This window comes from Akkermansia sp. AE01SA01, assembly GCF_036417395.1.
Lineage (GTDB): Bacteria > Verrucomicrobiota > Verrucomicrobiia > Verrucomicrobiales > Akkermansiaceae > Akkermansia.
Genome location: NZ_CP143890.1, coordinates 1152108 through 1209778 on the forward strand (window position 1 = coordinate 1152108; position 57671 = coordinate 1209778).

At 55.5% G+C, this 57671-nt stretch carries 41 protein-coding genes and 1 tRNA gene (2 of these 42 cut by a window edge); 18 read left to right on the plus strand and 24 right to left on the minus strand.

The window, feature by feature from the left end; translation table 11 throughout:
• Both lpdA and V3C19_RS04680 read left to right on the plus strand, forming a co-directional pair.
• Positions 1-702: the 3' portion of a dihydrolipoyl dehydrogenase gene (gene lpdA, locus V3C19_RS04675; protein WP_295934405.1), read on the plus strand. 687 nt of this gene lie to the left of the window's left edge; 702 of the gene's 1389 nt are visible here — the last part of the coding sequence; its start codon lies beyond the left edge, outside the window; the stop codon is at positions 700-702.
• A 5-nt stretch (positions 703-707) separates the two neighbouring features.
• On the plus strand, positions 708-863 hold the full coding sequence (locus tag V3C19_RS04680; protein ID WP_153812546.1) for a hypothetical protein: 156 nt from the start codon (positions 708-710) through the stop codon (positions 861-863).
• A 137-nt stretch (positions 864-1000) separates the two neighbouring features.
• On the opposite strand, the gene V3C19_RS04685 is transcribed toward V3C19_RS04680, so the two are convergent.
• Positions 1001-1858, minus strand: a complete 858-nt coding sequence (locus V3C19_RS04685; RefSeq protein WP_295934403.1) for a glycosyltransferase — start codon at positions 1856-1858, stop codon at positions 1001-1003.
• 784 nt (positions 1859-2642) lie between these two features.
• Between V3C19_RS04685 and V3C19_RS04690 the strand changes: the two genes are divergently transcribed.
• From V3C19_RS04690 to V3C19_RS04710, 5 genes are all read left to right on the plus strand, one after another.
• The gene (locus V3C19_RS04690; protein WP_302388944.1) at positions 2643-8501 is read left to right on the plus strand and encodes an RHS repeat-associated core domain-containing protein; all 5859 of its coding nucleotides are present in this window, start codon (positions 2643-2645) and stop codon (positions 8499-8501) included.
• A gap of 46 nt (positions 8502-8547) precedes the next feature.
• Entirely contained in the window at positions 8548-10770 is a 2223-nt protein-coding gene (locus V3C19_RS04695) for a tetratricopeptide repeat protein (RefSeq protein ID WP_130083484.1), read from the plus strand.
• 120 nt (positions 10771-10890) lie between these two features.
• A complete protein-coding gene (locus V3C19_RS04700) occupies positions 10891-11370 on the plus strand; it encodes a hypothetical protein (protein WP_295934399.1) in 480 nt (159 codons plus the stop codon).
• 50 nt (positions 11371-11420) lie between these two features.
• A complete protein-coding gene (locus tag V3C19_RS04705; RefSeq protein ID WP_295934398.1) occupies positions 11421-12056 on the plus strand; it encodes a hypothetical protein in 636 nt (211 codons plus the stop codon).
• A gap of 116 nt (positions 12057-12172) precedes the next feature.
• The gene (locus tag V3C19_RS04710) at positions 12173-12670 is read left to right on the plus strand and encodes a hypothetical protein (RefSeq protein ID WP_295934397.1); all 498 of its coding nucleotides are present in this window, start codon (positions 12173-12175) and stop codon (positions 12668-12670) included.
• A 250-nt stretch (positions 12671-12920) separates the two neighbouring features.
• Here V3C19_RS04710 and V3C19_RS04715 read toward each other — a convergent pair whose 3' ends face one another.
• The 5 genes from V3C19_RS04715 to V3C19_RS04735 form a co-directional block, all read right to left on the minus strand.
• Positions 12921-13580: a hypothetical protein gene (locus tag V3C19_RS04715; protein WP_330937163.1), complete on the minus strand. Its 660-nt coding sequence runs from the start codon at positions 13578-13580 to the stop codon at positions 12921-12923.
• A 1300-nt stretch (positions 13581-14880) separates the two neighbouring features.
• Positions 14881-15420: a hypothetical protein gene (locus V3C19_RS04720; RefSeq protein ID WP_295934394.1), complete on the minus strand. Its 540-nt coding sequence runs from the start codon at positions 15418-15420 to the stop codon at positions 14881-14883.
• A gap of 237 nt (positions 15421-15657) precedes the next feature.
• Positions 15658-15732, minus strand: a tRNA-Gly gene (locus tag V3C19_RS04725).
• Positions 15733-16300: 568 nt separating this feature from the next.
• A complete protein-coding gene (gene proS / locus V3C19_RS04730; protein ID WP_295934392.1) occupies positions 16301-17821 on the minus strand; it encodes a proline--tRNA ligase in 1521 nt (506 codons plus the stop codon).
• 41 nt (positions 17822-17862) lie between these two features.
• On the minus strand, positions 17863-18555 hold the full coding sequence (locus tag V3C19_RS04735) for a site-2 protease family protein (RefSeq protein ID WP_130083492.1): 693 nt from the start codon (positions 18553-18555) through the stop codon (positions 17863-17865).
• A gap of 118 nt (positions 18556-18673) precedes the next feature.
• Between V3C19_RS04735 and V3C19_RS04740 the strand changes: the two genes are divergently transcribed.
• The 6 genes from V3C19_RS04740 to V3C19_RS04765 all read left to right on the plus strand — a co-directional run bounded on the left by V3C19_RS04740 (position 18674) and on the right by V3C19_RS04765 (position 24756).
• Positions 18674-19378: a hypothetical protein gene (locus tag V3C19_RS04740; protein ID WP_130083493.1), complete on the plus strand. Its 705-nt coding sequence runs from the start codon at positions 18674-18676 to the stop codon at positions 19376-19378.
• A 75-nt stretch (positions 19379-19453) separates the two neighbouring features.
• Positions 19454-20362 carry a sugar phosphate nucleotidyltransferase gene (locus V3C19_RS04745; protein ID WP_162851510.1) on the plus strand — a complete coding sequence of 303 codons (909 nt, stop codon included), beginning with the start codon at positions 19454-19456 and terminating at the stop codon, positions 20360-20362.
• Between the two features lie 9 nt (positions 20363-20371).
• Complete coding sequence (locus V3C19_RS04750) at positions 20372-21466, plus strand: aminoglycoside phosphotransferase family protein (protein WP_130083494.1); 1095 nt, start codon at positions 20372-20374, stop codon at positions 21464-21466.
• A 29-nt stretch (positions 21467-21495) separates the two neighbouring features.
• A complete protein-coding gene (locus V3C19_RS04755; protein ID WP_295934390.1) occupies positions 21496-22422 on the plus strand; it encodes an NAD-dependent epimerase/dehydratase family protein in 927 nt (308 codons plus the stop codon).
• A 366-nt stretch (positions 22423-22788) separates the two neighbouring features.
• The gene (locus V3C19_RS04760) at positions 22789-23175 is read left to right on the plus strand and encodes a hypothetical protein (RefSeq protein ID WP_295934388.1); all 387 of its coding nucleotides are present in this window, start codon (positions 22789-22791) and stop codon (positions 23173-23175) included.
• 192 nt (positions 23176-23367) lie between these two features.
• Positions 23368-24756, plus strand: a complete 1389-nt coding sequence (locus V3C19_RS04765; protein WP_343203846.1) for a replication-associated recombination protein A — start codon at positions 23368-23370, stop codon at positions 24754-24756.
• A 163-nt stretch (positions 24757-24919) separates the two neighbouring features.
• On the opposite strand, the gene V3C19_RS04770 is transcribed toward V3C19_RS04765, so the two are convergent.
• From V3C19_RS04770 to V3C19_RS04790, 5 genes are all read right to left on the minus strand, one after another.
• Positions 24920-26341: a GDSL-type esterase/lipase family protein gene (locus tag V3C19_RS04770; protein WP_295876981.1), complete on the minus strand. Its 1422-nt coding sequence runs from the start codon at positions 26339-26341 to the stop codon at positions 24920-24922.
• A 262-nt stretch (positions 26342-26603) separates the two neighbouring features.
• Positions 26604-27818, minus strand: a complete 1215-nt coding sequence (locus V3C19_RS04775; RefSeq protein WP_295934384.1) for a hypothetical protein — start codon at positions 27816-27818, stop codon at positions 26604-26606.
• Between the two features lie 27 nt (positions 27819-27845).
• Complete coding sequence (locus V3C19_RS04780) at positions 27846-30074, minus strand: discoidin domain-containing protein (protein ID WP_295934382.1); 2229 nt, start codon at positions 30072-30074, stop codon at positions 27846-27848.
• Between the two features lie 125 nt (positions 30075-30199).
• Complete coding sequence (locus tag V3C19_RS04785) at positions 30200-30790, minus strand: manganese efflux pump MntP family protein (protein ID WP_130083500.1); 591 nt, start codon at positions 30788-30790, stop codon at positions 30200-30202.
• A 334-nt stretch (positions 30791-31124) separates the two neighbouring features.
• On the minus strand, positions 31125-31850 hold the full coding sequence (locus V3C19_RS04790) for a GDSL-type esterase/lipase family protein (protein WP_130083501.1): 726 nt from the start codon (positions 31848-31850) through the stop codon (positions 31125-31127).
• Positions 31851-31986: 136 nt separating this feature from the next.
• On the opposite strand from V3C19_RS04790, the gene rpoN reads away from it, so the two are divergent.
• Positions 31987-33381 carry an RNA polymerase factor sigma-54 gene (gene rpoN / locus V3C19_RS04795; RefSeq protein ID WP_295934379.1) on the plus strand — a complete coding sequence of 465 codons (1395 nt, stop codon included), beginning with the start codon at positions 31987-31989 and terminating at the stop codon, positions 33379-33381.
• A gap of 160 nt (positions 33382-33541) precedes the next feature.
• Complete coding sequence (locus V3C19_RS04800) at positions 33542-34693, plus strand: MFS transporter (RefSeq protein WP_130083503.1); 1152 nt, start codon at positions 33542-33544, stop codon at positions 34691-34693.
• A gap of 93 nt (positions 34694-34786) precedes the next feature.
• Here the strand turns inward: V3C19_RS04800 and V3C19_RS04805 are convergent, their stop codons facing one another.
• Both V3C19_RS04805 and eboE read right to left on the minus strand, forming a co-directional pair.
• Positions 34787-35746 (minus strand): hypothetical protein, encoded by a 960-nt coding sequence (locus V3C19_RS04805; protein WP_130083504.1) that lies wholly within the window; start codon positions 35744-35746, stop codon positions 34787-34789.
• Complete coding sequence (eboE, locus tag V3C19_RS04810) at positions 35743-36885, minus strand: metabolite traffic protein EboE (protein ID WP_130083505.1); 1143 nt, start codon at positions 36883-36885, stop codon at positions 35743-35745. The genes V3C19_RS04805 and eboE overlap by 4 nt, the downstream gene beginning before the upstream one ends.
• Before the next feature lie 220 nt (positions 36886-37105).
• Here eboE and V3C19_RS04815 point away from each other — a divergent pair, with 220 nt between their 5' ends.
• Positions 37106-39490 carry a glycoside hydrolase family 95 protein gene (locus V3C19_RS04815; protein WP_295934376.1) on the plus strand — a complete coding sequence of 795 codons (2385 nt, stop codon included), beginning with the start codon at positions 37106-37108 and terminating at the stop codon, positions 39488-39490.
• A gap of 359 nt (positions 39491-39849) precedes the next feature.
• Here V3C19_RS04815 and V3C19_RS04820 read toward each other — a convergent pair whose 3' ends face one another.
• From V3C19_RS04820 to V3C19_RS04830, 3 genes are all read right to left on the minus strand, one after another.
• Positions 39850-41295, minus strand: coding sequence for a Gfo/Idh/MocA family oxidoreductase (locus V3C19_RS04820; RefSeq protein WP_130083507.1), 1446 nt, complete (start codon positions 41293-41295; stop codon positions 39850-39852).
• A 517-nt stretch (positions 41296-41812) separates the two neighbouring features.
• Positions 41813-42418, minus strand: a complete 606-nt coding sequence (locus V3C19_RS04825; protein ID WP_067569902.1) for a hypothetical protein — start codon at positions 42416-42418, stop codon at positions 41813-41815.
• A 137-nt stretch (positions 42419-42555) separates the two neighbouring features.
• The gene (locus V3C19_RS04830) at positions 42556-43821 is read right to left on the minus strand and encodes a DEAD/DEAH box helicase (RefSeq protein WP_295934374.1); all 1266 of its coding nucleotides are present in this window, start codon (positions 43819-43821) and stop codon (positions 42556-42558) included.
• A 593-nt stretch (positions 43822-44414) separates the two neighbouring features.
• On the opposite strand from V3C19_RS04830, the gene V3C19_RS04835 reads away from it, so the two are divergent.
• Positions 44415-45665, plus strand: a complete 1251-nt coding sequence (locus V3C19_RS04835) for a hypothetical protein (RefSeq protein ID WP_295934372.1) — start codon at positions 44415-44417, stop codon at positions 45663-45665.
• Between the two features lie 242 nt (positions 45666-45907).
• Here V3C19_RS04835 and pgsA read toward each other — a convergent pair whose 3' ends face one another.
• The 4 genes from pgsA to pheA all read right to left on the minus strand — a co-directional run bounded on the left by pgsA (position 45908) and on the right by pheA (position 52135).
• Entirely contained in the window at positions 45908-46516 is a 609-nt protein-coding gene (pgsA, locus tag V3C19_RS04840) for a CDP-diacylglycerol--glycerol-3-phosphate 3-phosphatidyltransferase (protein WP_295877005.1), read from the minus strand.
• Positions 46517-46932: 416 nt separating this feature from the next.
• Entirely contained in the window at positions 46933-49245 is a 2313-nt protein-coding gene (gene ligA, locus V3C19_RS04845) for an NAD-dependent DNA ligase LigA (RefSeq protein ID WP_295934370.1), read from the minus strand.
• Positions 49246-49269: 24 nt separating this feature from the next.
• On the minus strand, positions 49270-50922 hold the full coding sequence (locus tag V3C19_RS04850; protein WP_295934367.1) for an alpha-L-fucosidase: 1653 nt from the start codon (positions 50920-50922) through the stop codon (positions 49270-49272).
• Between the two features lie 55 nt (positions 50923-50977).
• Positions 50978-52135: a prephenate dehydratase gene (gene pheA, locus V3C19_RS04855; protein ID WP_067952082.1), complete on the minus strand. Its 1158-nt coding sequence runs from the start codon at positions 52133-52135 to the stop codon at positions 50978-50980.
• A gap of 452 nt (positions 52136-52587) precedes the next feature.
• Between pheA and V3C19_RS04860 the strand changes: the two genes are divergently transcribed.
• The gene (locus tag V3C19_RS04860) at positions 52588-53121 is read left to right on the plus strand and encodes a TlpA disulfide reductase family protein (RefSeq protein WP_295877012.1); all 534 of its coding nucleotides are present in this window, start codon (positions 52588-52590) and stop codon (positions 53119-53121) included.
• Positions 53122-53164: 43 nt separating this feature from the next.
• Here the strand turns inward: V3C19_RS04860 and V3C19_RS04865 are convergent, their stop codons facing one another.
• The 4 genes in view from V3C19_RS04865 to V3C19_RS04880 are tightly spaced (at most 27 nt apart) and all read right to left on the minus strand, a layout consistent with a single transcriptional unit that may run on beyond the window.
• On the minus strand, positions 53165-54139 hold the full coding sequence (locus V3C19_RS04865; RefSeq protein ID WP_238623796.1) for an RluA family pseudouridine synthase: 975 nt from the start codon (positions 54137-54139) through the stop codon (positions 53165-53167).
• A 13-nt stretch (positions 54140-54152) separates the two neighbouring features.
• Positions 54153-54926, minus strand: a complete 774-nt coding sequence (locus V3C19_RS04870; RefSeq protein ID WP_295877018.1) for a Nif3-like dinuclear metal center hexameric protein — start codon at positions 54924-54926, stop codon at positions 54153-54155.
• 16 nt (positions 54927-54942) lie between these two features.
• The gene (locus V3C19_RS04875) at positions 54943-57009 is read right to left on the minus strand and encodes a DUF4340 domain-containing protein (protein ID WP_295934364.1); all 2067 of its coding nucleotides are present in this window, start codon (positions 57007-57009) and stop codon (positions 54943-54945) included.
• Positions 57010-57036: 27 nt separating this feature from the next.
• A protein-coding gene (locus V3C19_RS04880) for a Gldg family protein (protein ID WP_295877021.1) crosses the window boundary here: on the minus strand, positions 57037-57671 show its 3' portion. Its footprint extends 943 nt past the window's final position; 635 of the gene's 1578 nt are visible here — the last part of the coding sequence; its start codon lies beyond the right edge, outside the window — the gene reads right to left on this strand; the stop codon is at positions 57037-57039.

Below are 57671 nucleotides of genomic sequence, written 5' to 3' on the forward strand. Positions count from 1 at the left end.
ACCATGACGGGCACTTCCGTGGAGTCCGTCACGGAAACCTGCGACGGCAAGGTAAAGGCCCTTGTAAAAAACAGCAAGGGACAGGAAGAGGAAATTACGGCGGACATTTGCCTGGTGGCGATCGGCGTGAAGCCGGTCGTTCCCGCCGCTCCCGGCCTGGAACTGACGGAAAAGGGATTCATCAAGGTCAATGACCGCTATGCCACGTCCGTCCCCGGCGTTTATGCGGCGGGCGACGTGATCGGCGGCGTTTTGCTGGCCCATACGGCTACGTATGAAGCCGTGCAGGCGGTGGAAGGCATGTTTAATCCGGATTATCAGCCCAAACAGGTCGGCTTCTTCCCGAGCTGCACGTATTGTTATCCGCAGGTTGCGTCCGTCGGCAGCACGGAACGCGCCCTCAAGGAAGCGGGCGTGGAGTACAAAGTCGGGAAATTCCCCTTCCAGGCCATCGGCAAAGCCGTGGCCGCCGGAGAACCGGACGGCTTCGTGAAGACCCTGTACGGCGCCAAAAACGGTGAATTGCTGGGAGCCCACATTGTGGGGCCGGAAGCTACGGAATTGATCGCCACGCTCGGCGTCAGCCTTCAGGCGGAATTGACGGATGAAGATATTTACGCCACCATTTTCGCCCATCCGACCCTGTCCGAAGCCATTCATGAGTCCATGCTGGCCTCGGAGGGAATCGCCATTCACATGTAAGGATCATGCGGAAGAGCTCCGTGATGGGGCTCTTCCTGCCATCCGGACCCGGATGGATGGGATTGACGCAAGGTATTGACGAACGGTTTGCGCGCGTCTATCCCGGTTTTGACCGCAGGAGGGACAGGAAGGGGTCCATGGAAAACTTGGGCTTCCGTTGAACGGCATCAGTCCATTTGGAGCTGTGATCGCAGGTACGGGACCTTCCGTGGATGAACCTCCGGCGGCAGATTCCAAATTGTTTTATTATTCCTGCATGATTTGCGGGGACATGCCATGAGGTCCCTATGGCGCGGAATCATTCCGGTGAGGGAATTTCCATGTTCCTGTATGTCTCCATCAGTCGTTCGTATTCCTTGTTGGCCCAATCGCAGGACGAGTGCGGGAGCTTGGTGTCTCCGTAGGCGTGAACGAGAGCGATGTCATCCTTTTCCAGATTCATGAAGGGGAACCATTTTGTGCTCATGTTGTACACGCTTGGCATGGTTTTACAGCAGGGCCTTTTGATATCCCTGGTCGCGTTGTTGAAAATCAGCCTGTTGAGGATATCCTGGTCGTGCTGGGGCGGCATGGTGGGGAAGGGGTAGGCGTCCAGGCTTTTTTCCCAGATATGGTGTTCCACGAATGAACTTATGTGGATGAGAGCTACCCCGGTGTTGTAGAAGCACGGGTGGTCGATTCCAAGGGAACGGTTGTGCTCCAGCACCCATTCCGGGTATTTCCAGATTCCCGTGTCAATGACCATGGCCATGCATTCGTGATCGGCAAGCGGAGTCTCGTACAGCGCTCGCAGGGGCTTCCGGGCATACAGGTCCGTATCCAGCAGGAGCAGCCTGTCATCCGTCAGAAGATGGCTGATCGACTCTGTCCACGTCAGATCGAATTTGTGATAAAAGTATTTTCTGGAATCGTTCCCGTCCAGGTCCTTCATTTTTTTCAGGAGGACGGATTGTTCATAGGGAACGTTGAACGGAACTCCGTACACGGAAACACGGGGGATTGGCAGGAAAAAGCCTCGCCAGGTTTTTTCCTCCAGCTCCGTTTTCAGGAACACGTTGTAGCGGGTGGAGGAATCGTCACAGGAGACGATGCTCCAGAGAGTAACGGCGGCCTGGAAAATATGGCGGCGGTTGCTGGCGACGAAGTAAAGGTTCATATGGTTTTTCATCGGTTGGCTTTCATAAGAAATGGCCGGAATTGTTTTAGGCTGGATTCCCGGCATTGCCTTCATTTTCTTTTCCGGAGGAATGAATATGTTGTCCCGGACTCCCGCCATGAAAATGGCATCCTTGAAAAATGGACAACCTGTTCAGGAAGTCCCCAAGAAGACGCATGATTCAAGAAAATGATGATTACCTATAAGATGCCGGGAAGGTCCCTGCAAGAGAAAACAAGGTGTTTTTAGAGAACGGATTAAGCGTGTGGATTCTTGTGGAGAAGAAATGCCTCCGGTGATTTGTAATTGCTCCTTGATGGAATTTAAGATTTCAGGATGGGGATAATGCAAGTTGCCAGTGATTGCGAATCTTCTATTTGAGAGGAAGGACGGATTGCCCTACTTGATTTCCTGATCCTGATTTTTGAGTGAAAGTCCCAGCGACAGGTTTGATCATGGAAAAATGAAGTTCAGAAGTTGCTCTGCAGGAAAGTACTGGGTAATGAACAAGCTTTTACGGACGGCAGCTTCTCTCCGACCGACATATAACGTGTTTGGATGGATGCCTATAGAAAGAGAAATAGCTACCTTTGAAAAGAAGCGGATTTTTTTATTTTTAAGTTATTTATGACGATTCCTAGATGAATCAATATTTTAATAAGAAAGAGCCACAGGCTTTTTCTGTTTATTTCTCCCGGAAAGGTCCCTGGCAGCCGCCAGCCTTCCGGGCATTTTTCAGGGCGGCTGCACCATCATATCAACATCAACAAATTAAATTAAAATCATGAAAACAAATAATTCCATGAACATTCAGAACGGAGTTTCCTCCGTTCCCGTCTACCAGAGGTGGTATTCCAGCCCCAAAATGGTTCAAGCAGCCCGTGGAAGAGCCATGGTTCTGAATGAGGAACCTGAATCGGAACCTGAACCCTGGCATGTTGTCTGGAATAAAAGCTTTTCAGACAGTTACTACAAAGGGAAGCCCTCTACCAGTGGAGACCACATGGAGACAGCCGAAAAATCCTTTACCGTACCGTCGGCTCCCACTCCACAACCGACAGAAGAAGACCCCACCCCCACTCCCCCCGAACCATTGGAAGCGACGTGCAACATGACCCTTACCGTAGATGACTGGGGCAAAATGTCCGTGGGACAATCCAGCACGGTTGCCCAGGAAATCGACATGACTTCGGGAGGAGAAGGCCCGCAGGGAGGGCATGCCAAATGGACCAAGGAAAGCGGTGAGTTCACCTTGAAATCCGGTGAATACACCCTGCATGTGGAACAGAATAATATCGACTATGATCCTCCGGAAAACAATATTTCCGTATGTGATTACAAATTTGAAGCCCACATCGACAAGGAAGGCCCCGCTACCGCAGGCGGCAAGAAAAAGCCAACCTGCGATTGTTGCAATTTTGATGGTCAAGGGGGGGGCTGCCCTCCGCCCCCGGCAGGAAGATCAAGAAGCGCGGCCCCCGTTTTTGGGAACACTTCCTCCGGAGGTGAAAACGCACAGGCAATCAGCGACGCTTCCCTGATGTACTGGGGGGCGGACTTCGGCCATTTCCGCGGGCTGGGCGGCATTCCCACCGGCTCCATTGAGTTGCTGGCGACCGATTCCACCGATGGGCTGAACCATCCCCATGCCCTCTGCTACGACTCCATGCTGGCAAGCTTCCTGGATATTCCGGAAGTTGGCATTGTGGCTGGAGGCACGTTTGATATTGTCACGGGAGCCGGGCGTGTTTGCGTTCAATGTGAAGTGGACAGGGAAACGCTGACGATCGTCGGCGAGTTTACGTCCTCCGGGAACCGTGCCTTCTTCACAACGGTGGACGGTGTTTTGTGCGTCCAGTGGATAAAGACGGACAAGAGCGTTGCCGTGTATAACGCCAGAACCGGAGCCCTTGTTTCCTACACGACCAGGTGGGGCAATATTTACACAGCCGAGCAGATTGGCGCCTATCTGCGCGTCAACAGGGACAGTGCAGGAGACCTCCTCCAGGTATGGAACCTCTGGGACGGCCTGCTCAACATTGAAGCCGTCACGGCTGACGGCTATACGATTGCCCTTTACACTCCCTCCCAGATTACCGGGCAGGATGAACAGGGGCTTTACACTGTTACGGGAGAACCGTTCAAAAAGTTCGTGATGGTCGGAGATGCCGCCACGGGCCGTTTCTCCGTCACCGAACAGACGCCGGGAAGGCTGGATTTCAAAACGGAATGGTGGCTTAACGGCAAAGCCTGGAACATGGCGCAGGGAACGGATGCTGAAGCCATCGTGACCCGCCGCACGCGGACGGAACTGGAGAAAGATACCTGGCAGCTCGTTACGGCGGTTTCCAAGGGAGAAGACGGAGCTGCCGCCTCCCATGTCTGCGAAGTGTACCAGACGACGGCTTATGGCGACCTGCTTCTTACCAAAGTGGATGGCTATGGCAGCGATCTTGCACAGACGACCACCTATGAATACGACTACTACGGCAGGAAGAAGAAGGAAACGCGCCCGGATGGAGGCGTATGGGAATGGTCCTACGACATGCTGGGACGCCTGACGCTGGAAAGGCAGCCCTGGTGCGGCGGCAAATCCCAGGACACGACATACCGGTATGTGACCGGGGATGGAGACAGCGAGGTAAGCAGCGATGTTGCCGAAGAACGCCGCCTCATGCGCGACGGTTCCAATAACCCCATTGAATTGTGGAAGAAAACCTACACGTACAGTCAAGCCGATCATGTCAGGCGCGTGGAAATCCGCACGACCGCTCTTGAGACGGAGACCGTCCAGCTCGAAGTGCAGGAAACGTGGCTGGGGAGCGCTCCCAACAGCTACGCGCAGGGCCGCATCAAGATGACCCAGGCCGTCAATGGCGTGCAGACCCATTATGAATATGCCGCCACGACGCAGCATGGAGCCGCTTATACGGAAACGCAGGAAACCCGCGTCAACGGAGAAGTGGTTCCGGGATTGAGCGTCAGAAAAGTCTCCTTCATTACCCCCCAGGGCAATACGGTGAGGGAAGAAAGCCATGTACTGCTTTCCGACAATACCTGGACGCTTACGGACAGCGCGGACTATGAATTTGACACAATGAACCGCTGGACGAAGCGCACCCGTGGCAACGGGCGCGTCTCCGAACAGGAATCCATCTGCGACGGACGCATCCTTTGGGAAAAGGATGAAGACGGCGTGCGGACAGACTACGGTTACGACAGTGCAAGGCTGCTGGTTGAGACGATCCGTTCCGCCACAGCGACAACTCCGGAAACCATCGTCAGTTACACGAAGGATGCCCTGGACCGGGCCACTGCGACCCGGACCGACACTGGAGCCATGAGCGTCGCCACGGAAACGGCCTACGACCTGCTGGGACGCATCACCAGCGAGACAGACTCTCTGGGACGGATAACCACTCACAGCTACAGCGCGAATGGCCTGACGGAAACCGTCACGACTCCCATGGGAGGAACGCTCATCACCCAGCGCCATGCGGATGGAACGATCCTGCGCCAGCACGGGACGGGCCAGCAGGACCTCAAGTTTGAAACCGATATGGCAAGCGACGGCCTCCGCGTGACAACGACCGTTCTCAACGGGACGGCGCGCGTTGTCCGGGGACGCGTCATTACGGACGGCTTCGGCCAGCAAATCCGTGTGGCAACGGTGCATACGAGGAATGGCAGCAATTACCGCCATCTGACTTACAACGCCAAAGGCCAGCTTGTCCGCGACCAGCTTGAAACACTGGCTCCCATCCTGTATGAATATGATTCCTTTGGCAACAAGACGAAGGAAACCGTGGCTCTTTCCGACGAACCGACCACGCTCAATTCACGGGTTATGGAATATACCTACACCCGTGAACAACGGGAAGAGGGCGTCTACGGACTTGTCACGACGACGGAATACGCAGCGGAAGGCACGCCCATTGTCCGGAAGGAAGCTACGCTGGTTTCTTCATTGAACCCCGTGCTGAAAAGCAAGGTGGTTACGACGGACGCCAGGGGGCATGACAGCGCCGATTGGACGGAATACGGGGAACCTGCCGCCAGGGTGCGGAAAGTGATCCAGCCCGGAGTATCGGATGCAGCCGTGATTCATACCGTGGACGGTTTTACCACCACTGTGACCGATTATGCAGGGATCTCCGCCAGCCAGAGCCGCGCCTATACGGCTCAAGGCATGACGATGGCCTATACGGACAGCCGCGGCAATACCACGACGGAAGTGTACGATACAGCCCTGCGCCTCCTTTCCGTGACGGATGCCGCGGAAAACAGCACGTCCTATGCCTACGGGCAGCCGCTGGACCATCCTACCTGCATCACCGACGCCATGGGCAAGACGGCCTGTTATGCCTATGACGCCAGGGGACGCAAGGAGGCCGAATGGGGAACGGCGATTCAGCCAGCCGTGTTCTCTTACAACGATGCGGACCAGATCACCGGCCTGACGACGTTCCGCGGTTCCTCGGAAGCTATCACGACTGATCCGCGAGAACGAACGGATGGAGACATGACGGCATGGAATTATAACGCCGCTACGGGATTGCCTACCCGAAAGACCTATGCAGACAACACCCATAAGGACATCAGTTACGATACGCTCAACCGCATTTCCACCTTTACGAACGGAAGAGGAAATGTCATGACGCGCAGCTATGACGCCCTGACCGGGCTGCTGACAGGCGAGACCTATGGCGAGGGTACTCCCTCCATCACGGCGACTTATAACCATCTGGGCCAGCTCACCGGCATTACCGATGCCAGCGGGACGCGCAGCTTCACCTACAACCAGTACGGGGAAGTGGAAGGGGAAAGCACGCTGGGACTTGTAGAAAGTTCCCTGGCGGCAGTGAAGGACGCCTACGGGCGAGCTTCAGGCTACAGCCTGCAATACGGCGGCGGCACTGTTTTACAAACGGGCTGGGGGTATGATTCCGCAGGAAGGCCTTCCACGGTTTCCCTCAACGCGGTGGCGACTCCGTTTACCTATGGCTACAATGCCGCCAACGGATTGCTGGAGACGCTGAACTATCCCAATACGCTGAAGAGATGGTACACGCTGGAAGAGAAGCGGGACCTGGTGGTCAAGATGGACTACCTGCGCCCAGGAAGCCAGAACTACCCGGCCAAGGTGGATTACACGTATGACTCTCTGGGACGCCCGGCGACGAAGAAGGATTATTTCAATACTCCTACTCCGGATCTTGTTCATACCTACACGTACAATGACCGCAGTGAAGTAATTGCCGACGCCCTAAGCCGGGGCGGAACATACACTTTTGCCTACGACAACGGAGGCAATCGGACAAATTCGCTGAAAGCGTCCGGACAGCGCAGTTACACGAGTAATATGCTTAACCAGTATTCCTCCATTTGCGATGATGACGGCACGACGGTTTTCATGCTCTATGACGAGGATGGCAACCAGACAGCCATTCTCACGTCTTCTGGAGAATGGATGGTCTCATACAACGCCCTGAACCAGGCAACTACCTTCACCCAGGGGAGCAAACGCATTGAATGTGTGTACGACTACCTAAACCGGCGTGTGGAAAAGACTGTCTACGACGGGGACACGCTGGTGTTCAGGAAGCGGTTCATTTACCTGGGCTATTTGCAGGTAGCGGAACTGGACGCCACCAATGAGACGGAGACGGCCGCCCCCATCCTGCGCAAGACCTATCTGTGGGACCCGGTGGAGTCCGTAGCGACTCGCATCCTTGCCATGAGTGTCTTTGACGAAGCCGGTGTTTACCAGGAAGACCTGTACTACACGCACGACCTGCTCAAGAACACGACGGCCTTGTTCGGCATCCAGGGAGGAAGGCGCGCCCTGTATGAATACGGACCCTATGGAGACATTATCAAGATGGAAGGAAACGCGGCGGAGATCAATCCGTTCCGCTTCTCCAGCGAATATCTGGATGACGACCTTGGGCTGGTTTACTACAATTACCGCTACTACAACGTAGTTGATGGACGCTGGATCAACCGCGATCCGATGGCGGAAAATGCCGGGTTCAATCTCTACTACTTTGTCGGTAATGGTTTGTCAATAGACTATCTTGGGTTGGTAAACTTTGATGGTCTCTTGCCCGGATTGAAGGATTTTCTGGAGAAACAGGCCCGGGCAGAAGCCCAGCAGAGATGTATTACATTTTGTAAAGAGTATGCTCCCAAAGGAACTCCGGATCAGGTCTGTACCGAAATCGGCAAACAGCTAGCAAAAAAACTGGAAGAAATTGCCAAAATGGCTGCCCACAAGATAGAAGGAACGGAGCCTCCTACCACAACAACAGGAAAACCCGGGAAGGGAGAGGGTGGTAGTGATAATTCTGGAGATGGAGGTCCCCAAGTTGGGGCCACTGCCATAGTTACCACTCCTGCTTTCGCTGGAAATTGGGGGACATCAGTAACTGGCACTGCGAATGTAGGGTCAAGTGGAGGGGTTAAGACGGGCGGAAACGCTAAACCTGTCGAAAATCCTGTTCCAGGAGTTAGCGTTGGCGTAAGTGTCAGTTTCCCTATTGGCAACGGTGGTGGTTCAGTGAAAATGGGTGGAAATGTTAATTTCCCGGCGAGCGGTGGTGTGGGAGTTGGAGGGAATGTAACAGTAACCTTTACATTCTAAAAAAGCATTTGATATTTTGGTATTATCGTTTATATATATTTATGTAATGCCGAAATATTATAATACTATTCCATTCCTTAAACTCCCTTCGCTACCGGTGCGAAGGGAGTTTAAGTTTTATGTATTTAACATCTGTGCATGTGTTTTTCTGACTTCAGTGACATATGCTTCTCCGGAAAAAGTACTATCCCATATTGAGCCGGTGATTGATTTACCAGTCGCACCTGAACAAATAAAATCAATCGAAACGTCAGCTCAACAGGGGGATGTTCAAGCACAATGTCAACTTGCCATATGTTATGGTAAAGGAACGGGCGTCCGGCAGGATTATCAGAAGGCTTTTCAGTGGGCATGGAAAGCTGCCCAGCAAAATAGTGCAGAGGGGCAATATCTGGTAGCGGCATGTTATTACCAGGGGAAGGGGGTAAAGCTGGATTTGAAAGAAGCGTTTAAATGGTTTTCAAAGTCCGCTCAACAGGGATATACGGACGCTCAAAACAACCTGGGAACCATGTATAAGGAAGGTATGGGCATTGAGCAGGATTTCAAGGAAGCCATGAAATGGTTTTTCCTGGCTGCTGAGAAAGAAAATGTTGTCGCTCAGCACAATATTGGGATCATGTATGTACATGGACTAGGAGTTAAGAAAGATTTGAAAGAAGCCTTCAAGTGGTTTTCAAAGGCTGCCCGGCAACAACATGCTGCGGCACAATATAATCTTGGAGTCATGTATGCAGAGGGTCAAGAGGTTCCACAGGATTGGAAAGAAGCTTTCCAATGGTATTCCGCTGCTGCCCGGCAACAGTATGCCCCGGCACAATGCAATCTTGGCGTTATGTATGCACAAGGTCAGGGGATTCAACAGGATTGGAAAGAGGCTTTCATTTGGTTGGAGCGTGCTGCCATGCAGGGAAATGCCTTTGCGCAAGTTTATCTTGGAGTCATGTATGCACAAGGTCAAGGGGTTCCACAGGATTGGAAAGAAGCCTTCAAATGGTTTTCCCTGGCAGCAAAACAAAATGATCGGGAGGGTCAGTACAACCTTGGAATCATGTATCAGAATGGAACGGGCGTTCCCCAAAACGATCAGGAAGCATTTAAGCTATATTGTGCCTCAGCCCGGCAACAATACGCCCCAGCCCAAAATGATCTTGGAGTGTTATATTACCGGGGAACTGGTGTTGAAAAAGATTTAAAGGAGGCTTTCAAATGGTTTTTCCTGGCTGCAAAACAAGATTACCCCAATGCCCAGTATAACCTTGGAAGGATGTATCTGGATGGGATGGGGGTTCCCCAGAATGATCAGGAAGCTTTCAAGTGGTTCTCTCTGGCAGCAAAACAAAATGATCCGGATGCCCAATGCAGCCTTGGAATCATGTATATAAATGGAAAAGGAGTTCCACAGGATTTGAAAGAAGCTTTCAAATGGTTTTTCCTGGCTGCGCAGCAAGGGAATGCTGAAGCCCAATACAATCTTGGAGCTATGTATGTAAATGGGCAGGGAGTCGAGAAAGATTTTAAGGAGGCATTCAAGTGGTATTCAAAGGCCGTAGAACACCAATATGCCCCGGCTCAATATGCTCTTGGAATTATGTACTCGCAAGGTATTGGTGTTAAAGAAGATTTGAAAAAAGTTTTTGAATTGTATTCCTCTGCTGTTCAACAGCAATATGCTCCGGCTCAATGTGAGCTTGGTGTCATGTATGCGCAGGGCCACGGAGTTCCACAGGATTGGAAAGAGGCTTTTAAGTTGTATTCCGCTGCTGCCCAGCAGGGATATACTCCAGCTCAAAATAATCTGGGAGTTTTGTATGAACGAGGTCAAGGAGTTGACCAGAATTGGAAGGAAGCTTTTAAATGGTATTCCGCTGCTGCCCAGCAGGGATGTACTCCAGCTCAAAATAATCTGGGAACTTTGTATTATCGGGGAATTGGTGTTGAAAAAGATTTGAAAGAAGCTTTCAAATGGTTTTTCCTGGCTGCAAAATTAGGTTGTGCAAATGCCCAATATAACCTTGGAAGGATGTATCGGGATGGGATAGGGGTTCCCCGGGATGACCAGGAAGCTTTCCAATGGTTTTCCTTGGCTGCAAAACAAAATAATCCGGAGGCCCAATACAATGTGGGAACCATGTATGCAAAAGGAAAAGGTGTCCAACAGAATATGCAGGAAGCTCTTATTTGGATGAAGCGTGCCGCTGAACAAGGAGATCAGGAAGCTCAAGCTTTTCTGGATGATTTTTCCAAAAGCGCACAAAGCCCTCATTAAGAATCTATATCTTATTACACGAGACTCCCGGATATTCCGGGAGTCTCTTTGTTTTTCCATTTTCCTGGTGGATTTTTCGGGAAAGAAGCAGTAGGTTGGGAATTGTTTCCCTGTCTCTCCATGAATACGCCTCTTCATTGCCTGCTGCTCCAGACGCCGGGAGAACTCCTGGAAGGTGAAAAAGACTTCCTCCGGCTGGGGTATGCCGTGGAAGCCTTTCCTTCCATGCAGGACGCCTCCGGCCTGGATGATGCGGAACCGGAAGAACTTCCGCTGCATGCCTATGCCCCCGGCTGGCGCCATGGAGACCTGCCGGAGGTCCGCTTCCGCCGTGCCTCTCTGGTCCGGATGCTGGCCGATTCCCGCTGGCAGAAGGAGGATTTCCTCATCTTTGGAGCAAGTGACGCCGTGCCGCTGGTGAAAGCTACTACTCTGCGCGACGCCTTGGAAAAGGAACGAAGAGTTCATCCGGAAACGCATGTCCTGCGCCTCTTCCATCACAAGGCCCATTCACCCAACGATCCCCGGAAAGTGGAACCTCTCTGTGCTTTTTCGTGTTCCAGTCCCACAGGAAATGTAGCAAGACCCCTGCAAGGTTAAATTCTAATAATTTAAGAAATTAATTATCCTTAACAATATTATATAGAACCATGAGGAAGATCATCATCGCATTTATTGTAATCATTGTACAAACATCTTGCTCACCTTCTTCTAAAAAAGAATATAATTTCGCAAAAAATTATGATAATTTATCATCATATTTAAATTGGAAGGATCAGGAAAATATAGAGATGGCTTTTTTGAGGCCGTTTGAATATAGAAAAAACACCTTCCTCATCATTATTCCCCAAGAGAATATTGTTCTATTCGAAAGAAAATCAGATAGTAATCTTGAGAAAAGCGTTTTTGACGTATATGATATGCAATTACCAAGCAATCAAGAGGATAATGCTGAACTAGCATTTCGTCAGGGGAGGTACAGCAATTCGGATCAATTTAATTATCTTATGAATTGTTTTTCCAATGTACTCATTTTTAGAGAAACAATAGAAATAAGGGAAAATAATTTTGATATTCTTGAAAATATTATTCATGGATTATGCGTGGAAGATTTGAATATTATTGATGATTGGACCAAAATTCATATTGTGAAAAAATTAAGAAGCATCAGTATTAATGTTCAGGGAGCAATAACAATACAAACGACTACATTTCATTACGAATACATTGATAATAAAACACCAGCAAAAAAAATAGATGAATCCTACTATTTCAGATTAAATTAGGGACCGATCTATATGGTATTTATTTTTATAACAATAGAAAGAGATTTGAATTAGAATTTCACGTCTCTTTTATGTTATGAGTTTCAGTATGAGAGGATTTTCTCTGCCCGGAAATTATGGAAAGGCAGAAAAGAAGGAATCCTTACCACGCAGAAGCTTTGCAAGGATTCGAAAAGGGAGATGACGGAGTGGATGATGGATTTGTGATAAATTATCATCAGATAGTTACATTAATCTGTAACTCTTCTCCAACACCCGGATCTCAAAAAAAACGGCCACCCGGAGCCCTTCCTTTGAATGTGAACCGTATCAATATGGCCGAATTGAACTACAGAGAATTTTTCCTCGAAGTGAATGGAAATCACGGTTTCCTTCCCGATGTGGACGGCGTCCATGCCGAAGTCCGCTCCCTCCAACAGAATGTCGATTTAATCATGCGGCCGGAGCTTGTGGAATTTGGCGTTTTCCCACATGCTGTACACTTGGTCTTTGGAACGCCGCATCGGACAGACGCATGCATACTTCTTGGTGTTGGAGTGCCGATATTGATTAAAGACAGGGAATCGGTGATCAGGAAGCAGATGCCGGACTGCAGGCCAATGAAGCTGACCTGAAGGACCTGGAAGTCATAGTCGTTATTTTACGATTTACGATTTTTCCAGGTACATCATGCTGAACGCCTGCCGCGTTGTGATGGTCATGCACAGGGTGCTGTCGTTGAGGGTATGGCGATCCTGCATGAAGGTTTTGGCAAAGAGTAGCTTGTCGAGAGCTATTGGGGCGCAGGCCAGCCAAAGGCTGGAATAAATATCAATGAGGAACTGTTTAAGATATGGAAACGAGACTGCATCCCTTTTTATGTTCCTATGATTTCGGTTGCAATTTAAGAAGGTTTTTTAAATTGATGGACACATTCAGGGATATTGATTTGTCTGAGATGGATTTTTTCAGATTTTTATTTTCAAAATATTGAGAGGATTTTATTCTGGCCCATTCCTGATGAAATTGCTGCATTGCATTTTGATAAACGGGATTCCAGGTCTGAAGCATATATTCGGAGTCTTTTTCAGACTGGGGACTCCTGTTGAGCAGGGAAAGGGAAATTTGAAAACGAAGGGAATTAAATAATGAGACAAGGCTCTCCTCATTCGCTTCCGCCGTGTTCCGATCCGTGATCCTGGCGGCAGCTGCATTTAAACGGGGAAGAATTTCCAGAATGCCATCCATGATTTTGCGGGGGCTGGGATGCGCACAGAGCGCTTCCATGAGTTGCGCCTCCTTGTTACCTTTCTGTGCACCTTCCCGGAAGAGTAGCTTCGCTGCATTCATGTCTTTTTCACGGTACATCGCAAAAAAGGCCTGGAGCAAATAGGGATATCCCTTATTCTTCTCAAAAGCATTGATGCAGTCCGGATCGGAAAGATAGGATTGATGCTTGTTCAGATAGCCCATCAAGGATGGAGCATTTTGTTTCCAGCATAAATTCAAATTCAATTTCCAACAGGTTTCTTTTTTGCAGATCACGCAACAGGTTTAATGTATCCTTGAGCTGCTGGTTAACTGCTACCAGGACGGCATACAATTCTTTTGCTTCATCTTCCGTTGCCTCGTACTTTGCGGGGTTGCTCCGAATGCTGTCCGCTAGAATAACATTGTTCAGTACAGCACGTTCCCAAAGAAAGGAAATTGTCTCTTCCTTGTTTTGTCCGGTTTCCGGCGTTGTAATGGAATCAAGAACGTCTTTTAATTATTTACAATCTTGCAAGATATTATGGACCAGCAAAACACCGTATTTGAATGAAGAAAGGTCCGTTCCAAGATCGTTTTGCCGAGGAGCGGGTGATTTTTTCTGCCCAGATTCCGCAGCCTCCCGGGTGAAGGAACCTTGGGCCCCGCTCATCCATAGGATACATGTCAATACCAACAATTTTGAGAGATACATATAATGAATGTTATAAAATAAAACAAGATGTTTAGAAGGAGTAGTTTATTTGGGTGGGGCTGATGTAGCTGGCTCAAATTTTCTCCCTTGCATGCTGGTACTCCCGGAGGATAAATCACATGGTACATTGTATATTAACACGGCCTATTTTCACGTTCAGTAATTTCAATCCTGCTTTAACCGAGAAATCCTGCTGGCCTGCAAGGCCCAACTTGCTGCGGAATTTATCTTGCGGGAGAGAAGCAACACGTCCTTTTTTAGCCGGCTCATTTGTCTACATTGTTGTGAAGGGGGAATTGATCAGAAATGGAAAGATTTATGATGAATGTGGATGGTAATTGTTGTGAGAGGCTGGCGGTAACGCTGTTTTATGGGGCGAAAGCTCTGTCCGCGAATGCGTCTGTACCCAAATCGGTGAAAGGAGGTCTGGTTACAGCCAAAAAGAAGCAGAAACCAAGAGAACGGCCCGTACGATGGCATGGTTGTTGCTGGTGGGGTCCTCCAAGGATGGAAATGTAGCCCGAACAGGTTATATAATCCGGTGGTTTTTCAAATGTAGGGAAGCGCTGGATGAGGATTATACGATGGCAAGGTCTGTAAGACGTATCTGGATGGAGGGCGATTCATTGAACAAATCGGCCGTGAGAGCATTTATCGGGTAATTATCTGATAAAATAGTGTGCCACTATTTTCCGGCATTGCGTCTTTCTTCCTCTTGGTCAAGGAAAGGGTGCAGGAGATTCCTTCGGGGTAAAACACCGTAACCCAATAACACGATTTTCCATGTTTCCCTTCTTGAAGCATGGGAAATCGTCCTGCGGGGGCTTCCTCCCGATTTAGCAAACGTAAGGGTTGCTCCAGTCTCAGGCAGTCTTTTTCCGTTTATTGTTTTTCTGAAGATTTTTTCAGCATGAATGAGATGTTTCCTCCTATACTTTCTTCCTCTAAAACATAAGCATTGCCCCCATCAGATGTCTTAAAATAAAGGAATAAATAGGGTTCAATCGCTCTAGGAACACCATTTTCTATCTTTACGGATTTGATAACCAATCTGTCCTTTCCTATTTTTTCACAAATATAACTTTCTGAATCTTGCCCCTTTGTCCGTTGGTCTTTGGAAAATACGATCGTGGCATTGTAGGAGGAATCGGAAGTATATGATACACGTTCTTTATATTTTTCGTAGTAGTCTCCAATTCCTCCATTTCTGACGATTGCACCATCGTCAAGAGCTTGAGTATAAAAGCTGATATGGACGTATTTTATCTTTTTGCTCGTCATGGTCAGCGTGTAGCCGTCGAGGGAATCAGGAATCGTGATGGTCTGGTCGCTAGGAGGAGAAATGCTTTTTTCTTCCGCCGACATGGAAGGATGAGCGGAGAGCAGAAAAGAACATGCGCTTATTGGCAATAATATATTCATGGTGAAGTAACGCTAATAACCAGAATCATCTTTACTATATCAATGATAGAGTAGTAATCAACACGTTTTATAAGTGATCATTGCTGATTCAGTGAATTATGGGCATAGCGTGATCTATTGGCATTACGGAATGCGTCACCAATCACAGCAGAACCCGGAGATTCAGCTCTGCATCAAAATCAGCAGATGAACACACAAAAAAAACTGCCCGGAAGGAACAAGTTGGAAAAGAAAAAATGGAGCGGATGATGGGATTCGAACCCACGACATCAACCTTGGCAAGGTTGCGCTCTACCCCTGAGCTACATCCGCTTTGGATGACCGGTTGCCTTGCGGCGTCCGTGTGGCAAAAAATATATATGGGGATTCGAATTTGGCAAGATTTTTTTAGAGAAAAGTCCGTCTTTTTCCCAGGAAGCTGTCTGAAAATTACCGTTTGCCGTGTGGCGGATGGAAGTTCCCATATTTATCAGAGGCATCTTGAAGGAAGAGGGAGGGGAGTTTGCTTGTCCAGACTATTCCTATTTCACGGGGAACCCTGTCAGCAAAGTGTCTGTCGCGTTCAGATCGTCCCCGGTTTTCAGGTGGACATGAACGAATAGGTGATTCCGCCTGGCTGTTATCACGCAATGCACTCATTCCAAGAATGGTGGAGATTGGCATTCAGGAAGGTAAACCAGAGGTCTATGGTTTTATCCTTTATAAGGGATTAAAAAATAGAGAGGTCTGGTGCCCGATATCCGATAGAAGTGTTTTTCTGAACAAAGTGTCGGAGGGCGTGGGAGAATCTCCGCAGCATGAAAAACGGGACTGTTCCGGGAAGGCTTGTTTACCTGGCCGCGGAACAGTCCCGGGAAAGCGGATGGTTTTTATGAGAGGGTCAGTAGCTTCTGGCCCAGAGGACGCGGCGTTCCGTCAGGCGGCCGGTGAGGATGCACGGGGCGGGGTCTCCGTGGCCCAGTTCTCCCAGAGGAATGCAGCGGATGGAAATGCGCAGGCGTTTGGCGAGTTCCTCCTCCTCTTCCGGAGAGCCGTCCCACGGCACTTGCAGCCAGTCTGCGTCTCCTTCCCCGGAGAAGTTTTCTTCCAATTCCCGGAGTGTTGAGGCGGGGCGGATGTGAGCGTCCCGGAAGGCAACAGCCTTGTTGAGCAGGGTGTCCTGAATGCTCTGGAGGATGTCCGTGATGGTGTCCGCCAATTCCGTTTCAGGGAGGAAGGTTTTTTCGTTGGGGGCCTGGTCGCGCCGCTGGAAGCAGACGGAGCCTTTTTCCAGGTCGCGGGGACCTATTTCCAGGCGCACGGGCACGCCTTTCTTGACCCATTCCCATTTTTTGGCGCCGCCGCCCAGGTCGCGCCTGTCCACCAGCACGCGGAGGGGCTGGCCGTGGAAGGTTTTGGCGCGGAGGGTGCGGGCCAGTTCCTCGCAGTGGTCCAGAATTGCCTGGCGCGTGTCTTCCTTGGGGGTAACGGGAATGATGACTACCTGCTGGGGGGCCACGCGGGGCGGGCATATCAGGCCGTCGTCGTCGGAGTGCATCATGATCAGGGCGCCGATCATGCGGGTGGAGACGCCCCAGGAACTTGTCCACGCGAATTGCTGGGTGTTGTCCCGTCCGGCAAAGCAGATGTTCTGCGATTTGGAGAAGTTCTGGCCCAGGAAGTGGGAGGTGCCCGCCTGGATGGCCTTGCGGTCCTGCACCATGGCTTCCACGGTGTAGGTCCGTTCCGCTCCGGGGAAGCGTTCCGCTTCCGTTTTTTCTCCGGGAATGGTGGGGATGGCAAGCACGTCGCGCTGGAATTCCTCGTACACCTTGTGCATGGTGAGGGTTTCTTCAATGGCTTCCTCCCGCGTTTCATGCGCGGTGTGGCCTTCCTGCCACAGGAATTCCGCGGTACGCAGGAAGATGCGGGGCCTCATTTCCCAGCGCATGACGTTGCACCACTGGTTGATCTTGAGGGGAAGGTCGCGGTAGCTGGACGTCCAGCGCGCGAAGGCTGCGCCGATAACGGTTTCCGACGTGGGGCGGATGACGAAGGGTTCCGTGAGCTCCCCGGTAGGGATCATGCGTGTTTTTCCGGTGGTTTCATCCTTCTGGGCTTCCAGCCTGTGGTGGGTGACTACGGCGCATTCCGTGGCAAAGCCTTCCGCATGATCGGCTTCCTTTTCCAGATAGGAGATGGGGATGAGCAGGGGGAAGTAGGCGTTGGTGTGACCCGTGTCCTTGAAGCGCTGGTCCAGATCTTTCTGGATGAGTTCCCAGATAGCGTAGCCCCACGGCTTGATGACCATGCAGCCGCGTACTTCGGAGTTTTCCGCCATGTCGGCTCCCTTGATGACTTGCTGGTACCACTCGGGGAAGTCCTGGGTCCGGGTGGGGGTGATTGCAGTTTGTTGAGACATATGGATGGTATGTTGGATGTGGGGATGAACCCGCGGATGTATTAAAAGGGGGCGTTTTTATACTCCCGGTAGTTGCTGAAGGCAAAGAGTGCCATGAATATGGGGATAAAGTAGCCGTGGAAGAGCTGGAAGCTGACCAGGCCGATAACGATGGAGGTGATGAACCCGGTCATGAATACTTTTTTGGGAGAGCGGACGAATTGGGCGACCAGCTGGCCGCCGTCCAGGGGATAGATGGGCAGCAGATTGAGGACAGTCCACCATTCGCCGATCATGATGAGGCAGGAGAGGATGTACAGTTTGGGGGAGACGGCCGTTGCCAAGTAGGGATAGAGCACCAGATCCCAGAAGTCCTTTCCGTTGGCGGTCAGGACGGGACCAACGATATTCCACGCAATCAGGATGCTGATGACGCCCAGAATCAGCGTCATCATGGGACCCGCCAGAATCATCAGGACACGTCCGGCGCGGGTGAGCTGCATGCCGTGGCTGCTGGTCACGCCGCCGAAGAGTTCCAGGATAATGGTTTGCTGGCCTCCTCCCAGTTTGCGGCCCACCAGTGCATGCCCCAGTTCATGGGAAAGGATGGCGATGAATCCGGCAATGACGAACAGGGCCGGGTAAATGAGGGATTCCACACTGCTTACGCCGAGTATGCCGCCGAAGATGGCCAGCACTATCCAGAATGTGGGGCGGATATAGATAGGTATCCCGAACAGCGTGAAGTGGATCATGCGCGAGAGGGTAAGGGCATAATCCCTTTTTGCCAAGCCCGGAGAATGTGCATGCACCGTTTTGGCGTTGGAAAGGCTCTCCCGAATGTGTTAAATGAATGGAATGAGGCTTTTTGCCATGATCCTGTGCTGTGCCGCGCTGGCGGCGCTGGGCTACGAGGGGCCGCCGCCACTGACGGAGATGGACGGGCGTTCCCCCATACGCATGGGCGGCGAGTTGCTGGGCGGCTACCGTTCCCATTACGTTTACCGGGGGGAGAAGATGGGGAACAATTCTGTGGAAGGGCAGATTTCCGGCGGTTTTTCCCTGTCTGATTCCTGGGCCATGAGTGGGGAGCTTTTTTCCGTCCGCAACTGGCAGAGTCGGAATTTCAACCAGACTTCCCTGCACGGGGAGGTCCAGTATTACCTGGCGGACGAGTGTACGGCCGGCTTCTTCCTCAACGGGCAGTGGTATGATTCCTGTCCCCTGAAGAGCGGTGCTGAGCCGGGGCTGGTGCTGAGGTGGAATCCCAAGAGGGACTGGTCGTTCCGCGGTTCCCTGCTTTACGATGCCGGGCAGGATGGATTTTATTCGGAGTGGGCGGCTACCTGGCAGCCACTGCTGTGTGAGTCCGTGGCCATGGTGAATACGGTGTCCCTGGGCTTTTCTCAGGATTATATGGGCAGAACCGGCCTGAAGGAGGTGATGGTGCGCACAGGATTCCTGTGGGGCGCGTCCACCGGGCTGCGGGTGGAGCCTTTCATCGGATTGTATTGCGGCTACGGGCGCGACGATTTTAAAAAAGTGGTGCTGGGGCTTTGGTGCTCTTACTCTTTCTGACCGGGCATTTTCTCCCTTCTCCCGGCATTTTCCAGTTGCCAAACCGGGAGGCTTGGTCATAATGGCCCGCGTATTATGAAGCCTACACTTCTTGTTTTAGCAGCTGGCATGGGCAGCCGTTACGGCGGCCTCAAGCAACTTGACCCGATGGGCCCCAATGGTGAAGTCGTTCTTGATTATTCGGTTTATGACGCCATCCGCGCCGGATTCGGCAAGGTGGTATTCATCATCCGCCGCGATTTTGAAGATGTGTTCAAGGAAAAGGTCGGCAGCCGATTTGCCGACAAGATTGAAGTGGATTATGCGTTCCAGTCCCTGGACGACCTGCCGGAAGGCTTTTCCGTGCCGGAAGGCCGTGAAAAGCCCTGGGGCACCGCCCACGCCCTGCGCGCCGCCCGCAATGTGGTGAAGGAGCCTTTCGCCGTCGTGAACGCTGACGATTTTTACGGCGCGGACGCTTTTGTCCAGGCTGCCAAGTTCCTGACTTCCACCACGGATGAACCGAACAAGGCCCATTACGGCATGATCGGGTATCCGCTGAAGAATACCCTGTCCGACAACGGGGACGTGAACCGCGGCATCTGCTCCATCAAGGAGGGATTGCTGGACGGTGTGGAAGAGTTCGTGAAGATTCAGGCCGATGAAGACGGAGTGGTGCGCGGGAATAACCTGAAGGGCGAACGCCTGCCCGTGAATCCGGAAGAACTGGTGTCCATGAATTTCTGGCTCTTCTCCCCCTCCTTTGTCGAATTGACGGAAGACCGTTTCATTGACTTCCTGAAAGAATACGGACAGGAGCCCAAGAGCGAATGCTTCATTCCCACCGTGGTGGACGCCCTGATTCATGCGGACCGGGCGGACTGCAAGGTTCTGCCTACTACCTCCACCTGGTTCGGCGTCACCTATCCGGATGACAAGCCCATGGTTGTGGAAGGCATCAACAAATTGATCAAGCAGGGCGTGTACCCTGAAAAGCTCAACTAAGTTCCCGCAATGCACGATCTCAAGGCTGTTTCTTCCCTGTTTGACCTCCGGGGCGATTTCGTCCAGGGCTATTCCTACGGCAGCGGCCACATCAACGATACCTACTGCGTCTGGGTGGACCAGGCCGGCCTGCGCATCCGCTATATTCTCCAGCGCGTGAACCATAACGTGTTCAGACAGCCCATTCCGCTGATGGAGAACGTAAAGCGCGTGACAGACCACGCCCTGAAGCGTTTGAAGGAGGAAAACTGTCCGGAAGCCTACCGCCGGACCCTCACGCTGGTGCCCGCCGTGGACGGCAAGCCCTACGCCCTGGATGCGGACGGCAATTGCTGGCGCGTGTATCCGTTCATCGAACGCGCCCGGACCTACGACCAGATTGAAACTACCAAGCAGTGCGTGGAAGCGGCCCGCGCCTTCGGCGACTTCCAGAAGCTGACGGCCGACCTTCCCGGCGAACCCCTGTTTGAGACCATTCCGGATTTCCATAACACGACTTCCAGGCTGGCCGCCCTGAAGGATGCCATCCAGGCTGATCCGCTCGGCCGTGTGAAGGAGGTGCAGAAGGAAATCGACTGGTACCTTTCCCGTGAGGCGGACTGCCACCTGGTGGTGGATTACCTGAAGTCCGGAGAACTGCCCCTGCGCTGCACGCACAATGATACCAAGCTGAACAACGTGATGCTGGATGACGTGACCGGGGAAGGCATCTGCGTGATCGACCTGGATACCACGATGCCCGGTTCCGCCATTTACGACTTCGGGGACATGATCCGCACCGCTACGTCTCCCGCAGCGGAAGATGAAAAGGATATTTCCAAGGTCACCATGCGCATGTTCATGTTTGAAGCTCTCGTTCAGGGTTATGTAAGCTCCGCCAAGAGCTTCCTGACCCCTCTGGAAAAGAGCCTTCTTCCGTTCTCCGGCAAGCTGCTGACGATGGAGTGCGGCATCCGCTTCCTGACGGACTACCTTTCCGGGGACGTGTATTTCAAGATCCACCGCCCGGAACACAACCTGGACCGCTGCCGCACGCAGATGGCCCTGGTGGAGTCCATTGAAGCGCAGATGGACGAGATGAAGGCGGTCGTGGACCGTTATTAAGCAAACCATTCAACCTATATCGGATAATCATGAAGATTCTCGTAACCGGCGGCGCCGGATTCATCGGTTCCCACATCGTGGAACATTATCAGGACAAGGCGGAGGACATCCGCGTGCTGGACAATCTCCGCACCGGGTACCTCAAGAACCTGGACGGCCTCAAGCACACTTTTATCGAAGGCTCCATTTGCGACCGCGAACTGGTGCGCCAGGCCGTGCAGGGCGTGGATTACATTTTCCACATGGCCGCGCTCGTTTCCGTGCCCGAGTCCATGAGTAAGATCAGCGAATGCATTGATATCAATGTCAACGGCCTGCTGAATGTGCTGGAAGAGGCGTCCGCCGCCGGAGTCAAGAAGATCGTGCTGGCGTCTTCCGCCGCCATCTACGGGGACAATCCTACGGTTCCCAAGCTGGAGACCATGTACCCGGAACCCAAGAGCCCCTATGCCATCACCAAGCTGGACGGGGAATATTACCTCAACATGTTCCGTTCGGAAGGGAAGATCAACACCGCCGCCGTTCGCTTCTTCAACGTGTTCGGCCCCAGGCAGGACCCCAAGGGGGCCTATGCCGCCGCGGTACCCATCTTCATTGAGAAGGCCGTGAAAGGGGAGGATATCACCGTTTACGGAGACGGAACCCAGACGCGCGACTTCATTTACGTGAAGGACATTGTGGGGGCCCTCACCTTCGTGGCGGAGCATCCGGGAGTGACCGGCGTGTTTAATGCCGGGTACGGCGGACAGATCACCATTGAAGAGCTGGCGGACAATATCATCAAGGCAGCCGGTTCCTCCTCCAAGGTGCTCCACGCTCCTGAACGCGCCGGGGATGTGAAGCATTCCCGCGCCTGTGCCGACAAGCTCCGCAATGCCGGCTGGCAGCCCGGATATACGCTGCCGGAGGGTCTTGCCACCACCCTTGACTACTTCAAGGGCATTCTGGGCAAGTAAGCTTCCGGGGTTTTGATTTCTGATTTTCCGGGGACCATTCCGCTGCATCCGGCGGGGTGGTCCCCGTTGTTTTTCCGTTTAGGCTAGGTCCTGTATGACAAATTTTCCGTGTGCCGCAATTTATGTCCTTCAGTCGTATTTGTTACTGTGGTGGGTATGATTAGAGAGGTTTTCCAAAAAGGAATATTCACGTATTTAAAATGAGCGGTCAGCAAATGTGACGATGTGTTTTTACTGCGGATGGAAGTGTAAGTATGCCTGATATTTAATATTTGTTAGATAAAAGGATAGTTGAAATAAACGGCCCGTTTTTGCCGTTGAATAGCGTTGACAGGAAAGGGGCAAACGAATAGAGAACCTGACAATATGTTTGGTTCAGGTCATTTCACATTTGATTCTGCCCTGGTGGCGGAGAACCCTTATCTGGAGCTGGTCTTTGCCCGTCGGAAGGAAGAAGCCAGTTGGGGCTGGATTCCTTTTGCGGCATTCATCGCCTTTTTGTTCATTGACTGGCTGTTCGGCCTCTGCCTTCCTGAGGGCGACCCGGAAGGTGCGTGGACCTGCATGTTTATTTTGCTGGGATGGGGCTTTCTGGCCCTCGTACATTTGATCATTCTTCCCATCTGGATGCTGATAGCTTCCCTGCGGTATTGGGAAGTGAGGCAACGGGCCGTTGCCGTAGCTGCTTTCCTGTTCAGTTTGCTTGCTCCGGCGTGCATGGTTTGCATGCTGGCGGCTTGGTCCGTTCTCTGAAGAAAGGGGAAAGCGGGGAGGATAGGGAACGCGGGGATTTCCGTTTGAAGATGGCCGGGGGCGTTATGCCATGGGTGCGGGAATGGGGTCACCGTGTTTTTTGCGATTGCCTGCGCGGCTTTTCGTGCCTTTTGCCGGACAAGTCAGACTTTCCCATTTCACGGCGTAGGGTTTGTTGCTAGCATGTCGGTGATGGATTTGTTCAGTTTACAGGAGGCCGAATCCCGGGAGGGCTTTGAGCCCGGTGCGGATACGTCCGTCATGCCGCTGGCTGCGCGCATGCGGCCGCGTTCCCTGGATGAAGTGGCCGGACAGAGGCATTTGCTGGCTCCCGGCAAGCTGCTGAGGCGCGCTATTGAAACGGACAGGTTCACTTCCCTGATTTTTTACGGTCCTCCCGGCTGCGGCAAGACCACGCTGGCTTCCGTCATCGCCCGCACGACAAACGCCCATTTCATGATGCTCAACGGGGTGGAGTCCAACGTGGCCGAGATCCGGGAGCGCATCGCCCAGGCGCAGATGCGCATGAGCATGCATGGCCGCAAGACCGTGCTGTTCGTGGATGAACTGCACCGCTTTAACAAGGCCCAGCAGGACGTGCTGCTTCCCCATCTGGAGAAAGGAACCGTCAGATTTATCGGCGCTACGACTGAGAATCCCTATTTTGCGATCAATTCCCCTCTGCTTTCCCGTTCCCAGGTGTTTCCGCTGGAGCCTGTTCCGGAAGAGGAACTGGTTTCCCTGTTGAAACGCGCTCTGGCGGATGCGGAGCGCGGCTTGGGTGCGTCCTGCGTGGACATGGAGGAGGAAGCCCTGAACCATCTGGCCGCCAAGGCGGACGGAGACGCCAGAAAGGCTCTCACGGCCCTGGAAGTGGCCGTGCTTTCCACGCCTGCGGGGGATGACGGAATCGTCCACGTGGATCTGTCTGTGGCGGAGGAGTCCATCCAGCGCAAGGCGATCAAGTATGACCGCCTGGGCGATTCCCATTACGATACGATTTCCGCCTTTATCAAGTCCATGCGGGGTTCCGACCCGGACGCCGCCCTGTACTGGCTGGGGATGATGCTGGAGGCGGGGGAGGATATCCGTTTTATTGGGCGGCGGCTGGTGATCGCCGCTTCGGAGGACGTCGGTCTGGCAGATTCCAATGCTCTGCGCGTGGCTCTAGATGCGGCCCGCGCCGCGGAAATGGTCGGAATGCCGGAAGCCCGCATTCCCCTGGCTCACGCTGCCGTGTATTTGGCGACCGCTCCCAAGAGCAATTCCGCCTATATGGGGATCAATGCCGCCATGAACGACGTGCGGAATGGCAAGACACTTGCCGTGCCCGAGCATCTCCGGACGCCCACGCGCAAGAAACTGGCCGCGGCCGGAGGGGCGGACGCCGCCCGTCTGGAATACCTGTATTCCCACGATTATCCGGAACATTACGTTCCGCAGGCCTACTTGCCGGAAGGGCGCGTGTACTACACGCCCACCCGGAACGGCATGGAATTGCGCATCAGCGAACGAATGGAATACCGCCGCAAAATGGCGGAAGAAGCCGTAAAGGGGCCGGAGAAACCGGTAATGGAGTAAGTTTTGCGCCGAGGCATCCGCTTTCTGTGAGAATGGGAGTTTTTTCTCCGTTTTCCTATGCAGGCTCCGGAGTATTTTCAAGGAATGAAACGCTTTTGTTCCCGCCCTTATGTTTTTCCTTTTCAGGAAGGTTTTCCGGATTTTTTCGGGAAGGGGGGGGCTTTCATTCCGGCATGTTCCTGCCGGTGATTCCCTTGTAGATATGCTGCGCCATGATGGCATGTCCTGCCCCGTTGGGATGCACCTTGTCCGGAACTTTGCTTCCCTCTTTTTTCATCGGGGTGTAGAGGTCGATCACCGGGCATTTGGTCTTTCCGGCCACCTTTCTGATGGCCGGGATGACTTCCTCCCTAATGATGGAGTCACGGATGCCGTAGTTTCCGGGATAGGCGGGGACGGGAAGCAGACAGTAGATTTCAGCCTTCGGATTGCCGGCCCGCAATTCCTTGATCATTGCTTCATAGTCCTTGGAAAACACGGCTGCATTTTTCCAGTTGGCAGGTTTTGAATCATTAGTGCCGAGCGCGATCAGGATAATGTCCCCTTCAATCTGCCGGGCAATCGTGTAGTTGTCTTTGACGACGTACGGGCTGTCTCCTTCGCTTTGCAGCGTGGTTCCTCTGATGCCGAGGTTGAAGACTTCGTATTTTCCACCAAGGGCGTTCTGGAGGCGGGTGGACCATCGTTCCTCCCGGTTCGTGCCTGCCCCAAAGGTAATGCTGTCTCCGATGCACACAACCCGCACCGGAGGAACCGCGCCTACCGCCCGGAAGGCAAAGTTGACGATAGCCGCCGGATTTTGGAGGCTGTGGGGATGATGGCTGACACCCGGCTTGTGGATCACATGGATAGGTCCTCCCAGTTTCCTGTATTTCTTTTCCACCACGGCGGTGTTTTCGGAAACGGGGACGGTGTCATCGTCATCTCCGACCACTGCCAGAATGGGAATTTCCGCCTTTGCCAGCGGGAGCAGCGTATCGACGGGATTCTTTTTGTAAGCCATGGCCTGTTCGGGAGTCAGGCGGTAGGCCTCGCACAATCTTTTCCAGTCTTCGGGAGAACCTTTTCCGATACCCTTGCCGCCGGGCCAGCTTTTGAAATCGCATACGGGGGCATCCACATACAGGCCCGCTACCTTTTCCGGATTCATCGAAGCCCAGTTGAAGGCAAACAGGGCACCGCGGCTCAGGCCTTCCAGAACAGGTTTGGGATCAAGCCTGTATTCCCTGGTCATGTAGTTGTGGTAGGCATCCATCAGTTTCATGGCATCAGGGGAGCCGTACATATTTTCCATGTTGATGTAGCCTATATGAAATCCCTTCTTCGCCAGCGCGATGTCGGCCGCAGGGAACGCGTTGAAAAATTCCGTTCTCCAAATCCAGGGATTGCCGGGAAGCGGTTTGTCCGGCACGATCACCAAGGCGGGGCGTCCGGCTACGGTGAAGTCCAGACGCTTCATATTCTGCCAAGAGGATTCCCTGGCAGGTGCGGCAACCGCGGTGGCATTCGGATGTATCATGGCCGGAACGGCATTTCCCCACGCGGCCATGAACATCAGCAAGCTGGTGAATAATGAAGATTTCATACCTATTCGCTTTTTACGGGTCTGCCATGAATTTTCTTTCATGGTGTCCCTGGCCGGCAACCCGGTTTTTTCTGGACTGACGGAAGTATGGAGTGGAGTAGATTTGTTCCGAATGCGGAATGGAGTATGCCTTCTTCGGCGGGTTTATTTTCGCCGCATTTTTTCCGGAGCCGGAAAAAGAAGGAAGGCGGTATTCCCGATGAAGAATGCCGCCTTTCCGATGGTCTGCCGGACTGTGTAGCCAGACAGAGGATTCCGTGGTTTATTCCTTGGTAACGATGATGTCGCAGTCCACGTCAAACCAGCCGTGGCCCTGGCAGTCGAAGACCAGGTCCGGTTTTTCCGAGCCGGAGAGGCGCAGGGTGAATTCCCTGCCGTTTTTGTCCTGCTGGTCCCTGGGCAGTTCGCTGACAACGCGCGTACCCCTCATGAAACGGGGATTGCGGATGCTGCATCCGCCGCTGTTCATCTTGAAGGTTATTTTGTAATTGCCCGGGCCGTTGAGCATGTCGGCAATGTTGACGCGGGTAGGCGTCATTTCCGGGCGGAGGTAGTAGCCCGTGATGCGCGGTTCCTTGAGAGTGACGGGTTCCGTCAGGTAGCGGTAGTAGCTCTGCGCTCCCACGCCCATCAGTGTCTTGGGGGAGATGCGGGCGATGTCCGTCAGGGTTTTCAGGGCGAGATCCTTTTTCCCCTCATTGCGGTAGAGCCAGAATCTGGCGGCCATGACCTGCTGTTTCTGCAGGGGAGTCATGCCCGGTATTTTAAGCTGCTTGTCCACATAGGCGTGGGCGGCCTTGTAGTCCTTCTGGCCGCCGTCCTTGGCGGAGTCGTTCACCATCCTCTGGACTTTTTCAATGTAGGGCAAGTGGTTGAAGGTGTATTTGAAGTGCATGCCCCGGGTATCTTCCGGATCCGCCTTTCTGATTTTTTCCAGAATGTCTTTTCTTTCCCGTGCCGCATAGGGCGGGAGCTGCTGAAGGCCTTCCCCGTACAGGGCGGCCGCGTTAGCTCCGGAGGCGGCAGCGGCTTTTTCCCACAGCGCATTGGCTTTGTTCTGTTGACTGACGGCTTCCACCGCCTGTTTCACGACGGCGGGCAGTGTGTCTCTGGAAACGCCTTCCGAAAGGAATACCGTGTGGCCGTCCGGGGAGACTACCTGGATGGCGGGAATGTTCCAGACGGCACCGGGCGGCTTGGGCAGTTTCTTTTCTTCTTCCGTCATTTCCTCCCGCTCGTCCTGGACGCACCAGAGAACGGGTTCCGCGGAGCTTTTGGAAAGGTGTTCCGCGGCGCGCGTGACTTCCCGTGACTTGGGAGACCAGTCCGTGCCGGCCCAGACGACGATCATGTATTTGTTGACGGTTTTTGCCTCATCCTTGACGGCATGGTAGGCGGGCAGGGCGGCCTGAAGAGGCGCCGCAAAGATGACGGCCGCCGCCAGAAGGCGGGGGAGTGTAGTGATGCTGTAAAACATGGAGTGAGTGGCGGAGAGTGGTTGATGTTACTTTTCGTAAACGAGGATGTGGCGCAGGTGCATGAATTCGGGCTGGGCGTTTTTGGCTTCCACCTTGATCCATTTTGCCCTGGTGCCTTCCGGAGCGGTGACTACCCATTCCTTGGACATGTTGTCCGTGGAAGCCAGGGGGAACCAGGTGGCGCCGTCCGTGGAGGTGGAGACTTCCATCTTTTTCATGCGGTCTTCATTGCCGTTGCGCTTGGTGATGATGAGTCCCGCCAGATTCACGCCGTTTTTCAGTTCCACAATAACGTTCGGATTGGCTTCCTTGTCCGTGTGGTGGGAGCCGCCGCACGGGCGCAGCAGGTTGATGTGGTCCCACGGGCTGTCCCACTGGCAGGTGGTGGAACACCTGACCATGCCGTCGGCGGGGACGAGCTTCCAGTCCTGGGGCACAGGTGTATTAACGGTGTTGGAGGAAGTATTGGCGTCCGAGAAGGAAGCCGCGGCTTTGCTCAGAGTCTGGAAGGCCGGAATGGAGCGTGCCACTTCCGTGGCGTAAATGGCCTTTCCATACGCTTCCTTCAACTTTTTGGGATCGGGAGCGGAGCCGGAGGCTCCATTGCCGCCCGCCTGCTGGGCCACCTTGGCGAACGCGCTGGAGAAGGTGTCCGCCTGCCCGTTTTCCACAAAGGTTTTGACGGCCCATTCCAGCGCCTGGCCGAAGTTGGTGCCGTCTCCCGTTTTCAGGTGGGTGGAGAGAACCGTTTCCAGATAGGCCGCCTTTTCCTGCGGCGTGGTCAGGAAGGCGGACTGGGAGTCCAGCACAGGCTGGAATTTTACCGCCCATGAGGTGGGAGTGGCGGCGATTGTTTCATGCAGGTCCCGGAACCATGCAATGCGGTCCGCAGGGGGAATGTCCATCAGGAATTTGTTCTGTACGTCCTTGAGGATGCCAAAGGCGGCGAATCCGTTGCCCTTGTAGTGGGAGAGGGCGTCCTTGGCGTACACGTACCAGTCGATGGGCTGCATGCCCTGTTTTTCCAGAAGAAGCCGCTGAAGCTCCGTGCGGAAGAAAGGATGGAGGGGCGTTTGTTTGAGCGCTTCCTGCCAGGATTGGATGGCCTTGTCCTTGTTGCCTAGGATTTCGTCAAGCCGGGCCTGGGACGCCCACTGGTACGCCAGGTCTATTTTTTCATTGTCCGCAAAAACGGCTTCCATCAGCAGGTAGGAGGTAGGCGCCTCGCTGCCGAAGATGTGGTTGTGCATGCCGCCGTCCGGACCGCCGAAACCGCCTTTCCATTGTCCGCGCTTCACGCGCACCGCATAGGCGCAGTGGCCGGGCTGGCCCACGGGATAGGCCGGAATGCCGTGCGCCTGCGCCGCCATGGTCCCGAAGTGGGAGAGGCCGCCGCAGACGCCGCCGATGGTCCGGGTGTTTTCCGCCTCGCCGCTGGAGTCACGCCACGGGACGTAGAAGAGGGGGCCCTGGATGGTGTCTCCAAAGAAGTTGTTGCCCGTATAGGGAGCGGCCCAGCAGGCGTCCGTGTAGCGCCGCCAGGGCAGGTTGATGTGCTCGTTGAGCCATTCATAGGATTTGTCGTCCCAATGGATGCCGGTGACGAAGCGGATTTCCCACGGGCGTAGCTTGATGAAGCCGGGGTGCAGCTTGTTTTCCTGATGCAGTTTTTTAAAGATCTGGTAGCGGCGCACGGGGTTGCAGTTGGCGGAGTTGGCCTTCAGTTTTCCGGCGAAGGGACCCGTGGAGAAGACGGAGGCGATTCCCGTAGCTAGGGACTGGTAGGTGCGGAAGTCCGGGCTTTTGCCGTCGGCTTTCCAGATATCGGAAAGAATTTGGATGCCGGTCGGGGAGTTTTCCGGAATGAGGCCCGCGCCCAGGTAGAGTTCCATCCACCCCGGGTCTTGCAGAAATGCCTTGACGAAGGCCGCATCCTGGGGGCTTTTGGAGAAGACGGCTTTCATGTTGTCCGGTCCCGTAACGCGCAGCAGCTCGTGAATGTCCAGCAGGTGCCGGTATTTGTTATCCTGAAGCAGTTTCTGTGTGGCTTTGGTTTGTTCGCCGGCGGCTTGCAGGGCTTCCCTGATTTCCGTTTGCAGGCCGGCAAAGTCGCCGGAGGAAATTTTTTGAGCCATGGAGGAAGGCAGGGGACTGGCAACGACCGGAGCTGCCGCTTCCGGTTCCGTAAAGTCCTGAGCCGCGCAGATGGGCGCGGCAAGCAGGGAGGTACAGAGAATGAGATGTGAAATATTCATGTGGAAAAGCTTTTACAAGAATAGCAGAAAAGGGTGCGCGGTACCAGTTCCTTTTCCGGCTTATTACGGTTGGATAAGAGCGTTTTTTTCAGTGATGGAATGAAAAACCTCCGCCATTCCGGGGGTCAGCACATATGGTCGCAGAGCATTTTCACTCCCAGGCCGATGAGGATGATTCCCGCACCAGCTTCCAGATGGAAAGAGGGGAACCGGTGCAGTTTGCGGGCCAGGAAAAAGCCGGCAGCCGTGCAGAGGAAGGTGGTGGTTCCAATGACTGCCGCGGGTAGGAATACCGCGTGGAACGGCGGGGAGGCCCCGCATTGGACGGAGGAAAGGTAAATGCTGATGCCCGCTACGAGGGCGTCTATGCTGGTGGCTATGCCGACGCCCAGCAGGGTGAAGGCCGTCAGGGAAGAGACGTCGGGCAGTTCCTTGTTCGTCCTGTGGTTCCTGCCCTCCCGGATGACGTTGATCCCCAGTATGGTGAAGACGGCAAATCCCAGCCAGTGGTCCCATTCCGCTATGTAGCCGTGTACGGTTCCCGTGAGGAAGAAGCCCAGCACGGGCATCAGGAATTGGCCGCCCCCGGTGGCCAGGGATATTTCCATGCCGTTGCGGAACCGGTTTTTCTTGATGATCAGGCCGAAGGAGAAGGCTACTACAAAGGCGTCCACGGATAGCGCAAATGCCAGAAAGAGTAAATCAGCCGGATTCATGAAGGGAGGGGGAATTTAGGGGCAGATGGAGAAAAAATCAATGTTTTTCCGATTTTCCGGCCTGGAGATGCGGCCTGCCTTGCGGGCGCCTCCGCCAGGTTTTCCCCCATGGATGGAGAGTTTTTTCAAAGGATTCTCCAGGGCCGTTTCCGTGGAGGTTTCCATCCCTCCGGACCCGGCAGCTCCCGGCATTCGGGCACCCGGCCTTCATGGTTTTCCTGTCATCCGCAAAAGGGGTGATTCCATCTGCCGCTGATGCTTTAGGCAGGATGGGAAAAGGAAGGAGGCAAGGCCGCGCTGGCAGCAGCAGGCGGCACTGCCTTGGAAGCTTCCCTTACGGCCTGCAGTATTTCTTGATGTAGGGGAGTACGGCGTCTGCCCAGATGGCGTAGCCTTTTTCCGTGAAGTGCAGGTTGTCCCTGCTGATGCCGGGCAGAAGCCTGCCGGAGGAGTCCAGAAAACGCTTGTTGATGTTGACGTAAGTGGTGCGGGGCAGTTTGCATTGCGCCACAATGGCGTTGATTTTATCATTGTGCTGGCGCAGCTTGTCTTGCGGACCGCTGCCGCGGGGGAAAATTCCCAGAAGCAGTACGTGCGTGTCCGGGAAGCGCACCAGCAGGTGCTGCGCCGCCCCCAGGATGCCGATGGCCGTTTTTTCCGGGTCTTCCCCTCCCTTGAAATGTCCGGTGTTGTTGGTGCCGATCATGACGATGCACAGTTTGGGATCCGTCTGTGCCGGCATGCCGGAATGAGTGATGCGGTAGATCAGGTTGGTAGTCTGGTCCCCGGAAATGCCGAAGTTGCAGGGATGGTAGGGTTTGAACATCTTATCCCATGCCTGTTTTCCGTCCCGGTCCCAGTAGTCCGTAATGGAATCCCCCAGGAACAGGACGCCGCAGGGATTGTTCCTGAGCTGCTCCACCTGTTGATCGTAGCGGTCTTTCCAGCTTTTCGTCCCTTCCCGGGAAATGGGGGACAGAGGGGACGGGGCGTCCGCCAGGGCGGACAGGGCGAGACAGGGCGCCAGGCAGGCCAGGACAAGTGCATGTAAATTCCTCATATGCTAATGATACGGAAATCCGGGAAAAATGTTGCGCCAAACAGGTGGTTTTTTTTGATTTCCATGGATGAGGCACATTGTGTGCGGGTCCCTTCCCCCTTGCCAGAATTCGGCGGCTGGTGTAGTTTGTCCCGGTATGAGCGAGGTGTCCCTGCAGCACGGAATGACGCGCCAGATGGTGGCGGGACAGTCCATGCAGACGGGTATGCAGATTCTCCAGGCTTCCTCTCTGGAGCTGAAGCAGTTGATCCGTCAGGCCCTGGAGACGAACCCTCTGCTGGAGGATGTCCCGGACGCTTCTCCGGAGGCCCTTGACGATGAGCCGTCCGGAGACCTTGACGACATGAAGGATGACGGCTGGAACGAGTTTACGGTTGAAGGACACCCTTCTGCGGAGGCCGCGGCCCGGCGGGATTTCATGTATGAATCCGTCGTGGCTCCGGAGTCTCTCAAGTCCCATTTGATGGACCAGGCGGTTCATTCCGCACTGACCGGGCGGTCCAGGGAAGCCCTGCTGCTGCTGATTGATTCCCTGGATGACCGGGGATTTCTGACGGAGTCCCCGGAAGAACTGGAAGAGAGGGAATGTTTCAGCATGAAGGATATGGGAGAGGCTCTCGCGGTGCTGAGAGGAATGGACCCGCCCGGAGTGGGGGCCCGGGATTTGAGGGATTCCCTTCTGATTCAGCTGGAACAGCGCGGGCTGAAGCGGTCGCTGGCGTTCCGTCTGGTCAAACGGTGCTGGCGGGAGCTGGCGGCGCACAAGTATGGAGAGGCCGCTCTCCTGTTGGGTGCGGAACCGGAGGAAGTGGCGGCGGCCCTGGAAATTGTCAGGAGCCTGACCCCCGATCCCGGCTGTGCCTATGCGCCGGGCGGCAATCCGCATATTCTGCCGGATGTGGTCGTGGAAGAGTCGGCTTCCGGTGAACTGGAAGTGACGCTGACTTCGGAATACCTTCCGAAATTGTCCATGAATGAACAGTACATGGAGATGATGGCGGAAGGTTCCGGAAGCCGGGATTTGCGCCAGTACCTCCGCAAGGCGTTCCGGGAGGGCCAGGAACTGATACGCGCGCTGGACATGAGGCAGGAGACCATTCTCAAGCTGGCCCGAGCCATTGTCCGGAAACAGGAAGCCTTTTTCAGGGCCGGGCCATCCCATTTGAAGGCCATGGGCATGGAGGAGATTGCGGACGAGCTGGGCGTGCATGTTTCCACCGTTTCCCGCGCCTGCCGTGACAAATACCTGTTGTGCAAGTGGGGGATGAGGGAGTTGAGGTCCTTTTTCAGCTCCGGAGTCTCCGCGGGCGGTGAGGCCGCATCCGGCGCCGGGGAGAATTCGGTCGCTTCCGGAGCTGTCCAGGAGTTGATGCGGGCGTTGATCGCGGCGGAGAATCCGGCCAAGCCCCTCAGCGATGCCAGGCTGGCTGCCGCCCTCCAGGAGAAGGGGGTGAATATCGCCCGCAGAACGGTAGCGAAGTACCGCGAACAGATGAAGATTCTGCCCGCCTCCCTGCGCAAGGGGATATGACGTTTTTAAAGAGCGTTTTCAGATGATTCAACACGTTGATTGCAGGTTGTTTTTGTGAGGATTGAAAAAGGCATGCCGGATACTGCCGTTTCTGGCGGAGGCAACGGTTGACTGACGCGGCTTTAGTGATATAGTCGCCTCCCTTTATTGCTTTATCGTTATGCGTACATTTACATGGCCTATTGCATTGTTGCTACTCGGTTTGCTGTTTCAGACCGTGGCGTTCGCCGTACTGAATACGGTGGTTCCGCTGTGGATGGAGCAGGCGGATGCGGCCGTGTGGGAGACGGGCATGGTGGGGTCTTTCTTTTTTCTGGGGAACCTGGCCGGCACGCTCATGGCCGGATGGCTGATACGCAGGACGGGGTTCAACGGCAGCTACCGCTGCGCGTGCGTGTTGTGCGCCGTGTCCACGCTCCTGCTGGTGGCCGTTTCCGGAGTTGCTGCCTGGAGCGGTCTCAGATTTTTGACGGGAGCAAGCTGCGCCCTGGTTTGGGTGGTGGTGGAGAGCGCCCTGCTGAGGGCGGGAACGCTGAAGACCCGCGGCGTTCTTCTGGCTTCCTACATGGTGGTTTATTATCTGGGCACCGTGCTGGGCCAGTTGCTGATCGGCTGGTTCCCCAGCGACATGGTTGTGGTGGTCTCCGAAGTGTGCGGATTGTCCGTCGCCGGCATGATTCCGCTGTTGTTCGTCCGCTTGAAGTCGGATGCCGGCAGCGGGGAGCTTTCCCCCCGCGTGGAAATCCGGCCCCTGCTGAGACGCCGCAGCGTGGTGCTGGGCGTGGCGGGCTGCATGATTTCCGGCGTGGTTCTGGGAACGATTTACTGCCTGATGCCCCTGTTCCTGAAACACCAGGGCATGAGCCATTCCTCCGTGGGGTATTGGATGGCCCTGCTGATTGCCGCGGCCATTCTGGGGCAATGGCCCATGGGGCGGCTGTCTGACAGGTACGGGCGCGCCTTCGTGATGAAGTGCCAGTCCCTGCTGGTGATAGCCGCCTGCGCCGGCCTAATGGCCAGGGGCGGACTGATGGCCCCCTCCCTGGTCGCCCTCGGCCTGGCGGGTTTTTCCCTGTATCCCATCGCCATGGCCTGGGGATGCGAAGAAGCCTCCCGCGACGAGCTGGTGACGATGAACCAGCTCCTGCTGCTGAGCTATTCCGTGGGGACGCTGGCCGGTCCTTCCCTTACGTCGTTCCTGATGCAGCGTTATTCGGACAACTGGATGCCGCTGGTCATTGCCCTGGTGGCCCTGCTGTACATGCCCGTGCTGATCGTAGGGGGACACCGGGCGGGCAGGGCGTCCCGGTAGGAGTAGTACCCCGCCGGAGCAGGGCGGAAACATGTTTTCCCGCAGGGGGATAATTCATGAAAGAGGGTGGCTTTCAGAAGCGTTCCTTCCCGGTCAGGGCTGTTTCGGCTTTTGGGCGGCGTCCGGCTGCTTGTCCGTTTTGGATACGTCGTTGTCCGCCACCTGGTGGATCATGTCCGTCAGCGCCTGCACATAGTTCTTTGTCCGGGAGTCCGTGACGCTGTATTCGCATTTGCAGGAGAGGGTGGGGATGTCCAGGGCCGCATAATGGCGGTCATTGCTGTTGATGGCCGCTGTTTTCCGGTGAAGGGTGGAGGGCGGCTGTTCCCAGCTTTTTGCAAAGGGGGCTGCGCATTGCGCGGCAAATTCCTGTCCGCGTGGAGTGGTCAGGAACAGGACCGGTGTCTGGGGTTCGACTTCTTTCGTTTGCTCCCCTTCTCCGGGAACGGCGGTTTTCTGGGGTTCCAGGTTGATCATTCCCAGGATGTTGGAGGCTCCGATGAGGCCGCTCAGCATTTTGGCATGCACGCCGGCTCCGGAGGGACCGGATTGCCCCGCGGACTGCGCCCCGTTGGCGTAGGCTACAAAGTAGATGTTGTGGTTGGTCGCAATGTCCCTGAGGTCCCTGGCCGTTTCCATCAGCACGGCCGCTCCGCTGCCGTTGTTGAAGCGCTCGTCGGAGTCGTAATTGGCCCCTACCACAATGCTCTGGTTGTCGGAGAAGAGGCCGGGCTTGTACACCACAATGTTGTAGATGGCGGCTTCCTTTTTGGAATTGCCGCCCGTGATGGGCTGGAGCGTCACGGCATACCCCATGTCCGAGAAGTTGTTTTCAATGTATTTGGCGGCCGCCTCCATGGATTTGGGCTGGCGGGAGTTTCTGGGGCCTATGGTTTTTTGCAGGACTTGCGTATGGCGTTCCATGCGTTCCGCCAGGGAACGGGGGGTGTCCGGGCCGCCGGGGGAGGACGGAAACAGGGTGCAGGACGACAGGACGGCGGCCAGCAACAGGCCTCCGGAAAGTTTTACGGCGTATGTGTATGGGGATGTCATGAATGCTGAAGCGCGGCAATGTAGTTCATTTCCCGTGCGATTTGGGAGGCCAGGGGAATTTTCATGTGATCCGGAAGGACGCTCCATGTGTAGGTTTCCACTTCCAGATGGGGGCGGAGGGAGGGATGGGAGTGCAGGTAGTCCAGTGTTTTGGCGATGAAAGACCCCGTGTCTTTCAGAGGCGGTTCCGGAGACGCGTACAGGGGAATGTGGTAATGAATGCGCCAGACGGAGTTCCGTGTTTCCTCCGCATAATCCCGCGCGTAGGCCAGGGCATTCGGCATGTCCGGGAAAAGCATGGTGTGGTTTCCGTGCCGGATGCTGGTCTGGTGGAAATAGACTCCGTCGTCAAATTCCTGGAGAAGGTCCAGGCTTTCCAGTTCGTTCATGTGAAATTCCAGGGCGTTGGAGAGCTGGACCTTGCACAGGGCGATGTTGTTTTCCTCCCAGGCGGAGAGGGTGAAATCCGGTTCTTCCCGAAGAATGGCGAAGTGGCAGGTATCGTAGGTCAGCCCTATGTGGCGTTCGATGAGTTCCGGGCGGCGGGAACGGTTGCGCAGGTTGTCAAAGAAGCGAATGGCCCCGAATGTGTCGTGAAAATGGCCGAAGGGTTCCGGCTCCAGGCCGAGCTGCATGAGGCGTCCCGTCTGTCTGCTCAGCGCGTCCAGGAATCCGCTCATGGCTTCCAGCCGCGCGAAAATCCGCTCTTCATCCGCGTGGAACCAGCTGTGGGATGCGGGAAGCGTGCTGACGGTCAGCGTGTCGGCCCGTTCATCGCCGATGAGGGCCAGGATGCGGAAGAGGTTGCAGGTATATTCAAAGCGTTCCGGAGTGGTCCAGTCCGGCTGGAAGACGCGCTCCTTCACCCGTTCTCCATGAAAGTTGCCGTAGGGGAACCCGTTGAGGGTCTCCACCCGTGCGTGGTTGTCATTCAGCCAGATTTTCAGGGAATCAACAGCCTCAGGTGATTCCAGCAGTTCCCTCGCCGCCCGCGCCGACAGGCGCAGGCCGATACCCAAAGGCTGGTTGCGGAGGGGAGAGGAGAGTTCACTGGCGATGCGCGGCACATGGAGTCGGAGCGCTTCCATGGTTTCCGCCCAGGATTCGGCGGGGTGGATATTGGTGCAGTAGGAAAGCATGGCGGGGCGGATGGGTGTTGTAGGGGAACGGCCTTCCGCTTCGGGGCGAGATGTCGGAAGATGGCTGTGCCTGGGATGCGTTCCTCAGACATACTTACGAACGGCGGGACGGGAGAAATTTCACGGAATTGCGTCTTTGGCCGTCATGGGAAATGCATTTCGCGCAGTGGGACGAATAGGCTTGCTGAAATACTGTCCCCTATGGTAAAGGACAACTTCCATGTTCAACTTTCGCCCGCTTTTTTTTCTGGCTTCCGGAGTTTTCCTGCACGCGTCTGTTCTGCATGCCGAGGACGGCGGTGGAGGGTGGAAATCCTCCCGATTCTGGTTCAGCCGTCCGGCCGAATGGAAAGAGACGCGGCCCCAGAAAGGGACGGGGGATACGTCGTGGGCGAAGGATGCCACCCCCATCGGCAATGGAAGAATAGGCGCGCTTATTTATGGCGGCCTGGGGAAGGACCATCTGGAACTGACGGAGATCAGCATGTGGTCGGGCGGCTTTTGCAGTTCGGAAGCCAAGGACAAGGGGCCGGATTCCCTGAAATTCGGGTCTTATCAGCCGTTTGGAACGCTGGAAATCACTTATCCGGCTGCGGATGGAATGAAGGATTACAGGAGGGAGCTTGACGTGGGCAGGGCGCTGGCCTCCGTGTCCTATTCCACGGGGGATGTCCGTTACAGGAGGGAATATTTTGCCAGCATTCCCCATCAGGTGATTTCCATGACGGTGGAAGGGGACAAACCCCGTTCCGTGGATGCTGTCTTCCGGCTGACAACTCTCCATCCGCAGGACCGGATTACGTCCACCGCCGGAGGAGGACGGGGCATGATTCTGATCCAGGGCAAGTTGAAGAACGGGCTGGCGTATGAAGGCCGCATCGCCATTCTTCCCAAGGGGGGAACCGTTAAGGCTTCCGACGGTGCTGTCGTTGTGGAAAAGGCGGATTCCTGCCGTGTGCTGGTCTCCCTGGCCACGGATTATGTCCTGGATGCCGCCCGGAATTGGAAGGGCGAATCTCCGCGGAAAAGGAACGACGCCGTTCTGGCGCGGGCGCTCAAGGTGCCTTCCGGGAAAATGAAGCGGGATCACCTGCTGGCCTATGGAAAGTTTTACAACCGGGTTTCCCTAGATTTAGGAGAAACGGAGGACGCCACGGCCGGACTTCCCATCGACGAACGCCTGAAGAAGTATAAAAAGGCTGTGAACGAGGGAACGGAATCTCCGGACCCTGATTTGGAGGAATTGATTTTCAACTTTGGCCGCTACGTCATCATTTCCTCCTCCCAGCCGGGCAATTTGCCCGCCAACCTGCAGGGGCTCTGGAATTACAGCCTGATTCCGCCGTGGGATTCCGATTACCACAACAATATCAATATCCAGATGTGTTATTGGGGCGTGGAGCCCGCCAACCTGCCGGAATGCTATGAGCCACTGGTGCGTTATATCAGGGAGATGGCGCCCGCGGCGCGCAGGATTACCCGGGAGACGGCGGAATTCAAGGCGGCGTCCGGAACTCCCGCTCCGGGGTGGACGAGCAGAACCGCCCAGAATATTTTCGGCGGCCAGGGGTTCAAGTGGAACAAGCCCGCTTCCGCCTGGTATGCCCTGCATCTGTGGGAACATTACCTTTTTACGCTGGACCGGGATTACCTGAAGACGACGGCCTATCCGATGATGAAGGAGATCTGCCAGTTCTGGGAAAGCCAGTTGAAGGTGATGAATGAGGGAGGAAGCAATTTCAGGACGGAGGACAAAAAAGTGACTCCGGAGGTGGTTTCCCGTGATTTGAAGGATATCAGGGCAGGCATGCTGGCGGCTCCCATGGGGTGGTCTCCGGAACACGGGCCGAAGGAAGACGGCTGTGCCCATGACCAGCAGATCGTGTGGGAGTTGTTCCATGACACCGTGCAGGCTGCCGAGGTGCTGGATGTGGACCGGGCGTGGAGAAAGGAACTGGCCGCCAAGAGGGACCTGCTGGTAGGGCCCAGGGTGGGGGAGGAAGGTATGCTGCTTGAATGGATGATCGACCGAAAGCCGGGCAGCGGTTCCTGGGACCCGCACCACCGGCACACCTCCCACCTGTTTGCCGTCTATCCCGGCAGCCAGATCAGTCCGGCAAAGACGCCGGAATGGGCGGAAGCCGCGCGCAAGTCCCTGCTGGCGCGCGGAACGACGGGTGATTCCCGCCGTTCCTGGACCTGGGCATGGCGCACCAATCTGTGGGCGCGCTTTCTGGACGGACGGAAGGCGTACGAGATGATTCAGGGCATGATCCGCTACAGCATGATGGACAGCCTGTTCACCACGCATCCGCCCATGCAGGTGGATGGTACCATGGGCATCGTGGCGGGTTTTGCCGAGATGCTGCTCCAATCCCATACGGAGCGGCTGCATTTGCTGCCGGCACTTCCCGGAGCGTGGAAGGACGGCAGCGTCCGGGGGCTGAAAGCCCGCGGCAATATTTCCGTGGACATGGCCTGGAAAGGCGGCAGGGTGACACAGTTCAGCCTGTCCTCTCCCGCCGCCCAGTCCGTCAAGGTGTTCTTCAATGGGGAGGAAAAGACTTATGCGTTGACGCCGGGAGTTGCCGTTAAAGAGAAGTAGGGGCGGTGGTTCGACGGCTTTCGGACGGGAGGGAGCGGCTTTTTCAAGTGCCGGGTTCAAATATTGCAGGATGCTTTGAACCGGGGCTGGAGAAGATACCGTGAACGGCGCCGGATTCCGGACGGAGTTATGCTGCCGGAGAACAGGGGACCGTCTGGATGAAAAAAGGTGGTCGCGAGGGTGTGTCTGTCAAAACTGGAACGGTTGTCCGGGAGAAGACAGGCAGCAGGGAGGAAGAACAACGGACGAACCTGTTTGAGAAGGGAAGGCATTAAACCGATTTGCGGCCGGGACCTGCAAAAAAGGCTGTTCCGCCGTAAACGGAACAGCCTTGTTGTAAAAAGACAGGTAATGCTTAATTATTGCACGATGCCGAGCGGGGCGGTCGTCTTCCAGTCGCCGCGGGTGAAGTCCGGGAATACCTGGGGCATGCCGCCCTGGGCCACGGAGTATTCGGAAAGCTCGGAAACGGAGGACCAGAAGGCTCCTTCATAGACGTTCTGGTCCATGGGTTCGCCGTTGCGGAGACATTCAATGATGCGGAAAAGCATCACGAAGTCCATGCCGCCGTGGCCACCCATTTTCAGGGCCAGCGGGCCGACGCGCTTCCAGAGCGGGTGCTCGTATTTTTCAAAGATGGGCGCCAGCTTTTCATTGCCTTCAATCCATTCGTGATAGTTGCCGTTGCCCAGTTTTTCACCGGCCACGCGGGTCGGGAAGCCGGCCAGCGTGCCCAGGGTGCCCTGGATGAGGTTGAGGCGGGAGTAGGGGCGGGGGCTGGTTTCGTCCCATTCCACCAGAACGGTGCGGCCCATGGTGGTTTTAATGATGGAGGTGTTCATGTCTCCGCAGGCGAAGTCCAGCTTGTTCCACTTGTGGTCCGCCGGGAAGTTTTTCCTGGCATATGCGGCGCGGCCGAGGGCCGGGCTGGAGAAGGAAACGAGCCTGCCGAAGCAGTCGTCCTTGCGGGCCAGGTTCATGTACTGAGCCACGGGGCCGAGGCCGTGCGTGGGGTACACGTTGCCGTTGCGCTTGGCGTAGTGGTAGGTTCTCCAGGAACCGGTTCCGCGCTCCACCTGCTTCATCTGGCCGCGCAGTTCGTGAATGTAGGCGGCTTCTCCGTACAGGAGGTCTCCGATGACGCCCTGGCGCACCATGTTCAGGTACATGAGTTCTTCACGGCCGTAGTTGACGTTTTCCATCATCATGCAATGCTTCCGGGTCTGTTCGGAAGTATCCACGATTTCCCAGAGTTCCTTGATGGAGACGGCCATCGGCACTTCCACGAAGGCGTGGGCGCCCATTTTCATCACGTCGCAGGTGACGCGGCAGTGCCATTCCCAGCTGGGGCAGACGATGACGGCGTCCGGCTTGACTTCCTTCATCATGCGCTTGTAGTCTTCCGGTCCCTTCGTGAAAATGGGGGGACGCTTGCCCGTCTTCTTTTCCACGAGGTCCGCGTTGCGCTTGGCCCAGTCTTCGTACAAGTCACAGATGCCGACGACTTCCGCGCCTTCAATGACAGCCATTTGCGCGACGTGCATGGAGCCGCGTTCGCCCACGCCGACAAAGGCCACGCGGACTTTGTCCAGCTTGGGGGCACGGAATCCGCCCATGTATTGGGCGCCCGGCTTGCGTGCGGGCCACGTGGTCATGGGACCGATGTTGTTCGGATCGGGGATGATGATTTTTTTGGGAGCCAGGGCTTCTACTTCCTGCGCGTTGGCAAGGGAACCGGCAGCCAGAGCTCCTGTAGCCAGACCCAGGGTCTGGAGGAAACGACGACGTGATGATGAAGTATCCATGAATGAATAGTATGTGAGGGAGGATGGAATCCTCAGGTTGCCATAGATACCGGGTTTTGAAAATCTTTCTTTCACGAATGATGCAAAAAGTCCACGGCTTTTTAAATAACAGTGGGGAGGGCAGAGGAGTTTCACCGCTGTTTTCCACGGGAGCGGGAAGAGGCGCAAGCCGGGGACGAATACGGGTGAAAGGAGGCACTTCAGGAAATAAAAGAGGCCCCGTCCTTCCGCGGTGCGTGGACAGGGCCTTTGGGGGTGCATCACCCGGTTGTTCCGATGTTGCAGGCCGTTGCTTGGGAATGAAATGGGTGCATCATGGGCACCGCGTTCCGAAGGATCGGCTCTGGATCGGAGACATCCGGAAAGTGTTGCGTGGTCGCCGGTGCGGCGGCGGGGCCGTTCCAGGCGGCCGGAGAGATCATCCCGTTTCTTTCGGCTTATTCAGTAAGGGAACCTGTCGCGGGTTCCGCATGCCGTAGAATCGGGATTATCTTCCCGGTCGTCTTTGATGGTTCGGTCAATCCGCCTTGGCGGCGGGAAGTGCTGGCGCGGCGAGTTTGGCGTAGGCTTCACTCAGCGCCTTGCCCAGCTTGGGGCGGAAAACCGTGGTGGTCGGCAGTTTGGCGCCTTCCATGTCACAGGAGCGGAGGATGGCGGGGATGGAAGGAGCCAGCGCATGCTGCATGATTTTCATGCAGTCTTCCAGGTCCACCCCGTATTTTTCCTCAATAAGGTTTTCGATCCGGTCCGCCATGTGTTCCATGCGCTCTATCTGCTGTTTGGTCAGGATAGGCTGGATGGTTGCATTCGGGTCGGGAACGTAGCTGGTCAGCATCTCAATGGCCCGCTTCAGGTCGTCCGGCAGGTTGGTGACATTGCCGCTGTTGAGCACCTGGGCAAGCACTTGATAGCTGTTGGTTGCGTTCTCGTCATAATCATGAATTCCTGATGCCAGCGCCACGCCTGCGATGCTCTGCACGTAACTGGCTACTTCCGGGGAATGCTTGCCTTCCACGAAGGTGGAGGGCACTTCATCCGCGTAAGCCAGAACGGCGGCCTGGCAGGCGAGGGAACTGATGGTGCCCGCGCACAGCGTTTTAGTGATTAACGACAGGATTTTCATGAGTGAAACCTTGGTTTGGGTTTCCCGGATGCAACGGCCCGGCGGACCGTCTGTAGCAAGTGAGACCGTTTTCCTCCGGATTGCGTTCAAACATTTTTTTGAATGGTTAAAATCCGGGTTCTTTCGGCGTCCTTGCACTATCTGCGTGAACGGCTGCGGCTGTATCCGTTACGTGATTGCCTGCGGGAGGGGGCACCGTTTTCCCGGGCGGAATTTTTCTGCCTCCTGTCAGCACCGGGAACGGTCAGCAGTTCTGCCGGAAGTTCCGTGCTGGAGGCATGCACGGGAAGGACGCGTCCGAGCATTTTGTGGATATCCCGGGCCTTGCCGACTTCATCCGGAGCGCACAGGGCAATCGCCTGTCCGTCGGCTCCGGCGCGGGCAGTACGGCCTATGCGGTGTACGTAAACTTCCGATTCCGCCGGCAGGTCATAGTTGATGACGAGCTGGACGTCCTTGACGTCGATGCCGCGGGCCGCGATGTCCGTAGCGACGAGAATGGGCGTTTCCCCGGAGCGGAATTCGCGGAGCATGCGCTCCCGCGTACCCTGGCTTTTATCCCCGTGGATGGCGGAGGCCGGATAGTCCCTGCCGGTGAGGAAGGAGGCCAGCCGGTTGGCTCCGTGCTTGGTGCGGGTGAAGATGAGGGTGCGTCCCGGATGTTGGCGCTGTTCCAGCAGGTCCAGCGTGCAGGGCCTTTTGTCCGCCTGGGAGCGGACCATGCAGAGGGATTGTTCCACCCGGTCCGCCGTGGCGGAGGGAGGCGTGACCATGACCGTTTCCGGTTCCTGGAGGAAGGCCTGGGCCAGTTGCCGGATGTTGTCCGGCATGGTGGCGGAGAACATCTGGGTGTGGCGCTGCCGGGGAATTTTGGACACGATTTTTTTCAGGGCCGGGGCGAAGCCCATGTCCAGCATGTGGTCGGCTTCATCCAGAATCAGGGTTTCCACCTGGTCCAGATTGACGGTCTGGCGTTCCAGATGGTCGATCAGCCTGCCCGGCGTCGCAACCAGAATGTCCAGGCCCGCCGCGAGTTTGCGGAACTGGGGGGCATATCCCACGCCGCCGAAGATGACGGCCGTGGACAGGTTCTGTCCCTTGGCATACGCCGTGATGTTGTCGTGAATCTGGGAAGCCAGCTCCCGGGTGGGGCTCAGGATGAGCGCCCTGACCTTTCGCGGCCGGGGGTTGGCGGGATGTTCGGAAAAGTATTGAATGAGGGGCAGGGCGAAGGCGGCGGTTTTTCCCGTACCGGTCTGCGCCAGTCCCATCAGGTCCTTTTTCTGCAGCAGCATGGGGATGCAGGCGGCCTGAATGGGGGTGGGGGTCTTGTACTCCAGTTTCTCCAGTTGGCGGAGAATGGGAGCCGACAAGCCAAGCTCCCTGAATGTGGTGGATACCATATTGATTTCTTTGTCTGTGAATGCGTCCCGGCTGCAGTGAACTGACGGAATCACAAAATGGCAGGGAAAAAATCCGCCGGAAGCGATACTGAAAGAATCAATACGGAGACGCCCGTATCCCGCCAACCGCAATGACCATCAAATGAACAACCAAGCTTCCATTCGGCGGGAACAAATCCATAAAAGCACGGTGGAAGGGAGCCGTCAAGAGAAATAAAAACATTTTAGGCGTTATGGCTCCATTTCCCGGTACTGCCGAAAACTCTGATAAGCCGGCTGCCGCTGTCATCCGGAGCCATGTTGTGCGGTTACGGAAGTTTCTTCCACCCACTTGATTTTAAGTGTGGTTAAATGAAAATGCGGGTTGAGAATCCGCGTCAAGCATAAATTGTTCTTTGTATGTTACTTTGTTGTCTATTCGCTTGGTGTAGTTGGGAAAGAAAAAATATTAGTGGTTGATAGATTTTGTGTATATCTTTTATGGATAGTACTTCGAGTATTGTGTATATCGTATTTTTTGTGGTGGCAGATAAATATGATAGCGGATTCTCAATCCGTCTAATTTCCATTTATCTAAATTCTTTTCCACAGTTATGAACTATAAGACGATAAAAAAGGCATTTTTTCCTTTTTGGATGATGTTGACCTTGTGTTGCGGTGGCTGTTGGGTTGCTTTTGCTCAAGGCGGAGAGTTTGTTGATTTAAGCAAACCCCGAATTTGGACGGCGGTTACGGGGCATCAATTGAAGGCAACGTATGAGGGAAGAGAAGGAAATAAAATTCGCTTGCTCGTGAATGATGGAAAAGTGAAAACCATTTTGTGGGAAAAACTTTCGAAGACCGATCAACAGCTACTGGATGATCAGCTGCAGAAGGAAAGCAGAGAAGGAAAAGTTGACCTTTCAGATTCTGGCAAGAACGGAAGAAACCATCCTTTTGTCGAATTTCTTGCTGAAGCGAAGCAAAAACGCCTCGCGCCTGAGGAGGGAGTAAAATACTATCAATATGTTATTGATGCACTTTTTAAACACGTGAGTGAATATCATTTCAAATATCCAAAGGATTTTTTGAAAGAAGACAATTCATTTAATTTGAAGTATCTGAATAAAATTTTAGAAAAGAAAAAAACTATTTCCCAACGTAAAAACCTTTTTACCGGAGAATACCTGCCTACCCCCGTATATGCCAACGAACCTGAGTGGAAAAGTGTGATGCAGGAATCACACTATACGTTGGATGAAAGATATGTATATCTTGAACAATGGGATACTTTATACTCAGGGAATGATGAAAAAATAGTTGTATTTGGTATTTGTGTAAATAGAAAAGGAGAAAATCAAGGGGATAACGTAAAATATGTCGCCTGGTACAGGGAAGACAGCAAAAATTATTTATATGTTGTGCAAACTTTTTTTGAGCAGGGAGATGACGGAGTTCTCCGTTTGGGCGGAATGAGAGGTGGGACAAGGGATGGTGAGTGGACGCGATGGCACACCTACGATGCAAGAAAGGGTATTTTTTATTCCTTGTTCATTTTGCTAGATCAAGACGGAAAGATTTCACTTCGTAATTCCGAAGAAGGCTCATTGCAATTTTTTGCTTCTGCACCGGGTAAAAAAACTCTTTGTTATCCAAGGAATGATCATAGGAATTACTATTTTGACCTGGACAGTAAAAATTTTGCTCTTGGGCGATATGATTTAAGAGGAAATCCGATTTCTCTGGAAAAATTATGGGGAGAGGCTGCCAAACGAAAATCGAAAGCGGCTATTGGTTCCAAACCTACTGCTAAACATGACGATCCTCTTAATGTTTTTGCAGAACGCAATATCAAGGATAAGTGAAATTGTTTAAAAGCAATGAAAGTATTCACTTTCAGAAAAACGGATAGTACAACTTGAAGGATTCAAGGTTGTAATCCTGAATTCAAAGAGCGAGAGGAGAGGAATATCGCATGTTTTCTCACACAGGGAATGAGTGAAAGAAGATAACCTTTTCTAAGCAAAAAAAAATCCATTGGAAAATGAAATATATTCCTTTAAGGAAACCTGACAAATACGTGAGGGGATCGTTAAGCTACTGTATTTCAGCGCTGTAAAAATTTGCGTGCGCCCACGCAGTAGACGGCTCCCGAGTACACGGTCAGGATGACGGCGCCCCAGAGTGTGAATTGATACAGGAAATTGGCGATTCCGTCGCCCTGCCAGTGGCAGAGGGAGGCCACCGGGGACAGGATGGACGGAATGTATTCCGGCGTGTGCACCCAGGTCAGCGCCAGCAGGCAGCCGATGCAGAAGGCCAGCTGGAAGGCCGTTTTCCATTTTCCGGAGGTTCCTGCGGGAATGATGACTCCGTGGTCCTGGGCGATCTGGCGCAGGCCGGTGACCAGGAATTCCCGGCTGATGATAATGATGGTGACCCAGAACGGGCACAGCCCGGCGGCCGTCAGGTAGATGAAAGCCGCGGAGACGGCTATTTTATCCGCCAGGGGGTCAATGAGCTTGCCGAAGGTGGTGACCTGGTTCAGGCGGCGTGCCAGATAGCCGTCCAGCCAGTCCGTGCACGCGGCCAGCACAAAGACGATCAGCGCGGCCGGATATCCCCAGGGATGTTGGGCCGCCAGGCTGATGACTGCCGTGAAGACGACCACCAACGCGATTCTCGTCAGGGTAATGGTATTCGGCAGATTCAGCATATGCGGACATTAGGGCGCAGATGGAGTTTCGTAGCAAGCGTTTTTTGCATACTCCGGGAATTAATTTTGTCTGAAGGATGGGGAGGAAAAAGGCAGGAGTGAAAAGGGGAAGAAGCTCATGGAAAGCCGCGTTTTTCCGTATTCCGGAGATTTCCGGCGGGAGGGCCGCTTTTTCTTCGTGCGGAGCGGAAGAAAAGGGATGGCAGGATGGCGCCTCCTCGCGGAGAAGCGGCTGGAAGGCCGGTAATCCGGGCTTTCTGAAATGCCCGGTTCCGTGCTTTTTTTTGTTCCAATAGCTCCGGAGAAGGGGCGGCTTTCCGGACCGGATGGAAACCGGGATACAGGAAATGCTGGTTCCGGTTTCCCCGTTTTGGGAAGAACCGTTTATCCGGTAAGGAGTATTGTACGGTCTCTTGTCAGTTGCCGATGAGCTTGCCGAATTCTTCCTCGGAAATGACCGGAACACCCAGTTTGAGCGCCTTCTCCCGTTTGGAGCCGCCTCCGCTGCCGGCCAGCAGGTAGGAGGTGGATTTGGAAATGGCCCCTGTGGCTTTTCCGCCGTGTTCGGCGATCAACCGTTCAAAGTGGTCCCGCGGCTGGCTGAGCGTGCCGGTGATGACAAAGGTTTTGCCGGACAGGACGCCTGCCGGTATTTCCAGAAGGTTGGTTCTGTATGACTGGGATTGTGGATTGATTCCCAGTCCATGAAGAACGTCCAGCGTATGATGGCCGGCGACGGAGGTGAAGAAGCTATTGAGGGATTTGGCGGCAGCCACCCCTATTTCCGAGCCGTAGCTGAGTTTTCCCGTGTTTTTCCGGAGATAGCCCGTTTCCTGATAGTGGCCGGTCAGGGCATCTATTTCATCTGTCAATTCCTTGTAGCGCTGTTGCGCTTCTTCTGCGGAGAGCGTGCCTTCCCGGACTGCTTTCCGGTTTTCACGGGTGTTGGGGTTGGCTTTGAGCGCCTGTTCCACCAGTTCATCCAGGCGGATGATGTCCCGGATGTACGGTGATTCCGCCACATGGTCCAGGTCCGGGTGGGTATCCGCCAGCGCCTTGGCGACCACTTCCCCGATCTGGGGAATGCCGAAGGCGATGAGCCAGCGTTCCAGAGGGAGTTCCCGCGCGTTTTGCAGGGCGTCCAGGGCTTTCTGCGCATTTTTTTCCCCGTAGCGGCGCGGTTCTTCCGCCGTTCCCAGATTGAGGTTGGCAAGCTGTTCCAGCGTCAGGGAGAAGAGGTCCAGCGCGGAGGCGGCCAGGCCGGAGCCCCGCAGGGCCTCCGCTACGGATGAACCGATGCTTTCCACATCCAGCGCGGCGCGGGAGCAGAAATGGGTGATGCCTGTGACGGCCTGGGCCGGACAGGTGAAGTTGGTGCAGCGCCATGCTACTTTCCCTTCCTCTTTCATGATGGGGTTGCCGCAGGCGGGACAGAGGCCGCCCGTAGCTTCCAGAATGCTGTACGGCTTTGAGTTTTCCGGCCTCCTGGAGAGGTTTACCTTGAGTACGGCGGGGATGATTTCCCCCGCTTTTTCCACCAGCACGGTGTCACCGATGCGGACGTCCTTGCGGTCGATTTCATCCTGGTTGTGGAGGGTGGCCCGTGCCACCGTAGAGCCGGAGAGCAGCACGGGCTGGAGTTCCGCCACCGGGGTAAGCACGCCCGTGCGCCCCACCTGGACGACGATGTTCAGCAGGGTGGTTTCCTTCTGTTCCGGGGGGAATTTGTAGGCTGCGGCCCAGCGGGGCGCGCGCGCCGTGGCCCCCAGCGCTTCCCGCGTGGCCATGGAACGGATTTTGATGACGGCACCGTCCGTGCCGTAGGGCAGCGAGTGGCGCCCCCTGTCGATGTCGCGGACGGCCTGGCGGGTGGTTTCCAGCGTGTCCGTATAGTGTACCGGTTCATTGCAGGGAATGCCGCAATGGCGGAGCATGTCCCAGAAGTCTTTTACATCCTTGAGTTCCGGTCCTTCGTAAGCGCCCAGCCCGTGGGCCAGGAAGGCCAGGGGACGCGCCGCCACCTGCCGGGGGTCCAGCTGCTTGAGCGTTCCCGCGGTGGCGTTGCGCGGATTGGCGAAGGCGGGCAGACCTTCCGCGTCCCGCTCTTCATTGAGCCTGGCGAAAGCTTCGTTGGGCATGAAGACTTCTCCGCGCACTTCCAGCACGGCGGGAGCGTTTGCCGGGAGGGTCAGGGGAATGGTACGGATGGTGCGCACGTTGGCCGTTACGTCGTCCCCCACCTCGCCGTCCCCGCGCGTGGCCGCATAACTCATGCGCCCGTTGCGGTACATGATGGACAGGGCCACGCCGTCGATCTTGGGTTCCACGGAGACGGGAACGGCGTCCGTTCCCAGCGTCCGGACCAGCTTATTGTAGAATTCCACCAATTCCTCGTCCGGAATCAGGGCGTCCCGCTGTTCGAAGATGTCGTCGATGGAGAGCATTGGAACGGCGTGCCTGATCTGGTTGAACCCCTGGAGGGGCGCTCCCCCTACGCGCCGCGTGGGGGAATCCGGGTCCGCCAGTTCGGGATGGTCCCGTTCCAGTTTTTCCAGTTCCAGGAAAAGGGCGTCGTACTCCGTGTCGGAGATTTCCGGTTCCGCCTGTTCATAATACAGCCTGTTATGGCGGCGCAGCTCCGAGCGCAGAAATTCCGCGCGCCGGCGCACGGCTTCCTCTTCCGTTCCGTCCTGCCTGCGGCCTGCCAGGGAAAAAAGGTCTTCCTCCATGAAGGGAATGAGTGAAAAAGGTTGCTATTTGCTCAGTTTGATGACGGAACAGGGAGATTTGGAGTGTTCGTGGGCCTTGAACAGGATTTTTCCATCCGCAACGGGCAGGGCGGCATTGTCGCCCAGCAGGACCGCTTTGGTATAGCCTGCCGGCAGGGTGACGGAGACTCCTTCATCGTCCTCATATCCGGTGGCGTCCAGGGGCTGCATGCGGGCGTATTCCGTGCCTTCCGTCAGTTCCTTCATGGTTCCTTCGCTGGGAGGTTCCGCGGGGCCCTTGTCCGGCGGGGGGATCAGGAAAACGAAGATGTCTCCCTGTTCATTGATGGAAGCGGGCTGGTCCAGTTCCGTCCAGGCGCGCGTGCCGTACACGGCTTCCGCATTGAGTCTGAGCCACTGTCCAACGCCGCGCATCGCGGCGGCCACTTTTTCCGGAACGGTGCCGTCCGCCTTCGGGTTGACGTTCAGCAGCAGGTTGCCGCCTTTCGTGACGCATTCCACGAGTTTTTCGATGATGACCTCCGGGGATTTGACATTGGTGTCATAGCGGTTATAGCCCCATTTGTCGCTCACCGTCATGCAGGTTTCCCAGTCCACGCCGGGATAGCCGTGCCGCGGAATGAAGCGTTCCGGCGTGATGTAGTCCCCGCAGCGCAGGTCCAGGGTGCCCGCCTGGTTCTGGTTCAGTCCGGAGTAGGCGTACAGGCGGTTGTTCATGATGACTCCGGGATTGATGGAGCGTGCCATTTCCATGAGTTCCGGGGCCTTCCAGCCCTTTTCCCCTTCCATGGCCCCCTGGGAGTAGTCCCACCACATGATGTCTATGGGGGCGTAGCTGGCCATCAGTTCCCTCACCTGGGCGTGCAGGTATTTCTGGTAGGCGGCGTGGTCGCGCGGAATGTTCTTTTTTTTGAGCATTTCCGCCTGTCCGGCCGGGTAGCAGAGGTCCGGGCAGATCGTGTTGTCGTAGGACGGGTGGTGCCAGTCGATCACGGAGTGGTACAGGCCTACCTTCAGGCCGCGCTTGCGGCAGGATTCCGCGTATTCCCGGACGATGTCCCGGTCGATCTGGCTTTTGGCGTCATAGTCCGTCTGCGCACTGTCGAAGAGGCCGAAGCCTTCATGGTGCTTGCTGGTGAGCACCACGTACCGGCAGCCCGCATCCCGGGCCAGCTGTGCCCATTCTTCCGTGACGCCTTCCCGCGGCTTGAAGAGGGGGAGCGCTTCGGAGGCGTACGTGTCCGTATCCACTTCCACGTTTTTTTGAATCCATTCGGAACCGCCGGGCTTGCCCTTCCATTCTCCGGCCAGTCCGGAGTACAGGCCGTAGTGAATGAACATGCCGAATTTGGCGTCCCTCCACCATTTCATGCGCCGGTTGCGTTCCGCCGCGGTTTCCCTGACGGCGGCATGGTTGGAGTCGGCGGCCATAGGCAGCTCCGGAACTGAAGGGGAGAATACATGGCTCCATGGTTCCGCATGGGGCCCGGCGGGGGCAGGGGGGGGGGCTCCGTCTGCTTTGTGGATAGAACTTTCCTGTTTTAGTCCCCGCACAAATCCTTCGTCCAGTGCCAGCGTCGGCTGGCCGTTTTCCCGGACGATTTTGGTGACGGGCTGCTGGGACCAGGCCGGAAGTCCTAGGGAAAGAGCCAGTGCGGCGATTGTGGAAATGTTCATGGTTTTGCGGAAAATAGGTGCTGGTTCTGTAAAGGGAAAAGGAAGGCTGCGCAGATCAGACAACGTCCGTGTCCGCGTAACTGCCCAGGATTTTCAGCATGGAACAGTGCTGTTCCAGTTCCTCCAGGGTTTCCCGGAGCGGGGATTCCAGGGCGTGTCCCACGGCGTCTATATGGAAGACGTATTCCCAGTTGATGGCTTTGGAAGGGCGGGATTCAATGCGTATCAGGTTGATGCCGTGCCGCTGGAAGCAGTCGATCACTTCCGCCAGGGTTCCCGGCTTGTGCTGGATGCGGATCAGCAGGGAGGTGCGGTCCCGGCCGCTGGGCCGGGTGTCCTGGCGGCCGATGACGGCAAAGCGCGTGGTGTTGCATGCCTGGTCCTGCACGTCTTCCTCCAGAATGTTCAGGCCGAACAGTTCCGCTGCGAGGGGACAGCCCAGGGAGGCCGCGCCCATGGCGGCGTTTTCCTTGGCCAGGATGCTGGCCTTGGTGGTGGAGGAGGTTTCCACGAGCTCCGCATTCGGGTAACGCCGGAGAATCCAGTCCCGCGTCTGTCCGAGAACCTGGGGATGGGAATAAAGGATGCGGATGTGTTCGCGCGGAATGGCGGCCATCAGGCTGTTGCGGATGTTCAGATTGATTTGGGCGCAGATTTTCAGACTGGAGGTGACAAAGAGGTCCATGACGGCGGTCACGGAGCCTTCCGAGGAGTTTTCTATGGGCACCACGCCGTATTGGGCTTTCCCGCGGTCCACCATGTCAAACACGTCCTTGAAGCTCTGGCAGGGAATAAGCTCGCAGCTTTTTCCGAATTGCTTGAGCGCCGCCTGGTGGCTCCAGGTTCCCTTGGGGCCCAGGTAGGCGATGGTCAGCCCTCCTTCCAGGAAGAAGGAGCAGGAGATGATTTCCCGGTAAATGGCTTGCAGGGAGGATTCCGGGAGAACGCCCGCATTCAGGCGGTTCAGCTTGCCCAGCAGAGCCGTTTCCCGTTCCGGAACGAAGATGGGGGAGTTGTCCGCTTTCTTGATGCGGCCGACTTCATGAACCCATTGGGCACGGGTTTTAAGCAGTTCCACGATTTGGGCGTCCACCTCGTCAATGGCCAGCCTCGCCTTGGTCAGGGCGATGGTCTGTTCGTCCGTTTTTCCGTTTTTCTGCTGCGGGGCGGGGGTGTCCGGAGAGGGGGATTCTCCGTGGTGCGTGTTCTCCATGTTTCTGTGCGGGGGTATGCGTTGAAAGTCGGTTCAGGGTAGCGGTTCCCCGTCTGCAAATCAAGTTCAAAGGCCCGGAGCTCCGCTACGGATTGATCCTGCCCGGATGGGACGTTTCTAGTAAGTTGAGGACAATTCAACATGATGAAAATACCATTGTTAATAACTGCCGCGGCCATGATGTTTTCCTGCCGTTTCTTTGAGGCGTTGAAGAAAAGGTCGCAGTGTCTTGAAATAAACAGCCGCGGTAAAAGGCTTTTGGCACTCTGCCGTGGGAGCCGCAGTGTTGCTTGTGCGATTGAATGGCTCTGAAAAAGTGGAGGACAGAGTGGTTCGCCTGTGGCAGGGAAGGAGGACGCATATGCCGATCTACGCAGTATGCAGGTTTTTCCAGGGGGGCGTGTTCCTGAATTCCTTGTTGACGTTTTAGTGGATAATTAATAATGAATAATATGATGAAAAAATCTATCAAGATATGTTCACTTGCTCTGGTTCTGGCCGGCTGCGGTGCTGCCGGAACTTTTTCCGTGTGTGCCGATGAGCCGGCCGCCAAGGCGGAGGACGCCTCCTCTTCTCCGGTGGGAAAAGCACTGGAAAAAGCCGATTATCTGACCAAGGACAGGCCGAATACGAAGGCCAGGTATTATCTTTTTCTTTATTCGGCAAGCTGGTGCGGCCCCTGCCGCAGGGAGATGCCGCATGTGGTGCGGACCTACCGGAAGATCCGGCAGTCGGACGATGTGGAACTGGTGCTGTTTTCCAGCGATAAAACGGAAGAGGCCGCCAAGGCATGGGCCAAAGAGGAGCGGATGAAATTCCCTATCATCAAGCCCAAGAAGGGCAACGGCATTCCCGGTTATGCCCCCGGAGGAACGATTCCGCGTTTGGGCATTGTGGATCACGCGGGAAAGATCGTCGTCACGGGACATCCGGCCAAGCTGTTGAAAGACTGGCGCAAGTACTGCAAGGCGGAGGAAGGAAAATAAGCGGCTCCTCACCGAACAATCGCTTTTCCGAAGGAGGCCGGTTTCAATCGAGTCCCTGGTCTTCCTTCATAGGACGCGGGGCGGGAACGGCTCCGTAAAGGCCGTTGGGGAAAAGCTGAAGCCACGGCGTGTATTCCGGTGGAATGGGGGCTTCAAATTCCATGCGTTTTCCCGTGCGCGGGTGGTCGAAGCCCAGCCGCCAGGCGTGGAGCATGAGCCTGCCGGGCTGTGCCTTCTGCCTGGAGGGCTTGGCGTAAATGGGGTCTCCGATCAGGGGATGGCCCAGATGAAGCATATGCACCCGGATCTGGTGCGTTCTGCCCGTGTGCAGGGTGCACAGGACGAGGGACGAGTCCGTGGCGGGGTCTGCACAAAGCAGGTCGTAGTCCGTGATGGCGGCCTTGCCTGAACCGGGATTGACCACGGCCATTTTCAGGCGGTTGACGGGATGGCGGCCGATATGCGTGAAGACGGTACCGGAACTCTGGCGGGGAATTCCCTGGACGACGGCCAGATAGCGCTTTTCCGTGCTGCGTGCCGCGAATTGCCCGGTCAGGGATTGGTGCGCACCGTCGTTTTTGGCAATGACGAGGCATCCCGAAGTGTCCTTGTCCAAACGGTGAACGATGCCGGGGCGCTCCACTCCGCCGATGCCGGAGAGGTCCCCGCAGTGGTGGAGCAGGGCATTCACGATGGTGCCGTCCGGGTTGCCGGCGGCGGGATGCACCACCATGCCGCTTTCCTTGTTGATGACGACCACGTCTTCATCCTCATACAGGATGTCCAGCGGAATGTCCTGGGGCCTGGCCTCCGCCGGTTCCGGCTCAGGGATGTTGACGGAGATGGAGTCTCCGCGGCTGACGGGAGTTTTGGGTTTGGCGGCGGAACCGTTGATCTGTACGTCCCCGCTTTTGATCAGGGCCTGGATTCTGGAGCGGGAGAGTTCCGGCAGGTGGGCGGCCAGGTACTGGTCCAGGCGAATTTTTCCGTCGGCGTCGTCCGTGGTCAGGTTCATCATCCGTGGCGTTTGATCAATGGCTGTAGGCGGAGGGCGGCATGTCAATGAAGGTATAGTCCAGCCCGTACACGTCTTTGAGCAGTTGTCCCAGAGCCTTCACGCCGAAGGTTTCCGTGAAGTAGTGGCCGCCGAAGACCAGGTTGATGCCCAGTTCGTCAGCCATGGGGATGTTCCAGTGGGAGCCTTCCCCGGTCACGTAGGTGCGGCAGCCGAGCCTGGCGGCCTGGACGAGTTCGTTTCCCGCGCCGCCGGAGCAGATGAAGACGTTTCCGGCCGGAGCTTCCTCCGATTGCGCCCAGAAGGTTTGAACGGGCGCGCCGAGGGCGGATTCCAGCCGTTCCGCCAGCTCCCGGCAGGTGCCCGCGAATTCTCCGCAGGCCCCCAGGGAAACGCCGTGATAGTCCAGTCCCTCCCCGGCGGGACGGATGCCGCATGCCTTTGCCAGCAGGGCATTGTTTCCGTAGACCGGATGAACGTCCAGCGGAATGTGGGCCGAGTAAATGGCGAGGTTGCCGTCCATGGCCGCCTTCAGCTTGCGGTAGGAGATACCCGTTATGGGCTGCATGTCCTGCCAGAAGATGCCGTGATGCAGAATAAGCAGGTCTGCGCCCAGAACCAGGGCCTCATGGATGGTTCTTTCCGAGCCGTCCACGGCAACGGCTATTCTTGAGACGGCACCTTCGTTTTCCAGTTGAAGTCCGTTCAGTGCGCGGGAGGCGTCCGGGAGGGAGTCCACGGACAGGGTTTTGTCCAGAAAGGCGGTGATTGCGCTCAGATTGATACTCATGTGGAGAACGAGGATGTTAATTGTCTTCCGCCAGGGAGGCGCCCAGCAGGCGGACGGAGTCCATGTTCAGGATGAAGTAATAGGGCGTCGTGTTGATTTTTCCGTAATAGAACCGGCTGAAGCCGGCTTCTCCCGCAGGGGCTATTTCCATGGAGATGGTTTTCTCTTCCATTTCCGGCTCGGCGGAGAAAGTGACTCCGTCTTTTCCAGTGACTTCCTGGCGCTCCTGCCGGGAGACGTCCTTGTACACCTGAATGACTAGTTTCAGGCGGAAGACCGGCTTTTTCAGGGCTTCGCGCGCTTCGGGGTTCGTGTAGGGGAGCCATGAGGCCACCTCCATTTTTTCCAGTTCATCCAGATAGCGGTTGGCGCGGTTCGGGTTGATGTTCAGCGTTTCGTCCCTGCCGTCCTTGCTGGCCGTCCAGGAATCGTCCAGGCGGTCGAATTTCAGGACCAGCGGACCTCCGGAACCAATGCGTTCCAGGTGCATTTCCTTGAGGTTGTACCTGTTGAAGGACAAGAGGATTTTCTTTTTCCAGGCGAGTGCGTTCGCCGTAAAGTTTTTCATGTATTCGTTGTCCAGCATGACGACCGTGGGTTTTCCGGACTGGCGGGCGTACCAGGAGCCGTCCGTTCCCTTCGAAAAGAAGACGATGACCGGAGGGCGAGGCTTTTCATTGGGCTTGGGCAGCAGGGACATCGTGAGCGTCAGGAGCGGGTTGTCCAGGCCGTACACGGAAAGGTCCGTGGCCTTGTCAGAGGCGAATCCGGCCACGTTGCCCGTTTTCACGGTTTTCAGCAGGGAAACGAGGTGGTCCGGGTTGACTTCCTGGTAGCGGGAGCCTTCCGCCGTGTACATCCATGTGGGCTGCTGGCCGGTCTTTTCGTCTCCCTGGACAAAACGGACGATGGTCGGGTAATCCTGGAGGCTGCGGCGGATGGAAAGCCCCGTGATCTTGTAGTCCCCGATGTCTGTGAGCTGCTTGGAACGGAGCAGGTTGAGATCCAGGGGAATGTTCCGGACGCCGGGAACTTCCTTGTTGCTTCCCGTCGTCTGGGCCAGTTCAAAGACGGCCTTGCGGTCGGAGACGGTGGCTTTCACCAGTTCTGCAAGGTTGCTGTTGTCGGAAGGGGGATAAATGCGGAGAGTGACGGGCTTTTCCTCCACGGCCAGGGATTTGCCGTCTCCGGCAAGGCGGCCCGTGAAGTTCCTGATGGAAACGGAGGTGACCTGGTCGTCCGTCATGTCCGGAACGCTGGTTTCCTCCGGGTCATATACGCGCACGGCCGTCAATTTCTGGAGGGTGCCCAGCAGGACGTTCATCATCTGCGGGTCCGTATCCAGCGGGAGGGGATAAGTGATTTTCCAGGGAGTCCGGGGATCGGGAGAGGGGCGTTCCAGGGCAATGCGCTGTCCCTTGTTGTTGATTTCAATGGAGGCGGGCATTGCCGGATGGATCAGCAGGGGGCGATGGTCACGAAGCTGGCGGATGCCGGACTTGAAGAGTGGCAGGATGTTGCCGGTGCCCACCAGAATGCGGGAGTCGCGGCCGTAAAAGTCCGTCTGCATGTAGGTAGTGTCGTCCGTCGTCTGGTTTTCCGGATCGTCCACCAGCCAGGGGGCTGTGGACCCCAGGGTGTAGCGCGCCACGGTGGAGGAACGCCTGCCGTCGGCACTCATTTCTTTCAGAGTGATGGTAATGGGCGTGGTCTTGACGCCGAATTCCTTCAGGGAAGCGGAATCAATCTTGTGCAGGGGGAGCGCATCCACGATGCTGGTGGAGTACGTGTACTGGAGGATGGCCGCCGCGGCGCGCGGGTCCATGCGGTCGTCCCATGGTTTCTCGCCCCACCACACGCCGTTGGGCCTGCGGCGGAATTCCGCCATGTCCCCGCCGCAGTTGATGCGCATCCAGGAGATTTCGTTCATTTCCTCCTTGGTGTAGGGGAAGAGCCGTTCTCCCGAACTGAAGGCGGTGCGTCCGATGATGCGGGACAGGTTGCCGTCAATGGTCAGCAGCACCGCCGCCCCGATGGCGGCAAGGGTGACGAGGACGAGAAGGATGAAGCGGAGTATGCGCATGTGCTTCCGGTAATGGGGCGTGACAGGTTAATGGCGGCGCGTGTTCCAGATGATCAGGGCTATGAGAAGCGCCAGCAGGGGCAGGCCGATGTTTGTCAGGAGTTCCAGGACGCCGAGTGCGTTGCGGTCCAGGTTCAGTTTAACGGTCAGGTCATGCCGGGAGCCCAGCCCGCGCAGTTCTTCGCGGTCCGTCATCCATGCGATGAGCGTGCGCACGAAGTCCCGCTGTTCCGGTTTGATCTGCCGGGGCTGGAGCAGATCCGTATTGCCCAGCAGAACCAGGCGTCCAGTGGTCTTGGTTTGATTGACGTCCCCGGAGTTGCCGCGGATAAGCGCCGCGCCGATCATCAGAGGGCCGGGATTGTCCTCGTGGGCGTCAAACTGGACGGGGAACTGGTTGTACTTGGTTTCCCCGTAGTATTCTTCCGTGGTCACCAGCAGGGGGTACGGCGTGATGCGCTTGTGCTCCATGGCGGCATTGTCCGAGTCCAGAATTAGGGAGATGCTTTCCCCTTCCAGGCCGGTGCTGGAGTTCCAGAATTCCCTGGTGCAGTTCAGTCCCGGTGCAAAGATGGCGTTGATTTCAAATACGGAGCGCTTGTTCCTGCTGCGGAGCATTACCCGGTCGTTCTGGGGGCGCAACCCCTGCTCCCGGAGGAATC

Bases quoted from the DNA above. Each gene is read 5' to 3' on its own strand.
- rpoN (WP_295934379.1), top strand. From the start codon at position 31,987: ATGAGCGAGGTGTCCCTGCAGCACGGAATGACGCGCCAGATGGTGGCG.
- V3C19_RS04735 (WP_130083492.1), bottom strand. From the start codon at position 18,555: ATGATCCACTTCACGCTGTTCGGGATACCTATCTATATCCGCCCCACA.
- proS (WP_295934392.1), bottom strand. From the start codon at position 17,821: ATGTCTCAACAAACTGCAATCACCCCCACCCGGACCCAGGACTTCCCC.
- V3C19_RS04775 (WP_295934384.1), bottom strand. From the start codon at position 27,818: ATGTTTTACAGCATCACTACACTCCCCCGCCTTCTGGCGGCGGCCGTC.
- V3C19_RS04745 (WP_162851510.1), top strand. From the start codon at position 19,454: ATGAAGCCTACACTTCTTGTTTTAGCAGCTGGCATGGGCAGCCGTTAC.
- V3C19_RS04705 (WP_295934398.1), top strand. From the start codon at position 11,421: ATGAGGAAGATCATCATCGCATTTATTGTAATCATTGTACAAACATCT.
- V3C19_RS04750 (WP_130083494.1), top strand. From the start codon at position 20,372: ATGCACGATCTCAAGGCTGTTTCTTCCCTGTTTGACCTCCGGGGCGAT.
- V3C19_RS04860 (WP_295877012.1), top strand. From the start codon at position 52,588: ATGATGAAAAAATCTATCAAGATATGTTCACTTGCTCTGGTTCTGGCC.
- V3C19_RS04825 (WP_067569902.1), bottom strand. From the start codon at position 42,418: ATGAAAATCCTGTCGTTAATCACTAAAACGCTGTGCGCGGGCACCATC.
- V3C19_RS04785 (WP_130083500.1), bottom strand. From the start codon at position 30,790: ATGAATCCGGCTGATTTACTCTTTCTGGCATTTGCGCTATCCGTGGAC.
- eboE (WP_130083505.1), bottom strand. From the start codon at position 36,885: ATGCTTTCCTACTGCACCAATATCCACCCCGCCGAATCCTGGGCGGAA.
- V3C19_RS04870 (WP_295877018.1), bottom strand. From the start codon at position 54,926: ATGAGTATCAATCTGAGCGCAATCACCGCCTTTCTGGACAAAACCCTG.
- V3C19_RS04720 (WP_295934394.1), bottom strand. From the start codon at position 15,420: ATGAATATATTATTGCCAATAAGCGCATGTTCTTTTCTGCTCTCCGCT.
- V3C19_RS04685 (WP_295934403.1), bottom strand. From the start codon at position 1,858: ATGAACCTTTACTTCGTCGCCAGCAACCGCCGCCATATTTTCCAGGCC.
- V3C19_RS04820 (WP_130083507.1), bottom strand. From the start codon at position 41,295: ATGGATACTTCATCATCACGTCGTCGTTTCCTCCAGACCCTGGGTCTG.
- ligA (WP_295934370.1), bottom strand. From the start codon at position 49,245: ATGGAGGAAGACCTTTTTTCCCTGGCAGGCCGCAGGCAGGACGGAACG.
- V3C19_RS04690 (WP_302388944.1), top strand. From the start codon at position 2,643: ATGAAAACAAATAATTCCATGAACATTCAGAACGGAGTTTCCTCCGTT.
- V3C19_RS04765 (WP_343203846.1), top strand. From the start codon at position 23,368: ATGGATTTGTTCAGTTTACAGGAGGCCGAATCCCGGGAGGGCTTTGAG.
- V3C19_RS04815 (WP_295934376.1), top strand. From the start codon at position 37,106: ATGTTCAACTTTCGCCCGCTTTTTTTTCTGGCTTCCGGAGTTTTCCTG.
- pheA (WP_067952082.1), bottom strand. From the start codon at position 52,135: ATGGAGAACACGCACCACGGAGAATCCCCCTCTCCGGACACCCCCGCC.
- pgsA (WP_295877005.1), bottom strand. From the start codon at position 46,516: ATGCTGAATCTGCCGAATACCATTACCCTGACGAGAATCGCGTTGGTG.
- V3C19_RS04770 (WP_295876981.1), bottom strand. From the start codon at position 26,341: ATGAAATCTTCATTATTCACCAGCTTGCTGATGTTCATGGCCGCGTGG.
- V3C19_RS04710 (WP_295934397.1), top strand. From the start codon at position 12,173: ATGGAAAGGCAGAAAAGAAGGAATCCTTACCACGCAGAAGCTTTGCAA.
- V3C19_RS04780 (WP_295934382.1), bottom strand. From the start codon at position 30,074: ATGAATATTTCACATCTCATTCTCTGTACCTCCCTGCTTGCCGCGCCC.
- V3C19_RS04695 (WP_130083484.1), top strand. From the start codon at position 8,548: ATGCCGAAATATTATAATACTATTCCATTCCTTAAACTCCCTTCGCTA.
- V3C19_RS04760 (WP_295934388.1), top strand. From the start codon at position 22,789: ATGTTTGGTTCAGGTCATTTCACATTTGATTCTGCCCTGGTGGCGGAG.
- V3C19_RS04835 (WP_295934372.1), top strand. From the start codon at position 44,415: ATGAACTATAAGACGATAAAAAAGGCATTTTTTCCTTTTTGGATGATG.
- V3C19_RS04790 (WP_130083501.1), bottom strand. From the start codon at position 31,850: ATGAGGAATTTACATGCACTTGTCCTGGCCTGCCTGGCGCCCTGTCTC.
- V3C19_RS04875 (WP_295934364.1), bottom strand. From the start codon at position 57,009: ATGCGCATACTCCGCTTCATCCTTCTCGTCCTCGTCACCCTTGCCGCC.
- V3C19_RS04805 (WP_130083504.1), bottom strand. From the start codon at position 35,746: ATGACATCCCCATACACATACGCCGTAAAACTTTCCGGAGGCCTGTTG.
- V3C19_RS04680 (WP_153812546.1), top strand. From the start codon at position 708: ATGCGGAAGAGCTCCGTGATGGGGCTCTTCCTGCCATCCGGACCCGGA.
- V3C19_RS04740 (WP_130083493.1), top strand. From the start codon at position 18,674: ATGATCCTGTGCTGTGCCGCGCTGGCGGCGCTGGGCTACGAGGGGCCG.
- V3C19_RS04755 (WP_295934390.1), top strand. From the start codon at position 21,496: ATGAAGATTCTCGTAACCGGCGGCGCCGGATTCATCGGTTCCCACATC.
- V3C19_RS04830 (WP_295934374.1), bottom strand. From the start codon at position 43,821: ATGGTATCCACCACATTCAGGGAGCTTGGCTTGTCGGCTCCCATTCTC.
- V3C19_RS04850 (WP_295934367.1), bottom strand. From the start codon at position 50,922: ATGAACATTTCCACAATCGCCGCACTGGCTCTTTCCCTAGGACTTCCG.
- V3C19_RS04700 (WP_295934399.1), top strand. From the start codon at position 10,891: ATGAATACGCCTCTTCATTGCCTGCTGCTCCAGACGCCGGGAGAACTC.
- V3C19_RS04800 (WP_130083503.1), top strand. From the start codon at position 33,542: ATGCGTACATTTACATGGCCTATTGCATTGTTGCTACTCGGTTTGCTG.
- V3C19_RS04865 (WP_238623796.1), bottom strand. From the start codon at position 54,139: ATGATGAACCTGACCACGGACGACGCCGACGGAAAAATTCGCCTGGAC.